The organism is Paraburkholderia caffeinilytica, from assembly GCF_003368325.1.
Taxonomy (GTDB): domain Bacteria; phylum Pseudomonadota; class Gammaproteobacteria; order Burkholderiales; family Burkholderiaceae; genus Paraburkholderia; species Paraburkholderia caffeinilytica.
The window spans coordinates 1,605,670-1,663,340 of the sequence record NZ_CP031466.1 but is presented as its reverse complement, the minus strand read 5'-3'; the positions used below and the strand labels follow the sequence as shown (position 1 = coordinate 1,663,340).

Annotated in this window: 48 protein-coding genes (2 of these 48 only partly in view); 32 read left to right on the top strand and 16 right to left on the bottom strand. The window is 63.2% G+C overall.

Annotated elements, in window-relative coordinates; genetic code table 11:
- The 3 genes from DSC91_RS07400 to DSC91_RS07390 all read left to right on the top strand — a co-directional run.
- On the top strand, positions 1 to 231 hold the end of the coding sequence (locus tag DSC91_RS07400) for a periplasmic heavy metal sensor (protein WP_115777527.1). It extends 303 nt beyond the left edge of the window; the window shows 231 of its 534 coding nt (coding positions 304–534); its start codon lies off the left edge, out of view; its stop codon occupies positions 229 to 231.
- A 74-nt stretch (positions 232 to 305) separates the two neighbouring features.
- A complete protein-coding gene (locus DSC91_RS07395; protein WP_115777526.1) occupies positions 306 to 1,886 on the top strand; it encodes a DUF1800 domain-containing protein in 1,581 nt (526 codons plus the stop codon).
- A 5-nt stretch (positions 1,887 to 1,891) separates the two neighbouring features.
- Positions 1,892 to 3,040: a DUF1501 domain-containing protein gene (locus DSC91_RS07390; RefSeq protein ID WP_115779738.1), complete on the top strand. Its 1,149-nt coding sequence runs from the start codon at positions 1,892 to 1,894 to the stop codon at positions 3,038 to 3,040.
- 95 nt (positions 3,041 to 3,135) lie between these two features.
- Here the strand turns inward: DSC91_RS07390 and DSC91_RS07385 are convergent, their stop codons facing one another.
- On the bottom strand, positions 3,136 to 3,510 hold the full coding sequence (locus tag DSC91_RS07385) for a BON domain-containing protein (protein WP_115777525.1): 375 nt from the start codon (positions 3,508 to 3,510) through the stop codon (positions 3,136 to 3,138).
- Positions 3,511 to 3,832: 322 nt separating this feature from the next.
- Between DSC91_RS07385 and DSC91_RS07380 the strand changes: the two genes are divergently transcribed.
- The gene (locus DSC91_RS07380; RefSeq protein WP_229758386.1) at positions 3,833 to 4,726 is read left to right on the top strand and encodes an IclR family transcriptional regulator; all 894 of its coding nucleotides are present in this window, start codon (positions 3,833 to 3,835) and stop codon (positions 4,724 to 4,726) included.
- A gap of 88 nt (positions 4,727 to 4,814) precedes the next feature.
- Here the strand turns inward: DSC91_RS07380 and DSC91_RS07375 are convergent, their stop codons facing one another.
- A complete protein-coding gene (locus DSC91_RS07375) occupies positions 4,815 to 6,620 on the bottom strand; it encodes an acyl-CoA dehydrogenase (RefSeq protein WP_115777524.1) in 1,806 nt (601 codons plus the stop codon).
- A 265-nt stretch (positions 6,621 to 6,885) separates the two neighbouring features.
- Between DSC91_RS07375 and DSC91_RS07370 the strand changes: the two genes are divergently transcribed.
- The 4 genes from DSC91_RS07370 (at position 6,886) to DSC91_RS07355 (ending at position 12,023) form a co-directional block, all read left to right on the top strand.
- A complete protein-coding gene (locus DSC91_RS07370) occupies positions 6,886 to 7,659 on the top strand; it encodes an SDR family oxidoreductase (protein ID WP_115777523.1) in 774 nt (257 codons plus the stop codon).
- A 114-nt stretch (positions 7,660 to 7,773) separates the two neighbouring features.
- Complete coding sequence (locus DSC91_RS07365; protein WP_115777522.1) at positions 7,774 to 9,501, top strand: long-chain fatty acid--CoA ligase; 1,728 nt, start codon at positions 7,774 to 7,776, stop codon at positions 9,499 to 9,501.
- Positions 9,498 to 11,054, top strand: coding sequence for a class I adenylate-forming enzyme family protein (locus DSC91_RS07360; RefSeq protein WP_115777521.1), 1,557 nt, complete (start codon positions 9,498 to 9,500; stop codon positions 11,052 to 11,054). The genes DSC91_RS07365 and DSC91_RS07360 overlap by 4 nt, the downstream gene beginning before the upstream one ends.
- Before the next feature lie 63 nt (positions 11,055 to 11,117).
- The gene (locus tag DSC91_RS07355; protein WP_115779736.1) at positions 11,118 to 12,023 is read left to right on the top strand and encodes an SDR family oxidoreductase; all 906 of its coding nucleotides are present in this window, start codon (positions 11,118 to 11,120) and stop codon (positions 12,021 to 12,023) included.
- A gap of 164 nt (positions 12,024 to 12,187) precedes the next feature.
- Here DSC91_RS07355 and DSC91_RS07350 read toward each other — a convergent pair whose 3' ends face one another.
- The 7 genes from DSC91_RS07350 to DSC91_RS07320 all read right to left on the bottom strand — a co-directional run bounded on the left by DSC91_RS07350 (position 12,188) and on the right by DSC91_RS07320 (position 19,716).
- Positions 12,188 to 13,372, bottom strand: coding sequence for an ABC transporter substrate-binding protein (locus DSC91_RS07350; RefSeq protein ID WP_115777520.1), 1,185 nt, complete (start codon positions 13,370 to 13,372; stop codon positions 12,188 to 12,190).
- A 95-nt stretch (positions 13,373 to 13,467) separates the two neighbouring features.
- On the bottom strand, positions 13,468 to 14,175 hold the full coding sequence (locus tag DSC91_RS07345; RefSeq protein ID WP_115777519.1) for an ABC transporter ATP-binding protein: 708 nt from the start codon (positions 14,173 to 14,175) through the stop codon (positions 13,468 to 13,470).
- Positions 14,162 to 14,926: an ABC transporter ATP-binding protein gene (locus DSC91_RS07340; RefSeq protein ID WP_115779735.1), complete on the bottom strand. Its 765-nt coding sequence runs from the start codon at positions 14,924 to 14,926 to the stop codon at positions 14,162 to 14,164. The genes DSC91_RS07345 and DSC91_RS07340 overlap by 14 nt, the downstream gene beginning before the upstream one ends.
- Positions 14,919 to 15,926 carry a branched-chain amino acid ABC transporter permease gene (locus tag DSC91_RS07335; RefSeq protein WP_115777518.1) on the bottom strand — a complete coding sequence of 336 codons (1,008 nt, stop codon included), beginning with the start codon at positions 15,924 to 15,926 and terminating at the stop codon, positions 14,919 to 14,921. Before DSC91_RS07335 ends, DSC91_RS07340 begins: the two co-directional genes overlap by 8 nt.
- A gap of 8 nt (positions 15,927 to 15,934) precedes the next feature.
- Entirely contained in the window at positions 15,935 to 16,798 is an 864-nt protein-coding gene (locus tag DSC91_RS07330; RefSeq protein WP_373291956.1) for a branched-chain amino acid ABC transporter permease, read from the bottom strand.
- A 438-nt stretch (positions 16,799 to 17,236) separates the two neighbouring features.
- Positions 17,237 to 18,328: a porin gene (locus DSC91_RS07325; RefSeq protein WP_115777516.1), complete on the bottom strand. Its 1,092-nt coding sequence runs from the start codon at positions 18,326 to 18,328 to the stop codon at positions 17,237 to 17,239.
- Positions 18,329 to 18,804: 476 nt separating this feature from the next.
- Entirely contained in the window at positions 18,805 to 19,716 is a 912-nt protein-coding gene (locus tag DSC91_RS07320; protein WP_115777515.1) for a LysR family transcriptional regulator, read from the bottom strand.
- Between the two features lie 137 nt (positions 19,717 to 19,853).
- On the opposite strand from DSC91_RS07320, the gene DSC91_RS07315 reads away from it, so the two are divergent.
- Positions 19,854 to 20,948, top strand: coding sequence for a tartrate dehydrogenase (locus tag DSC91_RS07315; RefSeq protein ID WP_115777514.1), 1,095 nt, complete (start codon positions 19,854 to 19,856; stop codon positions 20,946 to 20,948).
- Positions 20,949 to 21,041: 93 nt separating this feature from the next.
- The gene (locus tag DSC91_RS07310) at positions 21,042 to 22,337 is read left to right on the top strand and encodes an MFS transporter (RefSeq protein WP_115777513.1); all 1,296 of its coding nucleotides are present in this window, start codon (positions 21,042 to 21,044) and stop codon (positions 22,335 to 22,337) included.
- A gap of 92 nt (positions 22,338 to 22,429) precedes the next feature.
- Here DSC91_RS07310 and DSC91_RS07305 read toward each other — a convergent pair whose 3' ends face one another.
- Positions 22,430 to 22,750, bottom strand: coding sequence for a hypothetical protein (locus DSC91_RS07305; RefSeq protein WP_115777512.1), 321 nt, complete (start codon positions 22,748 to 22,750; stop codon positions 22,430 to 22,432).
- Positions 22,751 to 23,582: 832 nt separating this feature from the next.
- Here DSC91_RS07305 and DSC91_RS07300 point away from each other — a divergent pair.
- From DSC91_RS07300 to DSC91_RS07285, 4 genes are all read left to right on the top strand, one after another.
- The gene (locus tag DSC91_RS07300; protein WP_115777511.1) at positions 23,583 to 24,761 is read left to right on the top strand and encodes a quaternary amine ABC transporter ATP-binding protein; all 1,179 of its coding nucleotides are present in this window, start codon (positions 23,583 to 23,585) and stop codon (positions 24,759 to 24,761) included.
- Positions 24,754 to 25,656 carry a choline ABC transporter permease subunit gene (gene choW / locus DSC91_RS07295; RefSeq protein WP_115777510.1) on the top strand — a complete coding sequence of 301 codons (903 nt, stop codon included), beginning with the start codon at positions 24,754 to 24,756 and terminating at the stop codon, positions 25,654 to 25,656. The genes DSC91_RS07300 and choW overlap by 8 nt, the downstream gene beginning before the upstream one ends.
- Before the next feature lie 7 nt (positions 25,657 to 25,663).
- On the top strand, positions 25,664 to 26,665 hold the full coding sequence (locus tag DSC91_RS07290) for a GlxA family transcriptional regulator (RefSeq protein ID WP_115777509.1): 1,002 nt from the start codon (positions 25,664 to 25,666) through the stop codon (positions 26,663 to 26,665).
- A gap of 123 nt (positions 26,666 to 26,788) precedes the next feature.
- Positions 26,789 to 27,724: a choline ABC transporter substrate-binding protein gene (locus DSC91_RS07285; protein WP_115777508.1), complete on the top strand. Its 936-nt coding sequence runs from the start codon at positions 26,789 to 26,791 to the stop codon at positions 27,722 to 27,724.
- Between the two features lie 158 nt (positions 27,725 to 27,882).
- Here DSC91_RS07285 and DSC91_RS07280 read toward each other — a convergent pair whose 3' ends face one another.
- On the bottom strand, positions 27,883 to 28,965 hold the full coding sequence (locus tag DSC91_RS07280; protein ID WP_115777507.1) for a GlxA family transcriptional regulator: 1,083 nt from the start codon (positions 28,963 to 28,965) through the stop codon (positions 27,883 to 27,885).
- A gap of 328 nt (positions 28,966 to 29,293) precedes the next feature.
- On the opposite strand from DSC91_RS07280, the gene DSC91_RS07275 reads away from it, so the two are divergent.
- From DSC91_RS07275 to DSC91_RS07245, 7 genes are all read left to right on the top strand, one after another.
- Positions 29,294 to 30,688 (top strand): L-serine ammonia-lyase, encoded by a 1,395-nt coding sequence (locus DSC91_RS07275; protein ID WP_115777506.1) that lies wholly within the window; start codon positions 29,294 to 29,296, stop codon positions 30,686 to 30,688.
- A gap of 46 nt (positions 30,689 to 30,734) precedes the next feature.
- Positions 30,735 to 31,979 carry a sarcosine oxidase subunit beta family protein gene (locus tag DSC91_RS07270; protein ID WP_115777505.1) on the top strand — a complete coding sequence of 415 codons (1,245 nt, stop codon included), beginning with the start codon at positions 30,735 to 30,737 and terminating at the stop codon, positions 31,977 to 31,979.
- A gap of 22 nt (positions 31,980 to 32,001) precedes the next feature.
- Positions 32,002 to 32,328 carry a sarcosine oxidase subunit delta gene (locus DSC91_RS07265; RefSeq protein ID WP_115777504.1) on the top strand — a complete coding sequence of 109 codons (327 nt, stop codon included), beginning with the start codon at positions 32,002 to 32,004 and terminating at the stop codon, positions 32,326 to 32,328.
- Entirely contained in the window at positions 32,325 to 35,327 is a 3,003-nt protein-coding gene (locus tag DSC91_RS07260; protein ID WP_115777503.1) for a sarcosine oxidase subunit alpha family protein, read from the top strand. Before DSC91_RS07265 ends, DSC91_RS07260 begins: the two co-directional genes overlap by 4 nt.
- Positions 35,317 to 35,973, top strand: a complete 657-nt coding sequence (locus DSC91_RS07255) for a sarcosine oxidase subunit gamma (protein ID WP_115777502.1) — start codon at positions 35,317 to 35,319, stop codon at positions 35,971 to 35,973. The genes DSC91_RS07260 and DSC91_RS07255 overlap by 11 nt, the downstream gene beginning before the upstream one ends.
- 60 nt (positions 35,974 to 36,033) lie before the next feature.
- Positions 36,034 to 36,297 (top strand): SET domain-containing protein, encoded by a 264-nt coding sequence (locus DSC91_RS07250; RefSeq protein ID WP_115777501.1) that lies wholly within the window; start codon positions 36,034 to 36,036, stop codon positions 36,295 to 36,297.
- Between the two features lie 163 nt (positions 36,298 to 36,460).
- A complete protein-coding gene (locus DSC91_RS07245; RefSeq protein WP_115777500.1) occupies positions 36,461 to 37,879 on the top strand; it encodes an MFS transporter in 1,419 nt (472 codons plus the stop codon).
- Positions 37,880 to 38,031: 152 nt separating this feature from the next.
- Here DSC91_RS07245 and betA read toward each other — a convergent pair whose 3' ends face one another.
- The 4 genes from betA to DSC91_RS07225 form a co-directional block, all read right to left on the bottom strand.
- Positions 38,032 to 39,717 carry a choline dehydrogenase gene (gene betA / locus DSC91_RS07240; protein ID WP_115777499.1) on the bottom strand — a complete coding sequence of 562 codons (1,686 nt, stop codon included), beginning with the start codon at positions 39,715 to 39,717 and terminating at the stop codon, positions 38,032 to 38,034.
- Between the two features lie 12 nt (positions 39,718 to 39,729).
- Complete coding sequence (gene betB / locus DSC91_RS07235) at positions 39,730 to 41,199, bottom strand: betaine-aldehyde dehydrogenase (RefSeq protein ID WP_115777498.1); 1,470 nt, start codon at positions 41,197 to 41,199, stop codon at positions 39,730 to 39,732.
- Positions 41,200 to 41,239: 40 nt separating this feature from the next.
- Positions 41,240 to 41,827, bottom strand: coding sequence for a transcriptional regulator BetI (gene betI, locus DSC91_RS07230; RefSeq protein ID WP_115779734.1), 588 nt, complete (start codon positions 41,825 to 41,827; stop codon positions 41,240 to 41,242).
- Positions 41,828 to 42,018: 191 nt separating this feature from the next.
- Positions 42,019 to 42,945 carry an AraC family transcriptional regulator gene (locus DSC91_RS07225; RefSeq protein WP_115777497.1) on the bottom strand — a complete coding sequence of 309 codons (927 nt, stop codon included), beginning with the start codon at positions 42,943 to 42,945 and terminating at the stop codon, positions 42,019 to 42,021.
- Between the two features lie 117 nt (positions 42,946 to 43,062).
- Between DSC91_RS07225 and DSC91_RS07220 the strand changes: the two genes are divergently transcribed.
- The 3 genes from DSC91_RS07220 to fdhA all read left to right on the top strand — a co-directional run bounded on the left by DSC91_RS07220 (position 43,063) and on the right by fdhA (position 45,928).
- Positions 43,063 to 44,139 (top strand): zinc-binding dehydrogenase, encoded by a 1,077-nt coding sequence (locus tag DSC91_RS07220; RefSeq protein WP_115777496.1) that lies wholly within the window; start codon positions 43,063 to 43,065, stop codon positions 44,137 to 44,139.
- A 5-nt stretch (positions 44,140 to 44,144) separates the two neighbouring features.
- A complete protein-coding gene (locus DSC91_RS07215) occupies positions 44,145 to 44,513 on the top strand; it encodes a VOC family protein (protein ID WP_115777495.1) in 369 nt (122 codons plus the stop codon).
- Between the two features lie 215 nt (positions 44,514 to 44,728).
- A complete protein-coding gene (fdhA, locus tag DSC91_RS07210) occupies positions 44,729 to 45,928 on the top strand; it encodes a formaldehyde dehydrogenase, glutathione-independent (RefSeq protein WP_115777494.1) in 1,200 nt (399 codons plus the stop codon).
- A gap of 173 nt (positions 45,929 to 46,101) precedes the next feature.
- Here fdhA and DSC91_RS07205 read toward each other — a convergent pair whose 3' ends face one another.
- Entirely contained in the window at positions 46,102 to 47,097 is a 996-nt protein-coding gene (locus DSC91_RS07205) for a GlxA family transcriptional regulator (RefSeq protein WP_115777493.1), read from the bottom strand.
- A 467-nt stretch (positions 47,098 to 47,564) separates the two neighbouring features.
- Here DSC91_RS07205 and DSC91_RS07200 point away from each other — a divergent pair, with 467 nt between their 5' ends.
- The 8 genes from DSC91_RS07200 to DSC91_RS07165 all read left to right on the top strand — a co-directional run.
- A complete protein-coding gene (locus DSC91_RS07200; protein ID WP_115777492.1) occupies positions 47,565 to 48,839 on the top strand; it encodes a serine hydroxymethyltransferase in 1,275 nt (424 codons plus the stop codon).
- Positions 48,840 to 48,857: 18 nt separating this feature from the next.
- Entirely contained in the window at positions 48,858 to 49,829 is a 972-nt protein-coding gene (locus DSC91_RS07195) for a dipeptidase (protein WP_012426939.1), read from the top strand.
- Between the two features lie 51 nt (positions 49,830 to 49,880).
- Positions 49,881 to 50,417, top strand: coding sequence for a DUF5943 domain-containing protein (locus DSC91_RS07190; RefSeq protein WP_115777491.1), 537 nt, complete (start codon positions 49,881 to 49,883; stop codon positions 50,415 to 50,417).
- 50 nt (positions 50,418 to 50,467) lie between these two features.
- Positions 50,468 to 52,531, top strand: a complete 2,064-nt coding sequence (locus DSC91_RS07185; protein ID WP_115777490.1) for an NADH:flavin oxidoreductase — start codon at positions 50,468 to 50,470, stop codon at positions 52,529 to 52,531.
- Between the two features lie 2 nt (positions 52,532 to 52,533).
- On the top strand, positions 52,534 to 54,447 hold the full coding sequence (locus DSC91_RS07180) for a (Fe-S)-binding protein (protein ID WP_115777489.1): 1,914 nt from the start codon (positions 52,534 to 52,536) through the stop codon (positions 54,445 to 54,447).
- A gap of 4 nt (positions 54,448 to 54,451) precedes the next feature.
- Complete coding sequence (locus tag DSC91_RS07175) at positions 54,452 to 55,630, top strand: electron transfer flavoprotein subunit alpha/FixB family protein (protein WP_115777488.1); 1,179 nt, start codon at positions 54,452 to 54,454, stop codon at positions 55,628 to 55,630.
- Positions 55,627 to 56,418, top strand: a complete 792-nt coding sequence (locus DSC91_RS07170; RefSeq protein ID WP_115777487.1) for an electron transfer flavoprotein subunit beta/FixA family protein — start codon at positions 55,627 to 55,629, stop codon at positions 56,416 to 56,418. The genes DSC91_RS07175 and DSC91_RS07170 overlap by 4 nt, the downstream gene beginning before the upstream one ends.
- A 73-nt stretch (positions 56,419 to 56,491) precedes the next feature.
- Positions 56,492 to 57,671, top strand: partial view of an aromatic ring-hydroxylating oxygenase subunit alpha gene (locus DSC91_RS07165; protein ID WP_115777486.1) — the 5' portion only. 131 nt of this gene lie beyond the right edge of the window; only the first 1,180 of its 1,311 coding nucleotides appear in the window; it begins with the start codon at positions 56,492 to 56,494; its stop codon lies off the right edge, out of view.

The following is a 57,671-nucleotide window of genomic DNA, read 5'->3' as shown; positions in this document are numbered from 1 at the left end:
GCACTGGACGAGGCGCTCGCCCGCACGCGAGCGGCGGACAGCAGTTTGCGCGCGCAAGTGGAAGGCGGCGTGGCGGATTTTGCGGCGACGCTGTCGCCCGAGGAGCGCGTCGAATTCGCCGACAGCCTGAAGCTGCGCGGACAGTGGCGCGAACCGCAGTCGGTGGCCAATGCGAACAAGCCGCCGAAGCCGGCCGCGAGTGACGCTTCGAGTGCGGCGTCGGGCGAATAAAAACTTCTCGGCGCTGGCGACGGATTTGATCGTGGCGGTCGTTTAAAGAAATATCCAACGCCGAAGAGGATGGTATGGCCACATCACCGAACCAGAATGCGGCGGCGATTGCGCTGAACCGTTTCGGTCTTGGCGCGCGTGCCGGCGACACGCCGCCCGCCGACCCGAAGGAGTGGCTGCTCGCGCAGTTCGAACAGTATCAGCCGCGGCCTGCCGCGTGGGCGAGCCAACCCGATTCGGTGGCCCTGTCCGGCGAACTGGCGCAGCAGCGCATGCAGCTGAATCAACTGAACCAGCAGAACCAGCAGAACCAGCGGAACGTCAGCGAAGGCGCAGCCGCCAATCAGGCGAATGCGGAGGTCAACCCGCAAACCAATGGACAAGCCGGCACGCAAACCGCCGTGCAAGGCGCAACAGAAACCGCCGCCCAAACTGCTAAGCAAGCCGAACGAAAAGCATTGCGCGGCGAAATTCTCGACATCTACCGTTCCTCCGTGAACGCGCGGGTCGCAAGCGCACTGACCACGCAGACGCCTTTCATCGAGCGGCTGGTTCATTTCTGGGCGAACCACTTCGCGGTATCCACGGAAAAGCCCGCCGTCGCGGCACTGGCCGGTTCATTCGAAGCGGAAGCAATCCGCCCGCACGTGCTCGGTCGTTTCGAAGACATGCTGGTCGCAGTCGAACGTCATCCGGCCATGCAGTTGTTTCTCGACCAGACGCGCTCGGTCGGGCCGGACAGCATGGCGGCCATGCGCGCCGCAGCGCGCAATCCGAACGTCAAACGCGGTCTGAACGAGAACCTCGCGCGCGAAATCATGGAGCTGCACACGCTCGGCGTACGCAGCGGCTATAGCCAGGACGACGTCACCGAATTCGCCCGCGCACTGACCGGCTGGAGCCTCGCCGGCAATCCTGGCAATCCTGGCAATCCTGGCAATCCTGGCAATGCGGGCAACCTGCGCGGGCCGGCTCAGCTGCCGAACGCCGCCCCAGGCACCTTCGTGTTTCGCGTCGCGCTGCACGAGCCGGGCTCGCGAACCATCATGGGCCGCCGCTATGATCAGCCGGGAGAAGGGCAGGCGCTGGCGATCCTGCACGACCTCGCGAGTGCGCCCGCGACCGCGCGGCACATCGGCGGCAAGCTCGCCCGTCACTTCGTCGCGGACAATCCGCCGCCTGAGGTGAGCGAACGGCTGGCAAGCGCATTCGCGCGCAGCGGCGGCGATCTGCCGACTGTGTACCGGACGCTGCTCGACATGCCGCAGGCGTGGTCGCCGACAGCCGTGAAGTTCAAGACGCCGTGGGAATGGACCATTTCTTCGATGCGCGGGCTCGGCTGGCAGGATCTCGGCAACCTGCAGGCCGCTCCCATCCTGACGCAACTCGGCCAGCCTGTCTGGCGGCCGGGCTCGCCCGCGGGCTACGACGATATTGCCGCGAGCTGGGCGGCGCCCGATGCGCTCGTGCGCCGGGTCGAAGTGGCACAGCGCTTCGCCGCGCGTGTCGGCGACCGGCTCGATGCGCGCTCGCTCGGCCAGACCTTGCTGGCCGGCTCGCTCAGTGCGCCGACTGCCGCGGCCGTGTCGCGTGCCGAAAGCGCATCGACGGCGATCGCGCTGCTGTTGGTCTCGCCGGATTTTCAACGGAGATGAACGCCATGTTTTCACGCCGCAAGTTTCTGAGCATGGCCGCGACCGGCGCGGGCGCGATTCTCGTGTCGCCGCGGATCGCGTTCGCCAGCGTCGCCACGGACCGCCGTTTCGTGTTCGTGATCCAGCGCGGTGCGGCCGACGGCCTGAACATCGTCGTGCCGTACGCCGAACCCGCCTATGCGACATTGCGCGGTGCGCTTGCGATCGATGCAGCCACGGCGACCCGGCTCGACGGCACCTTCGCGCTGCATCCCGCGCTCGTGCAGACTGCTGCGATGTACGCGGATCGTCAAGCGCTGTTCGTCCACGCGGTGGCGTCGCCGTATCGTGACCGCTCGCACTTCGACGGGCAGAACGTACTGGAGACTGGCGGCGCCTCGCCGTATCAGATGAAGGACGGCTGGCTCAACCGGCTCGTCGCATCCATGCCCACTACGCGCGAGAACGCGATCGCCTTCGCACCGACCGTGCCGATGGCGCTGCGCGGCAACGCGCCGGTGACCTCGTACGCGCCTTCGGGCTTGCCGCAGGCGCCTGACGACCTGCTCATGCGGGTCTCGCAACTGTACGACCAGGACGCGCAATTGCGGCCGTTATGGGAGTCGGCCATGACGGCGCGCGGACTCGCGGGCGACGCCGGAGCGCGTCAGGACCCGGCGAGCCTCGGCAAGCTCGCCGCCGGCTTTCTGTCGCGCGACGACGGCCCGCGTATTGCGATGATCGAAACCGCTGGCTGGGACACCCACACCGCGCAAAACGCGCGCCTCGCCAATCAGCTGAAAGCGCTCGACACGATGCTGGCGGCATTGCGCGACGGCATGGGCCCGTTGTGGAATAAGACCACCGTGGTGGTGGCGACCGAATTCGGCAGAACCGCCGCTGCCAACGGCACGGGGGGCACCGATCATGGCACCGGCTCGGTGGCGATGGTGCTGGGTGGCGCGGTGGCGGGCGGACGCGTGCTCGCCGACTGGCCTGGCCTGAAACCGGGCGACCTCTACGAAGCGCGCGACCTCAAGCCGACGATGTCGCTGGACGCATTGATCGCCGGCGCCGCAAGCGAAAGCCTCGGACTCGATCCGCAGCGCACGGCCGCCACGCTATTCGGCCAGACCGCGAGCATACGTCCGATGACGGGACTCGTGCGGGCATAACCCGCACGTCATCAGGACGACAGGCCGCACCGCAAATTAGCTCGTGCGGCGCGGCCCATCACAACCGCTCGTCATTGATCGATCACGAGGCGCAATCAACCTCCGCCGCCGCCACCTTGCGTGCCGAGCGTCAGCTTGTTGTTCACCGAGGTCACGCCTGCCACGCCCTTGGCGACTTGCTCCGCTTGCGGGATCTGCGCTCCATCGGGCACCGTGCCGGTCAACGTCACCGCACCGCCACGCGCCCGGACAAACACGTTCGACACGTCAAAACCCTGCGCTTTCGCCAGAGCCTTGCGCACGGCCAGACCCAACTTGCGGTCCGTGCTCTTCATCGCCTTCGTATTTTGAGCCGGCGCCGCCATGGTGCCCGAGGCCGCCATGGCGTCGCTCGACTGGGCATAGGCGCTGGACGCAGTCGCCACACACAATGCGATGCCGAGCGCCTTCAATAGATTGAGTGTTTTCACGTTTTCTCCATTCCTCGAAAAGTTGATTTCGCATCGTTGCATGCAAAAAGCCACGCGCCAGCAAGCGCTTTGCCGCTCGCATGGAGCCTCCAGTCTTGTAGAAGACTGACGTCGTGAAGCTCCCAGCGCGCTTAAACAATACTCCAGCAAACGCGCGAGCGTTGAAAAAACTGACCGTGCGCCATGTCGCAAGCGCGCGCCATCCTTGCGCGATTTCGTGGGCGCCGATACTCCGGACTATAATTCCGCAGCCCGGATCGCCCCCGATCGGGGCGATGGTTTGTCCTTCAGATGGTGACGTTTCGCGGGAGCGCGTTTCATTTTGAGCAAAGCCAATCACAGCCCGATCGGTCATCCGGTCGAGGCCCCGAGCGCGGCAGACGGTGCGCCAACACTCGCTGCGTCGGCCGGCGCGAATCCGGTCCTCGCGAGCCGGACGGCGCACGAGGCGCATAAGGACGACCGGCATTTCGTCACGGCACTCGCGCGCGGGCTCGAGGTGCTGGCGTGTTTTCGCTCGGGCGACAAATCGCTGAGCAATCAGGAACTCGCATTGCGCTGCAGGCTGCCGAAGTCGACGGTATCGCGTCTGACGCATACGCTGACGCTGCTCGGCTATCTGATTCATTTGAAAGAGAGCGGCAAGTACCGCCTTGGCACGGCCTCGCTTGCGCTGGGCAGCGCGATGCTCGCGCGGCTCGATGTCCGCAAGATCGCCCGGCCGGTGATGCAGGAGTTGGCCGATGTTGTCGGCGCAACCGTTTCGTTGGGTACGCGCGACCGGCTCTCGATGATCTATGTGGAAAATTGCCGGGCCTCGGTTGCGCTCACGCTGACGCTGGACGTCGGTTCGCGTATCCCGGTCGCCACGTCGGCGATTGGCCGCGCCTGGCTCGCGGCGATCCCAGAACACGACCGTCTCAGCTTCATGGAACAGGTGCGCGAACTCGATCACGTGAGCTGGCCGAGAACCCGCCGCGGCATTGAGAATGCGCTCGAGGATTACCGCACGCTCGGCGTGGCGACGTCATTCGGGGACTGGCAGAAAGAGGTGAACGGCATCGCGCGTGCTTTCCAGCCGGGTGGCGAGCTGCCCGTCATGGCGATCAATGTCGGCGGACCTTCGTTCAGGCTCTCGAAGCAATTCCTGCTCGAAGAAGTGCGGCCACGCCTGATCGACGTGGTGACGCAACTGGAAACCGCACTGTCGCATTGAGCGGTGCCGGGTGGTATCAAGCGGCGCCGATAGCCACGTCGAACGCCGCGTCGAACGCCGCGTTGAAAGCCGCATTGAGCGGCAGCGCCTAGAACCACTGAGGCGCCATGCTGAGCGTCGTGTCGTCGAGACTGCGCAGCGTGGCAAGCATCAGCGAGACGCGCGGTAATTCCCAATGGAAGAACCATTGGCAAGCATGCAGCTTGCCGCGATAGAAGTCACGATCGGCTTCACTCTTCGCTTGAGGTAGCGCGGCGCTCGCAACGATCGCCTGCCGCAACCACGTCCACGCAATCGCGACATGACCGAACGCTTCGAGAAAAGCATTCGCGTTGGCGAGCGCGCGTTCGCTTTCGCTGGCGAGCGTGGGCAGTAACGCTTCGACCGTGCCGGTCAATTCGTTCCATGCCTGGCTAAGCGAACCGGCATACGCTTGCAAAGCCGGATGAACTCGAGCCGATTCGACGCTGCGCTGTATTTCGCGCCCCAACAGCTTAAGCGCCGCACCCTGTTTCATCACGACTTTGCGGCCGAGCAGATCGATTGCCTGAATGCCGTGCGTGCCTTCGTGAATCATGTTCAGGCGATTGTCGCGGTAGAACTGCTCGACCGGATATTCACGCGTATAGCCGTAACCGCCGTGAATCTGGATCGCCAGACTATTCGCTTCGAGGCACCACTGCGAGGGCCACGACTTCACCACCGGCGTCAGCAGATCGAGCAGCAGGCCCGCTTCGGCGCATGCGGTGTCGGTCTCACCGGTGTTCTGTTCGTCGACGAGGCGCGCCGCGTACAGGCAGAGCGCGTAGGCGCCCTCCACATAGGCCTTTTGTGCGAGCAGCATGCGGCGCACGTCAGCGTGTTCGATCAACGGCAATTGCGGATCGAGCGGGTTCTTGTTATCCGGGCGACGTCCTTGTGGCCGTTCACGCGCGTAATCGAGCGACGCCAGATAGCCGCGATAGCCGAGCATGACCGCACCGAGGCCGACGCCGATGCGCGCCTCGTTCATCATGTGGAACATATACGCGAGACCGTGATGCGGTTCGCCTATCAGCTCGCCGATGCATTCGCCGCGTTCGCCGAACGACAGCATTGTCGACGTCGTGCCGCGCCAGCCCATCTTGTGAATCAACCCCGCGAGCGCGACGTCGTTGCGCGCGCCGAGGCTGCCGTCGTCATTCACGTGGAATTTCGGCACCGTGAAGAGCGAGATGCCCTTGACGCCCGGCGGCCCGCCGGGAATGCGCGCCAGCACCAGATGAACGATGTTCTCGCTCAACTCGTGATCGCCGCCCGAAATGAAAATCTTGTTGCCGCGGATCGAATAGGTGCCGTCTTCGTTTGGCGTTGCACTGGTAACGAGATCCGAGAGGCTCGAACCCGCTTGCGGCTCGGTCAGCGCCATCGTGCCGAACGCGCGGCCTTCGAATAAGGCTTGCAGATACTTGCGCTTCTGCGCCGCGCTGCCGAAACGTTCGATCACGTTCGCATTCGCCGTGGTCAGCATCGCGTAAGACGAGGTGGCGATGTTGGCGCTCTTGAAGAGCGACAGGCACGCAAAGGAAATCACCGAGGGCAACTGCATGCCGCCCCATTCGTAGTCTTTGCCTGCCGCGAGGAAACCGGCGGAGCGGAACGCGTCGAGTGCGTCCTTGACCTCGGCGGGCATCGTGACGCGTCGGCCGTCGAATTGCGGTTCGTGCTCGTCCGAAAGACGGTTGTGCGGCGCGAACTTTTCGGCGGCGACTGCATGAGCGGTTTCGAGTGCCGCGTTGAAAGTCTCGCGGCTGTGGTCGGCGTGGCGCGCGCGCTGCGTGAGCGTCTCGGCCTCGAGCACTTCGAACAACTGGAATTCCAGATCACGCGAGTTGATGATCAACGCATCTTGCATGGGAGAAGACCCGTCCAAAGGTGAGCCGCTATGCAGAACAACTACGCGAAACGCGCGAAAACCCGCGAAATCGCATAGACGCGGCCCGATTGAAAAGTGCGGTATTCGGGTTAGTCCCGATGACCCGCCCATCGGCGATGCATGTCAGTTTAAATCAAAAGTGAATGAGCGTGCTTTTATTTACACGCCGAATTTCGGCACGTATGATGGTCGAAAAATCTGGAATAGAAGTCTGCATTGCAGAACAACTTGGAGGAGCGTCGTAATGTCTGTGAAAGACCTGTTTCAACTGGACGGCAAGGTTGCACTGATCACGGGAGGGTCTCGCGGGCTGGGCCTGCAAATGGCCGAGGCATTGGGAGAAATGGGCTGCCGCGTGGCGATCACCGCGCGCAAGGCCGACGAACTCGCCGAGGCGAAAACGCATCTGCAAAGCAGGGGTATCGAGGTGCAGACGGTCGTCAACGATCTGCAGCGTTTCGAGGGCATCCCCGGTCTCGTGGATGAAGTGCTCGGCCTGCATGGCTGCATCGACATTCTCGTGAACAACGCGGGCGCGACATGGGGCGCACCCGCCGAGGACTACCCCGACGAAGCGTGGCACAAGGTGATGAACCTGAACGTCAACGCACCGTTTTTCGTCGCGCGCGAAGTCGGCAAGCGCAGCATGATCCCGCGCCGTGCGGGCAAGATCATCAACATCGCGTCGGTGGCAGGCCTGAAGGGTTCGCCGGCTGGCATGAACGCGATTGCGTACAACACGTCCAAGGCCGCTGCGATCAACTTCACGCGCGCGCTCGCGGGGGAATGGGGCAAGTACAACATCAACGTCAACGCGATCTGCCCGGGCTTTTTTCCGTCGAAGATGTCGGCCGGCCTGCTCGACAAGCTCGAAGACACCGTCGTCTCGCGCACACCTTTGCAGCGTCTCGGCGGCGACGAGGATCTCAAAGGCCCGGTCGTGTTCCTCGCGAGCGAAGCGTCGCGTCACATCACGGGCCAGTATTTCGCGGTGGACGGCGGCTCGATCATTATCTGATTGGCGGGTCCCGAGGCGCGACGCAGTGCCAACCCTGTCCGTCACTCGGCGGACGTCAACGAAGCGCGCACCATCCGTGTGAAACGCGCACAGACAGCAAGGCAGGAGACGCCGATGAACGAACGCCATCACCCGAATTGGCCACCGCAAGTGCCGCTGCATCTGACGCTGCCCGAGACCAACATTTTCTATAACGCCGAAGTGTCGGCGGCGCGCTTTCCCAACAAGCCGTTCATCGTTTTCTACGACACGCCGGTTACGTTCGGTGAGTTCAAGGACGAAACCGAGCGCATCGCCGGATTTCTTCAGCAGGAATGTCACGTCAAGGCGGGCGACCGCGTACTGCTCTACATGCAGAACAGCCCGCAATGGATCATCGCTTACTACGCGATCCTGCGTGCCAACGCCGTCGTGGTTCCGGTCAATCCGATGAACATGAGCGATGAACTGGCGCATTACGTCGAGGACAGCGGGGCGACCACGATCATCGCGCCGCAATGCCTGTTCGCGAATGTCGAGCCCTTGATCGGCGCCGGCCCTGGCCGGGGTATCGAGCACGTAATCGTCGCTACGTATAGCGATTATCTGAAGCGGCCGTCGCCGATTCCCGTGCCGGAATTCGTGGCGGCGCCGCGCAAGACCTTCAATATCTCCGGCGTCACGCCGTGGCGCGAGGTGCTCGAACGGCGCATCGCGCCGGGTCCGCTCACCACGGGTCCGGACGATCTGTGCGTGATGCCGTACACGTCCGGCACGACCGGCAAGCCGAAGGGCTGCATGCATACGCACCGCAGCGTGATGAGCACGTTGCTTGGCGGCTGTGTCTGGTTTTCGGCGCCGCCGGACGGGGTGTATCTATCGGTGTTGCCGCTCTTTCACGTGACCGGCATGCAAGGCGGCATGAACAGCGCGGTCTTCTCCGGCGCCACGATTGTCCTGTTGCCGCGCTGGGATCGGGAAGCGGCGGCGTTATGCATGCAGAGATATCGCGTGACCGCGTGGCAGTCGATCACGGCGATGATGGTCGATTTTCTGTCGAACCCGAAGCTCGGCGAGTACGATCTGTCGAGCCTGACGGGCGCGCGCGGCGGCGGCGCGGCGATGCCGGACGCGATTGCCAGAAAGCTCAAGTCGCTGACGGGACTCGATTACGTCGAAGGCTACGGCATGTCGGAGACGATTGCCGGCACGCACATCAATCCACCGCATCGGCCCAAGCCGCAATGCCTGGGCATTCCCGTGTTCGACGTGGACTCGCGCGTGATCGATCCCGTCACGCTGCAGGAACTTGCGCAAGGCGAAACAGGCGAGATCATCGTCAACGCGCCGCAGGTGATGCAAGGTTACTGGCGCAATCCCAAGGCGACTGAAGAAGCGTTTATCGAACTCGACGGCAAACGTTTTCTGCGTACCGGCGACCTCGGCCATATCGACGAGGACGGGTATTTTTTCATGACCGATCGCCTCAAGCGCATGATCAACGCGTCGGGTTACAAGGTGTGGCCGGCGGAAGTCGAGGCGCTCATGTACCGGCATCCCGCAATCCACGAGGTGTGCGTGATCGGCGTGAAGGACGCGAAGCGCGGCGAGACCGTCAAGGCGCTGGTGGTGCCCGCCGCGACGCATGCCGGCACGGTCACCGAGCAGGAGATCATCGACTGGTCGCGCGAACAGATGGCGTCTTACAAGGCGCCGCGCATCGTCGAGTTCGTGGCGTCGCTGCCCAAGTCGGGCAGCGGCAAGATTCTGTGGCGCAAGTTGCAGGAAGAGGATGCGGCACGCACGGCCGCGGCCAGTGAGAGCAACGGCAGCACCGGCAGCACAGGAGGCGCCTCGTCATGACATGGCTCGAAGCGTTACTGGACGCACCGTTCGTCTGTATCACCGACATGCTCCGCCGCTTCGCCCAGGAACGTGGTGAGCACGCGGCGCTGATCTGCGACGGCGAGGTCGTCACCTATGCCGCGCTGGATGCGCGAGTCGATCGCTTTGCCGCCGCATTGCAGCGCGACGGCATCAAGCCTCGCGATGCGATTGCGTTATGCGCGGCCGCCTCGGCGGAATACGCGGTGGCGTTTCTCGGCGGCCTGCGGGCAGGGGCGGCGGTCGCGCCGCTCGCACCGTCGTCGAGCGCGGCGAGTCTCGTCGGCATGATCGGCAACTCGGGCGCGCGGCTGTTGTTTCTCGACGCCGACGTCAGGCGCCTGCTCGAACCGGTGGCCACTGAGATCAGCGCCATCCCCATCGCGCTCGATGCGCATGCGGGCAGCGCCGCGCTCGAAGCGTGGCTCGCGCCCAAGGGCGCAATGCCTGATGCCGTGACGATCGATCCGGCCTGGCCCTTCAACATCATCTATTCGTCAGGCACCACGGGTACGCCGAAAGGCATCGTGCAGTCGCACGGCATGCGCTGGGCCTATGCGGTGCGCAGCATCCAGCGCGGCTATGGCCCGGACGCCACGACACTGATCTCCACCCCGTTGTATTCGAACACGACGCTCGTGAGTTTCATGCCGACGCTGACATTCGGCGGCACAGTCGTGTTGATGCCGAAATTCGACGCCACGCGCTATCTCGAACTGGCGCAACAGTATCGCGTCACGCACACCATGCTGGTGCCGGTCCAGTATCAGCGCTTGATGGCGCATCCGGATTTCGACCGTTACGACCTCTCCGGCTTTCAGGCCAAGTTCTGCACCAGCGCACCGTTCGCGGCAAGCGTGAAGGCGGACGTGGTGCGCCGCTGGCCGGGCAAGCTCACCGAGTACTACGGCATGACCGAAGGCGGTGGCTCCTGCCAGCTGGAGGCCGACGAATTTCCCGCCAAGCTGCACACGGTCGGCAAACCGATGGAAGGTCACGACATCCGTCTGATCGACGAGCTCGGCAACGAAGTAGCGGCGGGCGGGGTGGGCGAAATCGTCGGCCATTCTCCCGCGATGATGACCGGCTACTACCGTCAACCCGACAAGACTGCCGAGGCGGAGTGGTACGACCCGAGCGGCAAGCGCTTTATCCGCACGGGCGACATGGGCCGTTTCGATGCAGACGGTTTCTTGACACTGCTCGATCGCAAGAAGGACATGATCATTTCGGGCGGCTTCAACATTTATCCGAGCGATCTCGAGTCCGAACTGTGCTTGCATCCTGACGTTGCGGATGTGGCCGTGGTAGGCGCGCAGTCGGCGCAGTGGGGCGAGACACCGGTCGCGTTCGTGGTGCGCCGTCCGCTTGCATCGATCGACACCGACACGCTGCTGGCCTGGGTCAACGCGCGGCTCGGCAAGATGCAGCGGCTCTCCGCGCTGACTTTTATCGACGCGTTGCCGCGCAGTCCGATCGGCAAGGTGCTGAAACGGGAATTGCGCGAGCAGTACTCTCGCGCCGCGCGTTAGCAGAGCGTATCGAGACGCCTGGCGACACCTGACTGAATACACCAACTGGCAATGGGACACGACATGAACAATTTTGAAGGCAAGGTTGCGGTGATCACCGGCGCCGGCTCCGGATTCGGCCGTGAGTTCGCACGGCTCGGCACGAAGCTGGGCATGCGCCTCGTACTCGCCGACGTGCAACAGGACGCACTCGACGAAACCTTTGCCGAGGTGAGCGCGGCCGGCGCACAGGCCATCGCGCGCCGCGTCGATGTCGCGAAGGGCGAGGAAATCGACGCGCTGGCGCGCGCCACGCTCGACACCTACGGCAGCGTGCATCTGGTGTTCAACAATGCGGGCGTGGGCGGCAGCGGCGGCCTCGTGTGGGAGAACACCGAGCGCGACTGGCAATGGCTGCTCGGTGTCAACCTGTGGGGCGTGATTCACGGCGTGCGGGCGTTCACGCCGCTGATGCTCGACGCCGCCCAACGCGATCCGGATTATCGCGGGCATATCGTCAACACGGCGTCGATGGCCGGCATGCTCAATCCACCGATGATGGGGCCGTACAACGTGTCGAAACATGCGGTGGTGTCGCTGACCGAGTCGCTGTATCAGGATCTTTCGCTGGTCACGCAGCAGGTCGCGTGCTCGGTGCTGTGTCCGTATTTTGTGCCGACGGGCATCGCGAAGGCGCATCGCAACCGGCCGTCCGAATTGGCCAACGACACGCCGCCCACCTTGTCGCAACGCGTATCGCGCGTGATGAGCGAAAAGGCCGTGAATTCGGGGAAGGTGAGTGCGGAAACGGTCGCGGGCATGGTGTTCGATGCGATCCGCGAAGAGCAGTTCTATATCTTTTCGCATCCGCACGCTCTTGCCGCCGTGAAGATGCGCGCCGAGGATATCGTTACGCCGCGCAACCCGACCGATCCGTTTGCCGAGCGGCCTGACGTGCGTGTGCAGATTATCGAGGCGTTGAAGGGCTAAGCGAACCGCACGGTCCGGCCGATTCGATTGCCGAACGGCCGCAAGTGCGCGAGTCCATTAGCTGATGTGTTGAAGCGGTAATGGTGAGCCGACATGGTCAGCCGGACTGGAATACGCGAAGCGCCGTGGAAACCACGGCGCTTTTTTACGCCTATTTCGCCTCGTTACTTCGCCGCGGTAAGCGAACTCAACCCCGCCGACTTCAACTGTCCCCCCTGAACCACCGCCGCAACCGGATTGCCGATCACGAAGCCGCCATGGTCGTCGACACCCGTCACGCTTTGCGGATTGGCCTCGGGCGGCAGCGCCTTCACGGCTTTGTCGAACTGATTACGGATCGCGGTCGCGTCGCTGACGCTGCCGGCCAGCTTCATCGCGAGCGCCGTTGCGTAGACCGCGGTGTAGTTCAACGATACTTCCTGGCTCGGGTCACGGCCGCCGTGGCTCTTGCGGAAGCGCTCCACAAACATTCTGGCGTTCGGCGTATCGTCGTTGGCCAACGGCAATACCCCGATTGCGCCGTTCAACGGTGCATAGCCGCCAGTCACCTTGGCGACCTCGTCGAGCTTGGCCTGGTCCATCACAATGAAGCCGCCCTTGAAGCCCAGTTCGCGTGCCTGCTGCGCGATCAGGCCGGTCGGTTCGGACGGGCCGCCGATAAACATCACATCGGGCTTGGCCGCCAGCACGCGGCTTACGCCGCTGTAGAAATCGGTGGCGCGGTTATACGACATCGAATTGTCCGCGACGATCGTGCCGCCGGCCGCTTCCCACGCGGGCTTGAACGCGGCGACCCAGACCTTGCCGTAGTCGGTATCGGTGGCGGCGAGTGCCACCTTCTTGCCGTAGGTCGCCATTTCATATTTGATGAACGAGTTCAGATACGACGTGAACGCGGGCGGAATGCGCACCGTGAGCTTGTTGCCGCGCTCGCTGATCTGCGGCACGCTGGTGTACGAAAGCAGCAGCAGTTTCTGTTGCTCGTTGCTGGTCTGCACGGCGAAGCCGCCGCCCGAATGCGGCACGAGCACCACGGCGGCCTGCTGTTCCTGCGCGAGACGCCGCGCGTTGATCGCGGTTTCGGCGGGGTTGTACTTGTCGTCGAGTGGCACGATTTCGAACTTGATCTTCTTGCCGGCTACTTCGATGCCGGCCTGATTGACGTCGGCCGCGGCCATCTGCATGCCTTCGAGCACTTCCTGGCCGTACTTCGCCGCGCCGCCGCTCAACGGACCGGAGTAGCCGATATGCACCACCTGCTGCGCCATGGCCGAGCCGGAACCCAGCAGCGCGGTCGTGGCGAGCGCCGCAACTGCTCCAGCGCGTCCGCACAAGTGTTTGATCGTCATACGTGTCTCCTTTGGGATGGTTCGAATCGGCCCGCGCTCATGGCCACTCTATGGTCACGTTCATGGTCACGCGCCGGGCCGTGCATCAAATTCGCTCAGCCGCCGACGTAGGCGCGCCGGATCGCTTCGTTGTTCATCAGACTCGCGTGATCGCCTTCGAGCACGATGCGGCCGTTCTCGATCACGTAGGCACGGTGCGCGATCTTCAACGCCGCGAACGCGTTCTGCTCGGCGAGCAGCACCGTCGTTCCCGCGCGATTGATCTGCTGGATCACCTCGAACACCTGCTTGACCACCAGCGGTGCAAGACCGAGCGACGGCTCGTCGAGCAGCAGCACCTTGGGCCTAGCCATCATCGCGCGGCCGATCGCCACCATCTGCTGCTGGCCGCCGGACAGCGAGCCGGCCGGGTGATCCTTGCGTTCGGCGAGAAGCGGGAAGAGCGCGAATACGTGGTCGAGATTGCGCTGATTGCCGGCCTTGTCGCCGCGATGCACGTAGGCGCCGAGCGTGAGATTCTTCAGCACCGACATGCCGGGGAACAGCTTGCGGCCCTCGGGGCACTGAATCACGCCGTTGCGCACGATCTGCGCGGGCGTCATGCCGAGCAGCTCGCGCGTTCCCAGCCGCAGGCTGCCGCTCGCGGCGCGGCGCAGGCCGCTCGTTGCGAGAAAGATCGAACTCTTGCCCGCGCCGTTGGCGCCGAGCAGCACCACCAGTTCGCCGTCGTCGGCATGCAGCGTAATGCCGTCGAGCGCGCGGAAACTGCCGTAATCCAGCGCGACGTTGTCAAATCTCAGCATGCTCGCTCCCAAGGTAGGCATCGATCACGGCCGGGTTCGCGCGAATCTCGGCGGGCGTGCCTTCGGCGATTTTCTTGCCGTAGTTCAGCACCATGATGCGATCGGCGAGCTTCATGATCATGTTCATCTTGTGTTCCACCAGGCACACCGTCACGCCGTGCTTCACCAGTTTGCGGATCAGTTCGGCGAGGCCTTCGGTCTCTTCGGGATTGACGCCGCCCGCCGGCTCGTCGAGCAGCATCAGGCTCGGCTCGGTGGCGAGCGCGAGCGCCACGGCCGCACGTTTGCGCTCCTCCTGCGAGATGTCGCCGGCCATCCGTTCGGCAATCGCCGACAGCCCGACGAAGTCCAGCGCCTCGCGCGCCTTTTCGCGGCAGATGCGCTCTTCCTGTTTGAGCCGCGCTGAATGGGTCAATACATCCCACAAGCCTGAGCGCGTGCGGAGGCGGTGGCCGACGATCAGATTGTCGAGCACGCTGGCGCGGTCGAACAGCGCGGTGGATTGAAATGTGCGCGCGATGCCGAGGCGTGCCATCTGATCGGCAGCCAGTTTTGTCACGTCCTCGCCTTTGAAGCGAATACGCCCCGAGCTCGGCAGATGGGTGCCGCTGATCAGATTGAAGAAGGTGGTTTTGCCTGCGCCGTTCGGCCCGATGATCGCATTGATCTTGCCGGCTTCGATATGCGTGCTGACGTCGTCCACCGCGACGAGACCGCCGAAGCGCTTGCTGAGCGAGTCGATTTCAAGCATGACGGTCTCCGCGCGCGGGTTGCGACTGACGCGTGACGCCGCCTTTCGGCATTGCCGGTTTCACGTGACGGCCGTTTCTTGCCCTGTACAAGCCGACGATACCGTTCGGCAAAAAGATCACCAGCAGAATCAGGATCGGCCCGAACACGACGAAGCGGTACGCCTGCAAAAACTGCAGATACTGCGTGAGCCACGGTATGGCAAGCGCGCCGAGCAGCGGGCCGGCGAGGGTGCCGATGCCGCCCACCAGCATGTACATGGTCATGTCGAAGGTGTGCTCGACGCCGGCCAGATCCGGTCCGAGAAAGCGCACGGAGCCCGCGTAGAGGCCGCCCGCGAGCCCTGCATAGACGACCGAAAGCACGAAGGCCAGCACCTTGTTGCGCATCAGGTTGATACCGAGCGACTGCGCGAGGCCGTCGCTATTGCGGATCGCCATGAAGGTGCGGCCGAGCAGCGAGTTGACAATGCGATGCATCAGCCATACGCCGAGCACCAGGAACGCGAACACCAGGTAATAGAGCGGCCGCGGATTTTCAAACGAGACGATGCCGAACCCCGAAGGCGCCGGAATGCCGACGATGTCCGAGACGCCATGCGTGAGGCCGTCCCATTTCTCGATCACGAGAAACATGATGTAGCCCACACACAGCGTGAAAATAGAAAAGTAATGACCGCGCAAACGCAGCGACACGAGGCCGACCAGCGCGCCCAGTATCGCGACGACGACGCCCGACGCAATGAACGCGAGCCAGAACGGCACCTGATGATCGACCGTGAGAATGCCCACCGTGTACGCGCCCACCGCCATGAAGCTGCCGTGCGCGAGATTGAACTGCCCCGTATAGCCGGTGATCAGATTCAACCCGACGGTGGCCAGCGCGAAGACGTACGCGGTGGACATCACGGTGAGCATGTAGTCGTTGGTGGCCAGAAACGGAAACACGAGACCGATCGCGAACAGCAGCGTCCACCCCGGCTTGCCCTCGAATATTTTCATGACTGATTTCACGATGCGCGCAGTTCCCTGGTGAACAGTCCTTGAGGACGAACCGACAGGATCACCACCAGCAGCACGAAGGCGATGATGTCTTTGTAGTCGGTCGAAATGTAGAAGGCGCCGAAGCTCTCCGCCATGCCGATGATCAAGCCGCCGGCAATCGCACCCGGCACGCTGCCCATGCCGCCGAGAATGATGATCACGAAGGCCTTCAGGATCACCAGTTGGCCCATGGCCGGATAGACGAGGTTGATCGGTGCGTACAGCGTGGCGGCCACGGCGGCGAGAAGGCCCGAGATGCCGAAGGTCAGCATCGTCACCTTGTTGGCGTCGATGCCCATCAGCGAGGCGCCTTCGCGATCCTGCGCCATCGCGATGATGCTCGAGCCGATCACCGTGTATTTGAGGAAGAGTTGCAGCAGCACCACCAACGCGAACGCGGCGCCGATGATCAGCAGGCGCTGCACCGGCGCGGTCACGCCGCCCAGATCGACGATCCCGGCGTAGGGTGTCGCCATGCGATGAAAGTCCGCGCCCCAGATCGCCTGCGCACCGGCTTCGAGAAACAGCAGGAGGCCGATCGCGGCGATCATTGGATGCAATTCGGAAGACTTGCGCAACGGATGGAACACCAGCCGTTCGGCGAGGATCGCCAGTACCGCGACCGCGAGACCTGAGCCGATCATCGCGAGCCAGTAGTTCCAGCCGAGCCGGCTCATGAGGTAGAACGAGACGAACGCGCCGACCATGTAGAACGCGCCGTGGGCGAAATTCGGCACGGCGAGAATGCCGTAGACCAGCGTGAGTCCAAGTGCGACGAGGCTGTAGATGCCGCCCAGCGTCAACCCGTTGAGAAGCTGCTGCAGAAACATATCCACGCTCTTACACCCTCCAACGGGGCGCGCGGCGCGATCGTTACCCTTGCCTCAGGGGACGCATCGCCGCACGCCTGACTACGGACGGGACAACAGCCGCTCTCTCGAATCCGGCGACCGTTGTCGACGGTTTGAAACACGCACCCATCGGCGCGAACGACGAAAGGCGATGCGCGGTGACGCGAGACAAATTTGGCACGGGCGTTCACTTTCCGTCAACAGGTTTTTCCGTTTGCTTGTTCTGCATTGCAGATTATTAGGGAAGTCACTTAGACGATGGGCATGCTGAGTCGACGGATCGGCGCATGCTGAGTCGACGGATCGGCGCATGCTGCGCCGATCCGTTAATCGCTCACTCGTTCGCACGTTTGTATGTTTGCATGAGCCGGCGCGCCGCTTGCGGGCGGCACGCCGTCATCTCGCTTGCCGTTCAGGCTAGAACATGTGCCGCATGCCGATGTTCACGCCGGCCGTCGTGCCGGTTACTTCGTTCAGCGCGTTGTTGACGGACAATCCAGTGTGCATCGCGCCGTGGTTGGTCACGAAGCCGGCCTGCCCATACACCACGGTGGCCTTCGACAGGGAATACTCGACCCCGGTCGACGCGAGTATCGAATTGTTCGACGAGTTGTTCGCGTCGCGCGTCACCCACACGCCGGCGTCGACGTTCAGCGCCGGCGTGATGCGATAACTGGCGCCGCCCGAATAGACGCGGTCGTTGAACGAGCCTGCCACCTTGTACTGCACGTAGGAAAGCTTCACGGTCACGTTGTTGAACACGTAGCTCGCGCCGAGCGCACGGCCGTCGAATTCGACCACGCTGGGAATCGCGATCGATGCAGCGCTGCCACCGGCGTTGCCGCTATAAAGCGCGGCATCGACAGTCAGCGAGCCGAGGTGGTAACGCAGGCTCGCTGAGTATTGCCGGCCCGCCTGAAAATCCCCGGCTGTGCCGCCCAGTGCCATCATTGCGCTGGCTTGCAAGCCGGCGATTTCCGGCGACGTGTACGAAATGCCGTTCGGGTTGAACAGGCCGGTCACATAGACGTTGTTGAGGTAGGTGATGAGACCGCTGCCGAAGTACGACATCTCGCGCGGATCGAAGTCGTACACCGCGAGGAAGAAGGGCGAAAACTGCAAGCCGGCCTTGACCGTACCGTAGCGGCTGTCCACACCGACCCACGCTTGCCGCCCGAATGCGTTGCCGTTCGAATTGCCGAACGCGCCGTTCGCAATGCTGATGCCGCTTTCGAGTTCGAAGATCGCGCGCATGCTGCCGCCGAGATCTTCCGCGCCGCGCATGCCGAAGCGCGAGCCGGAGAGGCCGCTGTCGGTGAACGAGTATTGATGGCCGGCGTTCTGCCCGGTGGTCGTGTTAAGTGTTTTGCTGGTGTAGAGGATCGAGCCGTCGACGATACCGTACAACGTGACACTGCTTTGCGCATGGGCGCACTGGGCCGTGCCCAGGGCGCATGCACCTGCTAATCCGAGAATAGCTCCAACGCGTTTGCGATGACTTGCCGGCATGCTTCGTGTCTCCTTGTTTATTGGAATCAATTGAACGGGCGAAGTAATGCTTGTGTTGCAAGATTCTGGCGATCTGTTGCGCGATGCGATTTCAAAGGGCGATAACGGGCCCTCGCGATCTGATAAGGGATGCGAAATATTGGGTCTGCTGGTATGCGCTTCGAGTCCGGTTGCCGGCTGGCGTGTCTCCTGGATGCTAGGGCGTCTGGGCGCTGTTATGAGCTCATCGATCGCGTGCTTGCGCACAGGATGCAGACGCAATTTGGCACGACCGTTCGTTCTGTGTCAACGGGGGGAATCGCTCGTTTGGACTGCAATGCAGGTCGAAATAGGGAAAACACCTGGCACTGGATGGGTGCTTGAAGTGTGGCGTAAGGCCATGTAATACAAGGGGATTGTTGGGATTATCCAGTTTGAATCGCGAGAGGGCCAACTTCTGAACGAGTTCTGCATTGCAGAACTGACAAGCGGCTGACTCAGCGTGCGCCGAGCGTCTCGATCAGCATGTCGACGAATGCCTTGACCCGCGCCGTCATCTGTAGCTGTTGCGGGTACACCGCATAGATATCGGCGCCCGGCGTGCGGTATTCCGGCAAGACATGGATCAGGCGGCCATCGGCGAGGTACTCCGCGATATCCCATTCCGCCCGCATCAGAATGCCGTGTCCGTCCAGCGCCCACTTCACCGCGATCTCGCCGTCATTGGTGGCGAGGTTGCCGCGCACGCGCACCGTCTCGGTCTTTTCTGTCGAACCGCGTCCGCTGGTCAAGCGCCATAACCCGTAGCCATCGCCGCCCTGACGAATGCCGATGCAGTTGTGCTGCGACAACTCCGCTGGACTGCGCGGCGCGCGCCGCTTGGCGAAATACGCGGGCGATGCGCAAAGCAGCCGTCGATTGGACGCGACCCGGCGTGCAATCACGCGCGCATCCGGCGGTTCGCCGAAGCGCACACAGACGTCGAAGGCGTCGTCGCTGATCGGCGGCGGGTCGACGGAGAGTTGCAATTGCACGTCCACCTCGGGAAAGCGCCGCACGAATCGGGAAATCAGCGGCGCCACGTGACTGCGGCCGAAACCAAGCGTCGCGTTTACGCGCAACAGGCCTTTCGGGGCCGCTTGCGAACCGCCGAGCAACTGGGCCAGGTCGTCCATCTCGCTCAGGATGCGTCTGGCGCGAGTCAGATAGAGCTCGCCCTCCGGCGTGAGGCTCATGCGCCGTGTCGTGCGATTCACGAGCGACACGCCCGCGCGCGATTCCATCTGCGCCAGATGCTTGCTCACGGCCGCAGTGCTCAAGCCGAGTTCGCGCGCGGCCGCGGTCAGGCTGCCGCTTGCGGCGAGCGTGGAGAAGAAGGCGAGGTCGTCCGGTTGTATCGATGAGGTCATGCTGGATGGGCCAATGAGCAGACTGATGAGTCGGCCATTGTTAACTTCAGGTTAAGGATGCTTTGAGTCTAGCAGCGTTTTCGCGTGGGGTCGCCGTTCTAGGATGCAGCCATACGTTCAACACCATGGAGACGCCAGTGAAAACCTATCGCATCGCAACCATTCCCGGCGACGGCATCGGCAAGGAAGTCGTGCCTGCGGGCCAGCGGGTTCTCGAGGCTATCGCCGCGCGTAGCGACGCCTTCCGGTTCGAGTTCGAGAATTTCGACTGGGGCGGCGATTTCTACCGCCAGCATGGCGTGATGATGCCGGCCGATGGGCTGGACGCCATCCGCAACAAGGATGCGATTCTGTTCGGCTCGGCGGGCGATCCCCATATTCCCGATCACGTCACGCTTTGGGGTTTGCGCCTGAAAATCTGTCAGGGCTTCGATCAGTATGCGAACGTGCGTCCCACCCGCATTCTTCCCGGCATCGACGCGCCGTTGAAGCGCTGTGGCCCGAAGGATCTCGACTGGGTCATCGTTCGCGAGAACTCGGAGGGTGAGTACTCCGGCGTAGGCGGACGCGCGCATCAGGGCCATCCGATCGAAGTCGCCACCGACGTGTCCATGATGACCCGCGCGGGCGTCGAACGCATTCTTCGATTTGCGTTCCGCCTCGCTCAATCACGGCCGCGCAAACTGCTGACGGTAATCACCAAGAGCAACGCGCAGCGGCACGCCATGGTCATGTGGGACGAGATTGCCCTGCACGTATCGAAGGAATTTCCCGACGTCAAATGGGACAAGGAACTCGTCGACGCGGCCACCGCGCGCATGGTGAACCGTCCCGCCACGCTCGACACGATCGTCGCGACGAACCTTCACGCGGACATTCTCAGCGATCTGGCCGCGGCACTGGCCGGCAGCCTCGGCATCGCACCGACCGCGAATCTCGACCCCGAGCGGCGCTATCCCTCGATGTTCGAGCCGATTCACGGCTCCGCTTTCGACATCATGGGCAAGGGACTCGCCAATCCGGTTGGCACGTTCTGGTCGGTTGTGATGATGCTCGACCATCTTGGCGAGATGACTGCTGCCCAGCAATTGATGAACGCGATCGAGCGCATCACGGCTGACCCGGCGCTGCACACGGGCGACCTCGGCGGCACGGCCACAACCGTGCAGGTGACCGATGCCGTTTGCGCGATCCTCGCCGCGGAGCCGGCGGCGGAGTTCAAAGCGGCCTGAGCACGCAACACGTCATACGCAAGACACGCCTTACACAAAAAACAACACGCCCGGACGAACACGTCACGGGCGCCTTAAAGACTGGAGACTGGCATGGCCAATGAATTGCAGGCCCGTGTGGTTCGCAAGCTGACGTGGCGCATTTTGCCCTTCGTGATGCTGCTTTACTTCGTGAGCTTTCTCGATCGCGTGAACGTCGGCTTCGCCGCGCTCACGATGAACAAGGACCTCGGCCTCTCGCCGACCATGTTCGGGCTCGGCGGCGGCATCTTCTTTCTTGGGTACTTTCTGTTCGAAGTGCCCTCGAACCTCATTCTGAACAAGGTCGGTGCGCGCATCTGGATTGCACGCGTGATGGTGACGTGGGGTCTGGTGTCGGCGGCTTCCGCGTTTGTCGTCGGCCCCAACTCGTTCTATACGCTGCGCTTTTTGCTCGGCTTGGCCGAAGCCGGTTTCTTCCCCGGCATCATTCTTTATCTCAGCCAGTGGTTTCCCGCTCGGCAGCGCGCCGTCGCGGCGGCGGCGTTCATGGCGGCGGCACCTTTGTCGACGGCGATCGGCTCGCCCATTTCCGGCGCCATCATGCAGATGCCGGCCCTGTTCGGCCTGAAAGACTGGCAGTGGCTTTTCCTCATCGAAGCCATTCCTGCGGTCGTGCTCGGGTTCGTGGTTTTGAAAGCGCTCACCGATTCGCCGGAAAAAGCAACGTGGCTTGCCGCGGAGGAGAAAGCATGGCTCGTCGCAACCTTGCGCGAAGAACGCGCGGGACGTGAATCGCAGGCAGGCCACGCGGCAGGCGCGCTTGCCGCGCTGCGCGACCCGCGCGTGTGGATCATGTCGATGATTTACTTCGGCACCTCTGCGGGACTCTATACGCTCGGGTTGTGGGCGCCGCTGATCATTCGTCAATTCGGCTTCAGTGCGTTTGGCACGGGCGCGTTGAATGCGATCCCCAGCGTGCTGGCCGTAATCGGCATGGTGCTATGGGCGCGCCATTCCGATCGCACTGGCGAGCGCACGTGGCATGTGGTCATTCCGTGCGTTGCAGCCGGCATCGGGCTCGCATGGGCGGGCTTTGCGGACACCGTCGTTGCGGTGGTGTTCGCGCTGATTCTCGTGAACGTGGGGATTAGCGCGGCCAAGGCGCCCCTGTGGGCGATGCCGAGCACCTTTCTCTCGGGTGCCGGTGCGGCGGCCGGTATCGCCATGATCAACTCGATCGGCAATCTCGGCGGTTTCGTCGGTCCGTTTGCAATTGGCTGGCTGAAGAGCGTGACGGGCGGATACGCTGCCGGACTTTACGTGGTGGCGGGGAGTCTTGCAGTATCAGCCATGCTCGCGTTGGCTGTGGGCCGGCGAGGATATCGGACGGCGCCCGCGCCGCAATGAACTCTCCCGCCGATGCGCACCCACAGAATAAGAAGTTTTCCTTATTTTCTCCTTAGGGGAGCCCACACAACGTTCTTTCGTATTTCGCAGCCTCAATCTCCATCCCAGCCATGGCGTTCGCGCCATTCGCGCTCGTGCTCTTCATGCTCGTGATGGCGCCACCGCCGCTCACGCCATTCCTGTCGTTCATGCCACTCACGGGCGCGCCAGTCGTCGCCGTAGCCATAACCGTATCCCACCACCGGCGGGGGCGCATAGACGACCGGCGGAGGCTCCACGTAGACCGGCTGGGCGGGCACGAAAACCGGCCCGGGGACGCCAATGCCGATGCCCACGTCGACGTGGGCGGACGCGACTGTGGAAGCCACCAATATCGCGCCGCCGAGAATCACTGATAATAGGTTCTTGCGCATGTTTTGCTTTTCGCCTGATGGTTGCGGACGATGACAGTGAAGATGGTGCGCAGTGTAGGCAGGGCGGCGGTTTGCAGGTGCAAGAAGGATGCGAGATTGGTAACACGGAGTAACAGCGCGCAGCCTTAAGGTTGCCATAATGATTTCCGTGCACGATGAACCGGCTAGACCTCCGGTTTTCTTTCCTCCACTGCGTGCAACCCGCGGCACTGCTGTCGGCTCGAACCGGCAATCAATAGCCAAGGTCGCGCCGTTTCGAATTTTGCCGAATGGCATCCACGATGGAGCGGGGAACGCAATGGGCTTTTCTGCTGAGGTATGGGCGCTTGCGCGTCTATGGTGCATGTGCCCGGTGCTGGGCGGCCTTGCGATCTGGTATTTTTCGCGGGCGGACCGTCTGCTCCAGGTGGTTCGCGCCCGTCATTGAGCCTCGATCGTTGATCATGGCGCCCACCTCGCGGGCGCGCAACGGCGCCCGCTGAGCGCCGGTGTGCTTGCTGCGTTGCGGCAAAGCGCGCCTGCCACGGCCTCCGCACGGCCGTTTTTTTCCGCCGGGCCACCCTCACTTGCTTTGGCGCGACACGCCCGGTTGACCGCCCCAACACCTCGAAACCCTTGTCCAGCAAGGCTTCCCCCGCCGGCAGCCGGCGCCCGCGCGGCGTCGGTGTCGCATTTCCACATGTGGTTGTCGCAAATAGTCGGCTAGGCGTACTTTTTTCTGGCAACTATGTATGCACAGCGCGGACGGACGTCCGCCACTGCAGCAACTATCTTGCATGGGACCGGAGTAAGCGCTAAAGCGCTAACTCCGGTCGACAGAGGAGAGCATCTAATGAATTCCCCCAAGGTCGTGGTCGAAGGGCTGTGCAAGGTGTTCGGCACCAACCCGAAACAGGCGATCGGCATGCTGGCAGGCGGCGCGACGAAAGAAGAAGTCTTCGCGCGCACCGGTCAGATAGTCGGCGTCCACAACGTATCGTTCGAAGTCAAGGAAGGCGAGATCTTCGTGCTGATGGGCCTGTCGGGCTCCGGCAAGTCGACGCTGATCCGGCTGATCAATCGTCTCGTCGAGCCCACCGCCGGCAAGGTGCTGATCGACGGCCGCGACGTGGCCAGCGTGCCGCGCTCGGAACTGACAGCGCTGCGCCGCAAGGACATGAGCATGGTGTTCCAGTCCTTCGCCTTGATGCCGCAACGCACGGTGCTGTCCAACGCGGCGTTCGGGCTGGAAGTGGCGGGCGTCGGCAAGAAGGAGCGTGAAACGCGTGCGATGACCGTGCTCGAACAGGTCGGCCTCGCACCGTTCGCGCAAAAGCTGCCGGCCCAGTTGTCCGGCGGCATGCAGCAGCGCGTGGGTCTGGCGCGGGCGCTGGCGGTCAATCCGTCGCTGATGATCATGGACGAGGCGTTCTCCGCGCTCGATCCGCTCAAGCGCAAGGAAATGCAGAACGTGCTGCTCGATCTGCAACGCGAGCAGCAGCGCACCATCCTGTTCGTCTCGCACGATCTGGAAGAGGCGATGCGCATCGGCACCCGGATCGCGATCATGGAAGGCGGCAAGGTGGTGCAGATCGGCACGCCGCAGCAAATCATCACCAATCCCGCCGACGACTATGTGCGCGCGTTCTTCGAAGGCATCGACACCAGCCGCTATCTGACGGCCGGCGACCTGATGCAGACGGACGCCGTACCGCTCATGCAGCACTCGCCGCAGATCGACGCGTCGAGCGTGGCCGCGACGCTCAACGGCAGCGCCGAATACGCGTTCGTGCTCGACGGCGAGCGCAAGATTCGCGGCTTCGTGTGCCGCGATGCAATGGGCAGCGCGTCGCCGCAGCTCAATCACATCGAATGCATCCGCCGTACCACGCCGCTCGACGATGTCGTCGAGCGCGTGGTGGCAAGCCGTGCGCCGCTGCCGGTCGTCGAGGCGGACGGCTCCTACTGTGGTTCGGTCACCAAGACGAACGTGTTGAACGTTCTCACGCGCCATCGAGGTTCTCATGTCTGAAGTCATTCCACTTGGCGCCTGGGTCGATCACGGCGTTCACTACCTGCTCGACCACGACGCAAAAACCTTCGATTCCATCGGCAAGGTTATCGAAAGCTTTGCCGCGCTGATCGAGCACGGCCTGCAAGCGGTGCCGATGTGGGCGCTGATGGCGTTTTTCGTGGGTATCGGCTTGTGGCGGGTGGGCTGGCGTTTCGCGCTGTTCACGTTGCTGGCGATGTTGCTGATCTACGGCACCGGCTTCTGGGATCAGATGGTGATCACGCTCGGCCTTACGCTCTCGTCGACCTTGATCAGCCTGCTGCTTGGCGTACCGCTCGGCATCTGGACCGCGAAGAGCCGCACCGTCGAAATGATGGTGCGCCCCGTGCTCGATCTGATGCAGACCATGCCCGCATTCGTCTACCTGATTCCGGCGGCGATGCTGTTCGGCCTCGGCCGCGTGCCTGGGATTCTGTCCACGGTGATCTTCGCGATGCCGCCTGCTGTGCGCCTCACGTCGCTCGGCATCAAGCATGTGAATCGCGAAATCGTCGAAGCAGGGCAGGCGTTCGGTTGCACGCCCTTGCAATTGCTCTACAAGGTGCAGTTTCCGAACGCACTGCCGTCGATCATGACTGGTGTGAACCAGACCATCATGATGGCTTTGTCGATGGTCATCATCGCCTCGATGGTCGGCGCGGGCGGTCTCGGCAACGACGTGCTGGCGAGTATTCAGCGGCTCGATATCGGCCTCGGCTTCGAAAGCGGCCTCTCGGTGGTGATGCTGGCGATCATTCTCGACCGCATCACGGAAAGCTTCGGCCGCTCGCCGGGCACGGCGCGAGCGCCGCTGTTGTCGGGCTTGCGCAGCGTCATGAAGGTGCGCCGGGCGCCGGCGGCGCAGCACGGCTGAGCCGTCTATGAAGCGCGATGCGATCTCTCCCGTTGTCGAGGCCCCATCCGATTCGCCGCTGTCCGGGCTCGCGCATTTCGGCTTTCTGACGCTGCCGAACTTTTCGATGATCGCGTTCACGAGCGCGGTCGAGGTGTTGCGCATGGCCAACTACGTGGGCCGCGCGCAGCACTACACGTGGTCGGTGATCACACCGGACGGCGAGCCGGCGCGAGCGAGCAACGGCATCACGGTGAAGCCGACCACGACGCTCGCCGAGGCCGGCATGCCGGACGTGCTGATCGTCTGCGCCGGCTGGCATGTGCGTGACTATGTCGGCGATACGGTCATCGCATTGCTGCAGGACGTTGCGTCGAAAGGCATTCCGCTTGGCGGCATTTGCACGGGACCGTACGCGCTGCTGGCGGCGAACCTGCTCGACGGTTATCGCTGTACCGTGCATTGGGAAGACATGTCGCCGTTGCACAAGAGTTACCCGCATGTGCGTTTCGCCGACGAACTGTTCGTGATCGACCGCGACCGGATGACCTGCACCGGCGGCACCGCGCCGCTCGATCTGATGCTCAACCTGGTCGGCATGCGCCTCGGCCATGCAGTGGCGGCGCAAGTGTCCGAGCAGTTCATCGTCGAGCGGATTCGCGGCTCGACCGATTATCAGCATATTCCCGTCGACGCGCGGGTCGGCTTCTCGCGAGCGGAATTGATCGAAGTCGTGCGCCTGATGGAAGCGAATATCGAGGAGCCGCTATCGCTCGATGAACTCGCGCGGCTCGTGCATCTGTCGCAACGTCATTTGCAGCGGATGTTCAAGATGTTCCTGAGCGTGTCGCCGACGCACTATTACCTGACCCTGCGTTTGCGTCGGGCGCGAGAACTGCTGCGCAATACGGATGCGTCGATCGCGCGAGTCACTACGGTGTGCGGCTTTCATTCGCCGTGTCATTTCAGCAAGGCTTACCGCGCGCAGTTCGGTCATGCGCCGAGCGTCGAGCGACGGCTGTCTGCGTGAAAGAGGCTGCAGCAGTGACGCTTACGCAAGTGAGCTGACGTCAATGAAGTCGGCGCAAGACATCGCGCCTGGAAAATCCGCCTTACAAAACCACTGAAGCATCAATTACCCTGGGGGAATGCCATGAAACGTTTGTGGGCTGCGTCGTTGTGCGCGCTGTCGGTGTCGTCTGTCCTTGCTGCGGAACCTGCCACCTGCCGGGCCGTCCGGTTCGCCGACGTCGGTTGGACCGATATCGCGGCGACGACCGGTCTCGCTTCGACCGTGCTCGAAGGGCTCGGCTACAAGCCGACCAAGACCATCGCTTCGGTGCCGATCACCTTCGCGGGTGTGAAGAGCAAGCAGATCGATGTGTTCCTCGGCTACTGGTCGCCGACCATGGACCCGATGATCGATCCGTTCAAAAAGGCCGGCCAGCTCACCGTGCTGCCCACGCCGAACCTGACCGGGGCGAAATACACGCTGGCCGTGCCGGACTACGCGTATCAGGCGGGCATCAAAACCTTTGCCGACATCGCGAAGAACTACGACAAGCTCGACGGCAAGATCTACGGCATCGAACCGGGTAACGACGGCAATGCGCTGATCAAGAAGATGATCGACAGCAACCAGTACGGCCTTGGCAAGTTCAAGCTGGTGGAGTCGAGCGAGGCGGGCATGCTGGTCGAAGTGAATCGCGCGGTTCGCGACAAGAAGGCGATCGTGTTCCTCGGCTGGGAACCGCATCCGATGAACGTGCAGATGAAGATCGATTATCTGTCCGGCGGCGACGACGTGTTCGGCCCCAACTACGGCGAAGCCAAAGTGTTGACCGTCACGCCGAGCGACTACTCGGCGCGCTGCCCGAACGTCGCGAAGCTCGTGTCGAATCTGCAATTCACGACCGATATCGAGAACCACGTGATGCTGCCGATCATGAACAAGACCGATCCGAACAAGGCGGCGAAGGATTGGCTGAAGGCGAATCCGGCTGTGCTCGACAAGTGGCTCGCGGGCGTGAAGACCTTCGATGGCAAGGATGGGTTGCCGGCAGTGAAGGCTTATGTCGCAGGGAAGTAACGTTTGAGGGTTGGGGTTTCGCCTTCGCGCCGCTTCGGCGGCACGAAGGCGGGGCTGCAAAAGCCAACCCTTGGTTTCAACCATCGAACGCTGACCCGTCGCTTCATCCATCGAACCCGGGCCGCAAAACCCGGACAACAAACCAGCAAACGCCGCGCTCAGATCGCCTGAGCCCGCCCCGGGAAAGTTTCGTCATAGCCTGAGCCGTCATCGACTTCAGCCGCCGTCCCGCGTTGTTCGCGGTACATCATCGGCGGCAGGCCGAACTGCTTGCGGAATTCGCGGCCCAGATGCGAGGCATCGGAAAAGCCGCAACTCGACGCGATATCCGCCACGGTTTTATCCGAACTCGTCAACAACCAGGCCGCGGTGCGCAAACGCACCTGCTTCGCATACGCCTGCGGCGCCTTGCCGGTTTGCGCCTTAAAGAGCCGTTCAAGCTGACGGGGCGACAGATCGAGCTTGCGCGCCAGTTCATCGAGCGACAACGATCGCCCCACATGCTGCTCCATCAGCAGAATCGCGCGCTTCACCTTCGGATGCGCGGCGGGCGCCAACCCCGGCGGATGCGGCTGAGGCGCGTTGCCCTTCTGCATATCGTCCACCAGCAGGATGCGCAGCGCCTTTTGCACGGTGGCCGTTTCGAAGTGGCGCAACAGAATCGCGGCCGCCACGTCGATCGATGCCCGTCCACCCGAACAGGTAATGCGCCGACGGTCGATCACGAACAGCCGGTCCGCCACCAGCGCTTCCTCATTGACGGCCGGAAAGCGCTCGATGAAATCCCAGTAGTGAAACCAGCTCACGCAGATGCGGTGACCTTCCAGCACGCCCGCGCGCATCAGCGAGAACACGCCGGTGCACATGCCGACCAGCGTTGCATCGGTGGCGGCGGCTCGGCGGATGAAGGCGAGCGTCGCATCGCTCGCGGCCGGCCCGGAATGCAGCAGGCCGCCCACCACCACGACGTAGTCGAAGGGTTCGGCGTTGTCGAACGTTTCCCACGGCGTGATCTGGATGCCACAACTCGCGCGCACCGGAGCGAGGGTTTCCCCTATCACGCTCCACGAGCAGCGCACGGGCTTGCTGAAGTCGCCTTCATCCGCGGACAGGCGCAGCAGGTCGACGAAACCCGAGAACGCCGTCAGCGTGAAGTTCGGCAGCAGGATGATGCCGAAGCGGATGCGCTGCTTCGAGGTGCCGTCGATAGATTGAAGGGGAAGCGGTTCAGCGGAATTCATGCATGCAGCCAGCAAGGGAAAGGGTTGATTCAAGCATAGCACTGGGGATGGCGGCCGCCTTGTCAGGCCAATGATCGGGCGATTCGTTGGGGGCTATTCAGCCGTGGCGTCAGCATCGCCAGCCGCAACATTCGCGCCTGTCGCAAATGCGTCAGAACTCATCGCAAATCCGCCGCCGCGCTTGGGGCGCGGCCCGCTTGACGCCACTATCCCACTGTCATGCCGTTTTTATTCTATCGGTTCAATTTGACGTGCGGTGCAATAGGGGCTAGCTCAAGCCACACCCGCCAAACCCGGCAACCAGGCATCGCAACGTATAAGGCACGTCATGAACGTCAGCGTCTTCGATCTGTTCAAGATCGGTATCGGTCCTTCCAGCTCGCACACCGTCGGGCCGATGATCGCTGCGTGCCGCTTCGCCTCGCATATCGAAGATGCGAATCTGCTGGGCTTCGTGCGCCGCGTCAAGGTCGAGCTGTTTGGCTCGCTCGGCGCGACCGGCAAGGGGCACGGCACGGACAAGGCGGTGCTGCTCGGTCTCGAAGGCAATCTGCCCGATCTGATCGACCCGGACGTGATCGAACCGCGCCTGCAATCGATTCGCGAAACGAAGCAACTGCTGCTGCTCGGCAAGCATCCGGTCAAATTCGACGAGCGCGACCACCTCGGCTTCTTTCGCAAGCTGATGCCGGGCGCCCCGGGCTCGAGCGTCGTGCATCCGAACGGCATGCGTTTTCAGGCCTTCGACGAAAACGGCCAACTGCTGGTGGAGAAAGAGTATTACTCGATCGGCGGCGGTTTTGTGATCAATCGCGAAGGCGACCGCGTCAACGGCCTGCGCGCCGGCGCCGACGTGCCGTATCCGTTCCGCACCGGCGACGATCTGATGCGCGTGTGCCGCGAAACCGGTTTGTCGATTGCAGAAGTCACGCTGCGCAACGAATGCGCGTCGAGAAGCGAACAGGAGGTGCGCGCAGGCCTGCTGGCGATCTGGCGCGTCATGTCCGCCTGCGTCGAACGCGGCTGCAAGGTGCGTGGCGAATTGCCCGGCCCGATGCACGTGAAGCGCCGCGCGGCCGACCTGTGCGCGCAATTGCGTTCGCGCTCGGAAGAGTCGCTGCGCGACCCGCTGTCGATGCTCGACTGGGTCAATCTCTACGCGATGGCCGTGAACGAGGAAAACGCCGCCGGCGGGCGCGTCGTCACGGCGCCGACCAACGGCGCGGCGGGTGTGATTCCCGCGGTGCTGCACTACTACGTGAAGTTCATGCATGCGTCGAACGACGAGGGCATCGTCACCTTCCTGCTGACGGCCGCCGCGATCGGCATCATCTACAAGGAAACCGCCTCGATCTCGGGCGCCGAAGTGGGCTGCCAGGGCGAGGTGGGCGTCGCGTGCTCGATGGCCGCGGCCGCGCTTGCCGCCGTGATGGGCGGCACGCCGACGCAAGTCGAAAACGCGGCCGAAATCGGCATGGAGCACAACCTCGGCATGACCTGCGACCCGGTCGGCGGGCTCGTGCAGATTCCGTGCATCGAGCGTAACGCGATGGGCGCGATCAAGGCGCTGAACGCGGCGCGCATGGCGATGAAGGGCGACGGCCAGCACTACGTGTCGCTCGACAACGTGATCAAGACGATGCGCGAAACCGGCGCGGACATGAAGACCAAATACAAGGAGACGTCGCGCGGTGGACTCGCCGTGAACGTCATCGAATGCTGAACGAGTCAGGAAGCAAAGCGTACCAACAGGACCCAAAGGACCGACAATGAGCCGCTATTCGATATTCAGCCTGTTGCGCAACGGGATGTCGTATCACGAGAACTGGGAGCGTCAGTGGAAGAGCCCCGAGCCTAAACGTGAGTACGACGTCGTGATCGTCGGCGGCGGCGGGCATGGTCTCGCCACTGCCTATTACCTCGCGAAGGAGCATGGCGTGCGCAATATCGCCGTGCTGGAGAAGGGCTGGATCGGCGGCGGCAATACCGCGCGCAATACGACCATCGTGCGCTCGAACTATCTGTGGGACGAGTCGGCCGCGCTCTACGAAAAGGCGATGAAGCTGTGGGAAGGTCTGTCGCAGGACCTCAACTACAACGTGATGTTCAGCCAGCGCGGCGTGATGAATCTTGCGCACACGTTGCAGGACGTGCGCGACACCGAGCGTCGCGTGAACGCAAACCGGCTGAACGGCGTGGATGCCGAATTCCTCACGCCGGAGCAGATCAAGGAAATCGAGCCGACCATCAATCTGAACAGCCGCTACCCGGTGCTCGGGGCGTCGATTCAACGCCGTGGCGGTGTGGCGCGGCACGACGCGGTGGCCTGGGGTTTTGCGCGCGGCGCGGATCAGGCCGGCGTCGACATCGTGCAGAACTGCCAGGTCACGGGGATTCGCCGCGACGGCAGCCAGGTGGTCGGCGTGGATACCACCAAGGGTTTCATCAAGGCGAAGAAGGTCGCCGTGGTGGCGGCGGGCAACACGTCCACGCTCGCCGATATGGCCGGCATCCGTCTGCCGTTGGAAAGCCATCCGCTGCAGGCATTGGTGTCCGAGCCGATCAAGCCGGTGGTCAACACGGTGGTGATGTCGAACGCGGTGCACGCGTACATCAGCCAGTCCGACAAGGGCGATCTCGTGATCGGCGCGGGCGTCGATCAATACACGGGCTTTGGCCAGCGTGGCAGTTTTCATATTATTGAAGGCACGCTCGAGGCGATCGTCGAAATGTTCCCGGTGTTCTCGCGCGTGCGGATGAACCGCCAGTGGGGCGGCATCGTGGACGTGTCGCCGGATGCGTGCCCGATCATCAGCAAGACCGACGTGAAGGGGCTTTATTTCAATTGCGGCTGGGGCACGGGTGGTTTCAAGGCGACGCCCGGGTCGGGCTGGGCCTATGCGCACACGATCGCGAGGGACGAGCCGCATCCGCTGAACGCGCCGTTCTCGCTGGACCGTTTCTATACCGGTCACCTGATCGACGAACACGGCGCCGCCGCCGTTGCCCACTAATGCTGATGCCGAGGAATCCCAGATGCTGCTGATCGAATGCCCCTGGTGCGGGCCACGCGCCGAAACCGAATTTTCCTGCGGCGGCGAAGCGGACATCGCGCGTCCGCTCGACACCGAAAAACTCACCGACAAGGAATGGGGCGACTACCTGTTCATGCGCAAGAATCCGCGCGGCGTGCATCGCGAGCAATGGATGCATACGCAAGGCTGCCGCCGCTGGTTCAAGGCGCAGCGCGACACGGTGAGCTACGAGATTCAAGGCTACGAGACGTTCGAACGTCCGCTGCTGACGATGAACAGCAATGAGGCTAACGCGCAAGACAAGGCACACGAGGGCAAGGCACCATGAGCCAGAAAGACCGACTCCCCAGCGGCGGGCGCATCAACCGCGCGATCGTACTGAACTTCACGTTCAACGGGCGCAAGTATCAGGGCTATCAGGGCGACACGCTGGCGTCCGCGCTGCTCGCGAACGGTGAGCACTTCGTGGCGCGCAGCTGGAAGTACCATCGGCCGCGCGGCATCGTGACGGCGGGTGTGGAAGAGCCGAATGCGGTCGTGCAGCTCGAAACCGGCGCATACACGGTGCCCAACGCACGCGCGACCGAAGTGGAGTTGTATCAGGGGCTCGTCGCGACCAGCGTCAACGCGAAGCCGAGCATCGAAAAAGACCGCATGGCGATCAATCAGAAGTTCGCGCGCTTCATTCCGGCGGGCTTCTACTACAAGACCTTCATGTGGCCGCGCAAGTTCTGGCCGAAGTATGAAGAAGTGATCCGCGACGCGGCCGGTCTCGGCAAGGCGCCCGAGCAAACCGATGCGGACCGCTACGACAAGTGCTTTGCGCATTGCGACGTGCTGGTGGTCGGCGGCGGCCCGACGGGTCTGGCGGCGGCACATGCGGCGGCATTGTCCGGCGCACGCGTGACGCTGATCGACGATCAGCCGGAACTCGGCGGCTCGCTGCTGTCGTGCCGCGCGGAGATCGACGGCAAGCCGGCGCTGCAATGGGTTCACAAGATCGAGGACGAACTGCGGCAGATGCCGGACGTGAAGATCCTGTGCCGCAGCACCGCATTCGGTTACCAGGACCATAACCTCGTCACCGTCACGCAGCGGCTCACCGAGCATCTGCCGGTGTCGCAGCGAAAGGGCACGCGCGAACTGATGTGGAAGATCCGCGCGAAACGCGTGATTCTCGCCACCGGCGCGCATGAGCGGCCGATCGTGTTCGGCAACAACGATCTGCCCGGCGTGATGCTGGCTTCGGCTGTGTCGACCTATCTGCATCGCTATGCGGTGCTGCCGGGCCGCAATGCCGTGGTGTTCACGAACAACGACGACGGTTATCAATGCGCGCTCGATCTGAAAGCGGCCGGCGCCCAGGTGACGGTCGTCGATCCGCGCGCCGGCGAATCGAAGGGCACGCTGCCCGCGCTGGCACGGCGCTACGGCGTCAAGGTGATGAACGGCGTGGTCGTGACCGCGGCACAGGGCAAGCTGCGGGTCGCCTCGGTCGATGTAGCGTCGTATTCGAACGGACAGGTCGGTGCGAAGCAGGGCGCGCTGCCTTGCGATCTGCTCGCGATGTCCGGCGGCTGGAGTCCGGTGCTGCACCTGTTCGCGCAGTCGGGCGGCAAGGCGCATTGGCATGACGACAAGGCCTGCTTCGTGCCGGGCAAGGCGATGCAGGCGGAGACGAGCGTTGGCGCGTGCGCCGGCGATTTCACGCTGGGCCAGGGGATTCGCTTTGCGATCGACGCCGGCGTCGAGGCGGCGCGTGCAGCGGGCCATATCGTTGCGCGGCCGAATCCGGTGCAGGTGGCCGAGATTACCGAAGCGAAGATGCAACCGCTGTGGCTCGTCGGCGGACGCGAACTCGCGACGCGCGGGCCGAAGCAGTTCGTCGACTTCCAGAACGACGTGTCGGCGGCCGATATTTTCCTCGCGGCGCGCGAAGGTTTCGAATCGGTCGAGCACGTGAAGCGCTATACCGCGATGGGCTTCGGCACCGATCAGGGCAAGCTCGGCAACATCAACGGCATGGCGATTCTGGCGCAAGCGCTCGGTAAGACGATTCCCGAGACCGGTACCACGACCTTCCGTCCGAACTACACGCCGGTTACGTTCGGCACGTTTGCGGGCCGCGAACTCGGCGAGTTTCTCGATCCGGTGCGCAAGACCGCGGTGCACGAATGGCACGTGGAAAACGGCGCTGCGTTCGAGGACGTCGGCAACTGGAAGCGTCCGTGGTACTTCGCGAAGCCCGGCGAGGACATGCATGCGGCAGTGGCGCGTGAATCGCTGGCGGTACGCACGAGCGTCGGTATTCTCGATGCCTCGACGCTCGGCAAGATCGACATTCAGGGTCCCGATGCGGCGAAGCTGCTGAACTGGGTCTACACGAATCCGTGGAGCAAACTGGAAGTCGGCAAGTGCCGCTACGGCCTGATGCTCGACGAAAACGGCATGATCTTCGACGACGGCGTGACCGTGCGTCTCGCCGACCAGCACTACATGATGACCACCACCACAGGCGGCGCGGCACGCGTGCTCACGTGGCTCGAACGCTGGCTGCAGACCGAGTGGCCGGACATGCGCGTGCGCCTCGCGTCCGTCACGGATCATTGGGCGACGTTTGCCGTGGTCGGGCCGAACAGCCGCAAGGTTCTGCAGAAAGTCTGCCACGACATCGACTTCGCAAATGCAGCCTTCCCGTTCATGAGCTATCGCGAAGGCACTGTGGCGGGGGCGGCATCGCGCGTGATGCGGATCAGCTTCTCCGGCGAACTCGCGTATGAAGTGAACGTCCCGGCGAACGTCGGCCGTGCGGTATGGGAAGCGCTGATGGCCGCGGGCGCGGAATTCGACATCACGCCGTATGGCACGGAAACCATGCACGTGCTGCGTGCCGAGAAGGGCTACATCATCGTCGGTCAGGATACAGACGGTTCGATGACGCCGTACGATCTCGGCATGGGCGGGCTGGTCGCGAAGTCGAAAGACTTTCTCGGCAAGCGTTCGTTGACGCGGTCGGACACCGCGAAGGCGGGGCGCAAGCAACTGGTCGGGCTGCTCGCGGACGATCCGTCGTTCGTGATCCCCGAAGGCTCGCAAATCGTCGCCGGTCCGTTCCAGGGCGATACCGCACCGATGCTCGGCCACGTCACGTCGAGCTATTACAGCCCGATCCTGAAGCGCTCGATTGCGATGGCGGTGGTGAAGGGCGGTCTCGACAAGATCGGCGAAACGGTCACGATTCCGCTCGCGAGCGGCAAGCAGATTGCTGCAAAGGTCACCAGCTCGGTGTTCTACGACAGCGAAGGAGCACGTCAACATGTGGAATGAAACTAGAGGGGCGGTGTCGGCGGTGAATCGCGCTGTCGGCGAGCAAACGGGCGTGTGGCAGGAGTCGCCGCTGGTGGGAGCGGATGCGCTGCTGAAGAAGCATCAGGCGACGGCGTCGGCAGCCTTCAGATTGAGCGAGCGGCCGTTTCTCGAACTCGTGAATGTGCGTGGCGACACGCGCGATGCAGCGTTCGTGAGCGCGGTGGAAAGCGTGATCGGTTGCCGGCCGCCCGAGAAGGCGAACACGATTGCGCGCGGCAATGGCTACGACATGCTGTGGCTCGGTCCCGACGAGTGGCTGGTGCGCTCGGCAACGGCGCACGACGCAACCCGGACCGCGCCGTTGCAGGCGAAGCTCGGCGCGGCATTTGCGGGCGTGTTCGCGTCGGCGGTGGATATCGGCAGCGGCTATACGGTGCTCGACATCAGCGGCACGCGTACGCGTGAAGTGCTGGCGCGCGGTTGCCCGCTCGATCTGCATCCGAAACTGTTCGGCGAAGGGCAGTGCGCGCAGAGTCACTACTTCAAGGCGTCGATGACGCTGTTGCCCACCGGCGCGGACAGTTTCGACATCGTCGTGCGCCGCAGTTTTGCGGACTACTTCGTCAAGATGATGCTCGATGCGGCCGAGCCGCTGATGTCGTGAGCGGCAGCGAGCGGTGTCTTGCCGAAACACCGCTCGCGGCTCTCCCGGCCGCCGACTGACATGACGTCGACACGTCTAGCCACCGCGCGCCTCACCGAGCGCGCATGCCATCACGGCGACGCCCACGCCGCGCTCGCGCTGCTCGATCAGAGCATCGAGTTGCGGCACCGGCGCATCGCGCTGATCCGCTATCTCCTCGCGCAGCAGCTGGGCGCACCGCTGCAGTCGCGGCATCACGAATACGTCGAGAAAATCGCCGCGCGTTTGAGCGCGGATGCGCTTGCGCGCATTGCCGGTGCTGCGCGTGCCCGGTTGCGACCGTAAGTCACCAGAAATAAGGCACCCGAGCGGCCGGAACGACGACTCCGTTCCATCCCCATGACGTATTTCTTCTATGTGGCCGATTTATGTCGGCGTCTACTGAATTGCACTGACCGGAGCGTCCGCGCGGCACTCGCCGCACACGCCACATCAAAGAGGGAATGACATGTCTACTGCTTTTCAGACTCGCGCGAGCGCAGCCGCCAGACTCGAGCGACTGCCGTTCTCCGCCTATCACCGGACCATTTTCATCATCATCGCGCTCGCGTTCTTTTTCGATTCGATCGATCTCGGCACGATGACCTTCGTGCTCGGCTCGATCAAGAGCGAATTCCATCTGTCGACCGCGACGGCGGGGCTGGTTGCAAGCGCGAGCTTCTTCGGCATGGTGATCGGCGCAGCCGTTGCCGGATTGCTGGCTGATCGCTTCGGACGGCGCCCCGTGTTTCAGTGGAGCATGGTGTTGTGGGGACTCGCATCGTATCTCTGCTCGACCGCGCAGAGTGTCGAGGCGCTGATTTTCTATCGCGTGCTGCTGGGCATCGGCATGGGCATGGAATTTCCCATTGCGCAGGCGCTTTTGTCCGAATTCGTACCTGCTGCGTCACGCGGACGCTTGATCGCGCTGATGGATGGCTTCTGGCCGCTCGGGTTTATTACGGCGGGCGTAGTGTCGTATTTCGTCTTGCCGGCGTTCGGGTGGCGCACTGAGTTTGCGCTGCTGGCGATTCCCGCCTTGTTCGTGCTGATCGTGCGCCGCGTGGTGCCGGAATCGCCGCGCTGGCTGGAACATCGCGGACACCTTGCCGAAGCGGACAAGATTCTCGCGGAAGTCGAGGTGAAGGTGATGAAAGCGGCCGGCCTGAGCCAGTTGCCCACGCCAGTGATGCTGCAGGAACCGCCGGCCGCGAAAGGCGCGGGTGCGTTCCGCGAGATCTGGAGCGTCGCGTACCGGCGTCGCACGATCATGGTGTGGACGCTGTGGTTCTTCGCCTTGCTCGGATTTTATGGGCTGACGTCGTGGCTCGGTGCATTGATGCAGCAAGCGGGCTTTGCGGTGACGAAATCGGTGCTGTATACCGTGCTGATCTCGCTCGGCGGGATTCCTGGATTCATCTGCGCAGCGTGGCTCATCGAACGTTGGGGACGCAAACCGACCTGTGTCGCGTCGCTGGCCGGCAGCGCGGTGATGGCCTATGTCTACGGACAAACCGCGCTGCACGCGCAAACGCCGACGCTGTTGATCTGCGCCGGACTCGCCATGCAGTTCTTCATGTTTGCGATGTGGGCGGCGCTTTACACGTATACACCCGAGCTTTATGGCACGGGAGCACGGGCTACGGGATCAGGTTTTGCATCGGCGATTGGCCGGGTGGGCTCCTTGATCGGACCTTATGTGGTCGGTGTCGTGCTGCCGATGTTCGGGCAAGGCGGCGTGTTTTCGCTCGGCGCGATGTGTTTCGTGATCGCGGCCGCGGCGGTGTGGATCATGGGAATCGAGACGCGTGGGCTGGCGCTGGAGACCCTGGTGTCCGAGGCAGTTGAATCGGACGCGCGCGGGGTGTTGAGTCCGGCGCGTGAGTGAATGCCTCGGGGACCCGTTGGATCGCGCGGAGTAAGACGCTTCTGGACCGTCAAGTCCCGCGTGCGTTGAGTACTTATCAGTTGATCAGGGTGTAGAAAAGCCGCGAATTTATCGCGGCTTTTTTGTTGGCATGGGGTTCGACCCGGCGTGTATTAGACCGCTGCCGCTTCGCGTTTCCTCGACGCCGCGCCATTCGCCACGAAGTAAGGCGTCTCCACCCGCGCCAGCGCATCCCGTCCGCGAATCCGATCGGCGATCTTCTCCGCGAGCATGATCGTCGGCGCGTTCAGATTGCCGGTTGTGATCTGCGGCATGATCGACGCATCGACGACGCGCAGCGCATCGAGTCCATGCACGCGGCCTTCGTTATCCACCACCGCCATATCGTCATAGCCCATCTTGCACGAGCACGACGGATGAAATGCCGTCTCCGCGCGCATTCGCACGAACGCATCGAGCTGTTCATCCGTCGTCAATTCCGCGCCCGGGTTCAGCTCCCTGCCGCGATAGCGTTCGAGCGCCGGCTGCCGCATGATCTCGCGTGTGATGCGGATGCCGTCGCGGAATTCACGCCAGTCGAGCGGATCGGCCATGTAATTGAACAGGATGCTCGGATGCGCGGCAGGATCGCGTGACGTGAGCTTCACACGGCCGCGGCTTGGCGAACGCATCGAGCCGACATGTGCCTGGAAGCCATGCATCCTGATCGCGTTGGAACCGTTGTAGTTGATCGCGACGGGCAGGAAGTGATACTGGATGTTCGGCCACAGATCGTCGTCGCGCGTACGGATGAAGCCGCCCGCTTCGAACTGATTGCTCGCGCCGATACCGGTGCCGTTCAGCATCCATTCAAGCCCAATGGCAGGCTGATTCCACCATTGCAGCGCCGGATACAGCGAAACCGGCTCCTTGCATTCGTACTGGATATACATCTCCAGATGGTCCTGCAGGTTTTCGCCCACACCCGGCAGATCGTGCACGAGCGGCACGTCGAGTTCGCGCAGCCACGTCGAACGGCCCACGCCCGAGCGCTGCAGCAATTGCGGCGAGGCAATCGCGCCGCTGCACACCAGCACTTCGCGGCGGGCATGCGCCGTCATGGCGCTGCCATGATGCAGATACGCGACACCGATCGCACGCCTGGCGGAGAACAGCACGCGATCGGTCATGGCATGCGTCACGATGGTCAGATTCGGACGCGTCTTCGCGCGATCCAGATAGCCGCGTGCGGTGCTGGCGCGTCTGCCGTTCGCCGTGACCGTGCGGTCCATCGGACCGAAGCCTTCCTGCTGATAGCCGTTCAGGTCGTCGGTACGGGGAAAACCTGCTTGCACACCGGCCTCGACCATCGCCGCGAACAAGGGATTGTTGCCGGGTTTGCTCGTCGTTACGTGAACGGGGCCGTCGCCGCCGTGATACGCGTTCGCGCCCACATCACGCGTTTCGGCTTTGCGGAAGTACGGCAGGCAATCCAGATAAGTCCAGTTTTCCAGCCCGGAGCGCGCGGCCCAGCCGTCGTAATCGAGCGCATTGCCGCGGATGTAGCACATGCCGTTGATCAGCGACGAACCGCCGAGCCCCTTGCCGCGTCCGCACTCCATGCGGCGGTTGTTCATATGCGGCTCGGGGTCGGTTTCGTATGCCCAGTTGTAGCGCCGCCCCTGCAGCGGATAGGCGAGGGCCGCGGGCATCTGCGTGCGGAAATCGAAACGGTAGTCGGGACCGCCTGCTTCGAGGAGCAGCACGGTCACGTCCGCGTCTTCGGTCAGGCGCGAGGCGAGCACGTTGCCTGCCGAACCCGCGCCGACGACGATGTAGTCGTATTCGTTCGAAGCCATCGCCACCTCTCCTTAGAACACCGGTTGATACGGGCCGAGCTCGACCTGCACGGACTTGATGCGCGTGTAGTGTTCGAGGGTGGTGATGCCGTTCTCACGGCCGACCCCCGATTGCTTGTAGCCGCCCACCGGCATTTCCGCGGGCGATTCGCCCCACGTATTGATCCAGCAGATACCCGCTTCGAGCCGATGAATCACGCGATGGGCGCGCGCCAGGTTCTCGGTGACAACGCCGGCGGCGAGTCCATATGCGGTGTTATTTGCACGCGAGATCGCTTCGTCTTCGTCGTCGAAAACAAGGATGCTCATTACCGGGCCGAAGATTTCCTCGCGCACGATACGCATCTCGTCGTGGCAGCCGGTGAAAACCGTCGGCTCGACATATTGACCGCTGCCGAAGTGGCCTTGCGTCAGCCGCTTGCCGCCGGCAATGAGCCGCGCGCCTTCCTGCACGCCCCTTTCAATGTAGCCGAGCACTTTCTGCAGTTGCGCGGCGCTGACCAGCGGGCCGAAATTGGTGTCGGCGTCAGTGGGCGCACCGACGCGAATCCGCTTGACGCGTTCCAGTACAAGCGTCTCGAACCGTTCCAGCACGCTACGCTGCACGAAGACACGTGTGCCGTTCGTACAGACCTGGCCGGAGCTGAAGAAGTTGGCGCTCATCGCGATGTCGGCGGCGCGTTCGAGGTTGGCATCGTCGAAGACGAGCAGGGGGGACTTGCCGCCCAGTTCCATCGTCACCTCTTTCAGCGACGAGGCGCCCGCCAGCGACATCACCTTCTTGCCCGTTTCGACGCCGCCGGTGAACGAAATCTTCTCGATGTCCGGATGCGCGGCGAGCATCGCGCCCACGCGTCCATCGCCTTGCACGACGTTGAACACGCCGGCCGGTACACCGGCTTCCGTGTAAATCTCGGCGAGCTTCAACGCGGACAGTGGCGTGATTTCGCTCGGCTTGAAGATCATCGCGTTGCCGGCTGCCAACGCGGGCGCCGATTTCCAGCACGCAATCTGGATCGGATAGTTCCATGCGCCGATTCCGGCACACACGCCAAGCGGTTCACGCCGCGTGTAAACAAAGGACGACGGCCGCAACGGAATCTGTTGTCCTTCAATCGCGGTAGCAAGGCCCGCGTAGTACTCGATCACGTCCGCACCCGTGACGATATCGACCGCCCGGGTCTCCGCGATCGCCTTGCCGGTGTCGCGCGTTTCGAGTGCGGCGAGTTCGTCATTGCGCGCGCGCAGGATCTCGACCGCGCAGCGCAGGATGCGCGAACGCTGCATCGCCGTGAGCGCGGCCCACTCGCGTTGGCCGTCGCGTGCGGATTGCACCGCGCGATCGACGTCGGCCGCCGAGGCTTGTTGCACCGTGGCAAGCGTTTCGCCGGTGGCGGGGTCGAGCGTGTCGAAAGTCTCGCCACTGGTTGCGTCGACGTAGGCGCCGCCTATATAGAGACGTTGCGTTGCGAATACCGCCATGACTTGCTCCTTTCTGAAGATGTGCCGGTCTGGTTGCGTTCTAGTTGCGCGCTTCCAGCACCAGATCGATGTATTCGTTTGCCACGCGCAGGGCAGCCTTCGTATCGAAGGGCTCGCCGGACAACGCGCCGCGCAGCCACAGTCCGTCGATCAACGCCGCCAGACCGCTCGCGGCACGACGCGCCGCCGCACGCGGCAACGCTTTCGAAAAATCCGCGCACAGGTTCGAGTTCAAACGCCGTGTGTTCACGTATTGAAGCCGCCGCAATTGCGGCTTGTGCATGCTTTCCGACCAGAATGCGAGCCACGTTTTCATGACCGGGCCGCTGGTCTGCTCGGCGTCGAAATTCGCAGCCACGACTGCGCGCAGTTTCGAGCGAGGATCCGCCTTTGCCGCACGGCGCCGTTTCGACGTGGCCTGCCAGAGGTCTCGCAGCACGTGGCGCATGGTGGCTTCGAGCAATCCGTCCTTGTCGCCGAAATAGTGACTGACGATGCCGGTGGAAATGCTCGCGCGCTGCGCGACCGAGGCGAGCGTCGCACCGGCCAGGCCGGTCTGGTCGATGGTCAGCAGGGTTGCGTCGATCAGCTGGGCGCGGCGGATTTCGCGCATTCCGAGTTTGGGCATGGTGCTGGAGGTGGCGGGCGCAGGCAGGCCACCCAAGTGTTCGATGGGCCATATTAGTTTTTTTATATTGAACGGTCAATCAATAAAAACTGGATACGCCGGTGAAATCACAAGCGCATCCGTGCGATCTGGACCGCCGTATTTCAGCAAGAATTACGCCGTTGTTGAACGAATGGTCTTAGTCTTCCGCCTCACGCCTCACGGCTAAGCGCACGGAATCGTCCGGGGCTCTGTCCAGTCGAGCGCTTGAACGCGATGCTGAACGCCGTGTCCGACAGATAGCCGATTCGCGACGCAATCTCCGTCAACGGTTCGTCCGAGTGCTTGAGCGCCGATCGGGCAATCGTCATGCGCCACCGGGCGAGGTAGTCGAGCGGCGCGCTGCCCACCTGGCGGCGAAAGCGCGTCGCAAACGCGGTGCGCGACATGCCCACCGCTAACGCGAGACTCTCGACGGTCCAGCGTTCGCCGGGCTGCGCATGCATCATCGCCAAGGCGCTGCCAATCTTCGGATCGGCCAACGCGCCGAGCCAGCCCTCGGGTTGCGGCGTTGACGCCAGGTACGCGCGTAGCGCGTGAACGAGAACCAGCGCGGCGAGACTGCTGCTTGCGACATCCGCACCGGCATGCACGCCGTTCGTTTCCCATTCGAGCAGGTCGAGGATGCGCGACAGCGCGTGCGAGCCCAGCTCCGCCGCACGAAGATGGATCAGCGGCGGCAGATGCCTGAGCAGAATCTCCGTGACGTCGTTCTCGAACGTGAAGCGGCCGCTTGCGAGACTCAGCCGTTCGTGATCGCCGTCGCCCTGATAGCGCACCACGCCGTCCGCGCCACGAATGCTGCGATAAATTGCCGGTCCGTCGAGCGGCTCGCGCTCGGGGTCGCTCGCCGAACAGAACGGCTGGCCGTCCGTGAGCATGTAGAAATCGCCCTGTTCGAGCGTCAAAGGCGTTTTGCTGCCGACGATCCACAGGTGAAATCGCCCCGACAGCACGCCGCCGAACTTGATCCCCTGATACGCGGGAAAACGGAAGGCCCACGCGCCGCGTCCTTCGAAGCGGGACGACAACACGCTGCTCACCCGCAGCATGGAAAGCACATCGGAAAGTGCGTCCATAAATGTACGATCTAATAGAAATCAAGGTGCTTCAATTATAGAAACGATGGTTTGTTGGCGGGATCATAGCGTCAATCCTGTATGGAATACACCGTTTGAATCTCGGAGAACCTATTCATGAAAGCCTGGCAACTTGAGCGGCTCGGCGGGACCTTGAGCCTGACCGATAGGCCTGTTCCGGAGCCGCGCGCCGGCGGCGTTGTGGTTCGCATCGAAGCGTCGTCGTTGATGTCGTACATGAAGGACTATGTCGACGGCAAGCTGCCGATCTATCACGCGCCGCCGCAGCCATTCATACCCGGCGGCAACGGCGTGGGCGTCGTGCATGCGGTGGGCCGCGACGTGTGGCATCTGCAGCCGGGGCAACGCGTCGTCCTGTCGTCGCATTTCGTCGCGCAGGAAAACGTGCGGGAGCCGGCGCAGATTCTGATTGGCGTGACGGCAAACGGGTCGGTCGGCCATCGCGTGCAGGCCGATTGGCCCGACGGCACGCTCGCCGAATATGCGTCCTTTCCCGCGAGCGCGGTGACACCGGTCGACGATCTGCCGCAATTCAGTGCCGTGCAGCTCGCGTTGACGATGCGCTGTATCGTGCCGTTCGGCGGTTTGCTGCGCGGGCGTCTCGCGGCGGGAGAGACCCTCATCGTATCGGGCGCCACGGGCGCGTATGGCAGCGCCGCCGTGCTCGTCGCGCTGGCGATGGGGGCGAGCCGCGCCGTCGCGGTGGGCAGGAATGCGCAGGCGCTCGAGTCTGTCGCGAAGCTCGGCGGCGGCCGCGTGATCACGGTGGCGGCGACCGGCAACGTAGCCGCCGATACGCAGGCGATACGTGCGGCGGCAAATGGCGGTGCGCATATTGTCTTCGACATGGTCGGCAACGCCCGTGACCCGAACCTGACACTTGCCGCGCTGAGCGGCCTCGCTCAGGGCGGCAGGCTCGTCCTGATGGGCAGCATGAGCGTCCCGCTGCCGCTTCCCTATACCGAAGTCATGCTGAACGGCTGGGAAATTCTTGGCCAGTTCATGTATCCACGAGACGCGTACCGGCGTCTGCTCGATCTCGTTCGCGGCGGACAGCTCGGCATCGACGCGCTGCATGCGCTCGTCTATCCGCTGGCGGCACTACCGGCAGCCATGGACGCCGCGGCTACGGCTGGCAACTTTGAATGTGTCGTCATCGATCACAGGGCATAGAGGTCATGCAGGTCATCAGGAAGGCTTTTCGTCTGTACGTCGCGCCAGGCGAACTGGAGCGCACCATCGTTTTCTACGAAACCGTTCAGCGCACGTCGTGCGAGCGAAGAATCAGGCTCGACCAGGCTGGTATCGAGGTCGCGATCGTCGGCGAGTGCATTCTGCTCGCGGGAAGCGCTGAGGCATTGGCGCCTGTGCGCGACGCACAGGCGGTGTTCATGGTCGATTCTCTCGACGAATTTGCGTCGTGGCTGCGGGCGAACGGCGCGGTCATGCTGCATGAACCACGCGAGGCGCCGGGCGGTCGCAACCTGACTGCACGCCATCCGGATGGACTCGTCGTCGAATACTACGAAGCGCATGGGAGCACGTAGGCACGGCAACAGCAACAGCGACGACGACCGGACACGCTGAGCGCGAATTTGACGAATCCGGGCCACCGCCCATGCGGGTTGCATCTCGCATGTCGGTTCCGGCCAAACCGGTGTCGTGTTCCGTGCATGTCCTTTGTTTCCGAGGGCGCTACGCTCGTTGAACGGCGCGTCACGTCGAGTCAGGCGCGCCGCTCACGAGACATGGAGACAGACAAATGAGCAGCAATCGCGGCGTCGTGTATCTAGGGCAGGGCAAGGTGGAAGTGCAGTCGATCGACTTTCCGAAGATGGTCGATCCGCGTGGCCGGTCAATCGGCCACGGCGTGATTCTGAAGGTGGTCAGCACGAATATTTGCGGCTCCGACCAGCACATGGTGCGCGGCCGGACAACCGCGGAGATCGGACTGGTACTCGGTCACGAGATCACCGGCGAAGTGATCGAAGTGGGCCGCGACGTTGAAACGTTGAAGATCGGCGACCTCGTGTCGGTGCCGTTCAACGTTGCTTGCGGACGTTGTCCGACCTGCAAGGCGCAGCACACGGGCGTGTGCCTGAACGTGAACCCGTCGCGGGCCGGCGGGGCTTATGGCTACGTCGACATGGGCGGCTGGATCGGCGGCCAGGCCGAGTACGTGCTGGTGCCGTACGCGGATTTCAATTTGCTGAAGTTCCCCGACTACGCTCAGGCGATGGCGAAAATCCGCGACCTGACCTGCCTGTCCGACATTCTGCCGACCGGCTATCACGGCGCGGTAATGGCGGGCGTGAAGCCGGGCGCGACTGTCTATATCGCAGGCGCGGGGCCGGTGGGAATGGCAGCGGCTGCTTCCGCGCGCCTGCTGGGCGCGGCCTGCACGATCGTCGGCGACATGAACGAGGCGCGTCTCGCGCATGCGCGCAAGATGGGCTTCCAGACCATCGATCTCTCGAAGGACGCGACGCTCGGCGAGCAGATCGAACAGATTCTCGGCAAGCCCGAGGTGGATTGCGCGGTGGACTGCGTCGGTTTCGAGGCGCACGGCCACGGCAGCAGCGGCTCGCATGAGGAAGCGCCGGCCACGGTCCTCAATTCGCTGATGGAAATCACCCGGGCCGCCGGCGCGATCGGCATTCCGGGCCTGTACGTGACGGACGATCCGGGCGCCACCGATGCCGCCGCCCGAAAAGGCAGCCTGAGCATCCGCTTCGGGCTCGGCTGGGCGAAGTCGCATTCGTTCCATACCGGGCAGACGCCGGTGATGAAGTACAACCACAATCTGATGCAGGCGATCCTGTGGGACCGGTTGCCGATTGCCGACATCGTCAACGTGACGGTGGTCTCGCTCGACGAAGCGCCGGAAGGCTACCGGCAGTTCGATGGCGGTGCGCCGAGGAAGTTTGTGATCGACCCGCACGGGTTGTTGAAGGCGGCTTGAGGCGTAACAAAGACCGCGACAAGGGCCGCATTTGCGGTCCTTGCTGAAGATCGTTACGCGAGGCTGAACAACGTGGCCGCAACGTACGCGTTGAGCGGTGTCCCGTTCAACGCGTTATGTCTCCAGACGGCAGGGTAATCAGATCAAGCCGGATCAAACCGGATCAAGCCGGATCAAGCGGCCAGCACAGGCACCGCGGCCAGCGAAGGCGCCTGCTTGCGCCGTTCGCGCGTCGGCGCGGTGCCGAACGCGTCGCGATAGCTCTTCGAGAAGTGGCAGGCCGACTGGAAGCCGCAAGCCATCGTAATATGCATGATCGACATATCGGTCTGCAGCAGCAACTCGCGGGCGCGCCGCAAGCGCAGCGTCAGATAGTAATGCGTGGGTGTCATCCCCAGATGTTCGCGGAACAGGCGCTGCAATTGCCGTTGCGACATGCCGGCGAGCCGCGCGAGTTCTTCGCGCGAGAGCGGCTCTTCGATATTGTTCTCCATCAGCGAGATCACTTCGAAGAGCGACTTGTTGGCCGAGCCGAGCCGCGCGACCAGCGGCATTTTCTGTTGCGCGCTGTTATCGCGCACATGTTCGACGATGAACTGTTCGGCGATCTGCGTGACCCGCGCCGTGCCGACTCGCGGCGTAATCAGGTTGAGCATCATATCGAGCGGCGCGACGCCGCCCGTGCACGTGACGCGATCGCGATCGATCACGAACAGTTCTTTCAGAAAGCGCGTGTCGGGAAACTCTTCCTTGAGCGCCGACATGTTCTCCCAGTGAATCGCACACGCATAACCGGCCAGCAAGCCGGCGCGCGCCAGCGCATAGGTGCCGGTGCACAGGCTGCCGAGCACGCAACCCATGCGGGCGAAGCGGCGCAAGGCGGAAAGATGGGCAGGGGTCGTGGCGCGCTGCACGTCGATGCCGCCGACCACGAACACGATATCCGGCTGACCGACACATTCGACCGGACCGGTATCGACCGAGAGGCCGTTGCTCGCTGTCACCGGACCGCCGTCGGGGCTCACGATCGACCAGCGGTAAAGCGTTTGTCCCGTCAGGTAGTTCGCCATGCGGAGCACTTCGATCGCGTTGGTGAACGCGATCATCGTGAAGTTCGGCACCGGCATGAATGCGAAGTGCGACAGCGACGCCGTGCGATCGGTGGACATGGGGGAAATGATTCCTTCGAATCTGTAATGTCGCGTCGCCATCGGGCGCGGCGACTTTCTCAATTTTGAGGACTAGCGCAACTAACGTGCCATCAGGCTAAACCCTCGGTCGTCCATCGATAAGGCCGGATCGCCGGACAAACAGCACCAGAACAGCGCCGCCAGCGCCCGCACGCGCACCCGAACTGCGCACAGCGATCAGCTGCAGTGCAGCATGAGTGTGAACGGCTAACGATCGTTCGAAACCACGCGTCGCGACTTCTCACGCGACTTGTCGAAAAAGGTCGCTCATGGCGGAAAAGGCAAAGAACGCGTCTGAATTCATAAATTGGCGCGCGGGGCAAGAGTCAAGAATAGACGCAATGCAGACCGGTGGCAGCAGGGCTTCACAGCCCGATCAGCAGCCCGCTTCGTAGCCCGCTTGATCGCCGCTTCCGGTCCTTCGCCAACCACCCCACGGACCTTCCATGTCGAACCCGAATCCTTTCTTCGAAGAATCGCTGGCCACGCGTGACGCGGCGGTGCGCGGCGCCATTTTGAAAGAGCTGGAGCGCCAGCAGTCGCAAGTCGAACTGATCGCGTCGGAAAACATCGTATCGCGCGCGGTGCTCGAAGCGCAGGGCTCGGTGCTGACCAACAAGTACGCGGAAGGGTATCCGGGCAAGCGCTATTACGGCGGTTGTGAATACGCCGACGTGATCGAAACGCTCGCGCTCGATCGCATCAAGCAGCTCTTCAATGCGAAATTCGCCAACGTGCAGCCGCATTCCGGCGCGCAGGCCAACGGCGCGGTGATGCTTGCCCTGGCGAAGCCGGGCGACACGGTGCTCGGCATGTCGCTCGATGCGGGCGGCCACCTGACTCACGGCGCCAGGCCGGCGATGTCGGGCAAGTGGTTCAACGCGGTTCAATACGGCGTGAATCGCGACACGATGCTGATCGATTACGAGCAGATCGAGGAACTCGCGCAGCAGCACAAACCGGCGCTGCTGATCGCCGGCTTCTCGGCTTACCCGCGCGCACTGGATTTCGCACGGCTGCGCGCGATCGCCGACGGCGTGGGCGCGAAGCTGATGGTGGATATGGCGCACATCGCCGGGATTATCGCGGCGGGCCGCCATCAGAATCCGGTCGAGCATGCACACGTCGTCACCTCGACCACGCACAAGACGCTGCGCGGTCCGCGCGGCGGCTTTGTGCTGACGAATGACGAAGACATCGCCAAAAAGATCAACTCCGCCGTGTTTCCGGGCTTGCAGGGCGGCCCGCTGATGCATGTGATCGCCGGCAAGGCGGTGGCGTTCGGCGAAGCGCTGCAACCGGGCTTCAGGACCTACATCGACAACGTGCTGGCCAACGCGCAGGCACTCGGCGAAGTACTGAAAGCCGGCGGCGTCGATCTGGTCACGGGCGGCACGGACAACCATCTGCTGCTGGTCGATCTTCGTCCGAAGGGCCTCAAAGGCAATCAGGTCGAGCAGGCGCTGGAACGCGCGGGCATCACCTGCAACAAGAACGGCATTCCTTTCGACACCGAGAAGCCGACGGTCACGTCCGGCGTTCGTCTCGGCACGCCGGCGGGCACCACGCGTGGTTTCGGCGTGGGCGAGTTCCGCGAAGTCGGGCGGCTGATCGTCGAGGTGCTCGACGCGCTGCGCGACCACCCGGAAGGCCATGCCGCAACCGAACAACGCGTGCGCCGCGAGATTTTCGCGCTGTGCGAACGCTTTCCCATCTACTAAGCACGCCTGGAGCAAACGATGAGCACATTGCACGACAACAGCATCATCATCGACGGTCTGAACATTTCGAAGTTCGAGCGCTCGGTGTTCGAAGACATGCGCAAGGGCGGCGTGACCGCGGTGAACTGCACGGTGTCGGTCTGGGAAAGCTTCCAGAAGACCGTCGACAACATCGCGGAGATGAAGCAGCAGATCCGCGAATACGGCGAGATCCTGACGCTCGTGCGCACCACCGACGACATCTTCCGCGCGAAGAAAGAGAACAAGACCGGCATCATTTTCGGTTTCCAGAACGCGCATGCGTTCGAAGACAACCTCGGCTATATCGAGGCCTTCAAGGACCTCGGCGTGAACGTGGTCCAGCTTTGCTACAACACGCAAAACCTGGTCGGCACGGGCTGCTATGAACGCGACGGCGGTCTGTCGGGCTATGGCCGCGAAGTGATTCAGGAGATGAACCGCGTCGGCATCATGGTCGATCTCTCGCACGTGGGCGGCAAGACTTCATCCGAAGCGATCGCGGCGTCGAACAAGCCGGTGTGCTATTCGCATTGCTGCCCGTCGGGGCTGAAAGAGCATCCGCGCAACAAGAGCGATGAGCAACTGAAAGAGATCGCCGATGCAGGCGGTTTCGTCGGCGTGACGATGTTCGCTCCGTTCCTGAAGCGCGGCGCGGACGCGACTGTCGAAGACTATATCGAAGCGATCGAATATGTGGTGAACCTGATCGGTGAGGACCAGGTCGGCATCGGCACGGACTTCACGCAAGGCTACAGCACCGAGTTCTTCGACTGGATCACGCACGACAAAGGCCGTTATCGTCAGCTGACGAACTTCGGCAAGGTGGTGAATCCGGAAGGCATCCGCACCATCGGCGAGTTTCCGAACCTGACGGCCGCGATGGAGCGCGCCGGCTGGAGCGAGACGCGCATCAAGAAGATCATGGGTGAGAACTGGGTACGCGTGTTCGGCGAAGTGTGGAAGGTCTGATTCCCTACTCACTGAAACCGAACCTGAATCCATAAAAAACGGAGCCTCCACATGCAACCCCAACTGCCTATCGACGTCGATCCGAATACCGGCGTCTGGACGACCGACGCGCTGCCCATGCTCTACGTGCCGCGTCACTTCTTCACGAACAATCACACCGCCGTCGAGGAAGCGCTCGGCCGCGACACCTACGCCGAGATTCTCTACAAGGCCGGCTACAAGTCCGCGTATTTCTGGTGCGACAAGGAATCGAAACAGCACGGCATTACCGGCATGGCGGTATTCGAGCATTACCTGAATCGCCTGTCGCAACGCGGCTGGGGCCTCTTCACGATCACGGAAGCCGATCCGTCCAGCTCGCGTGCCCGCATTGAATTGCACCACTCGTCGTTCGTGCTCGCGCAGCCGGGCAAGGAAGGCAAGCTGTGCTACATGTTCGCCGGCTGGTTCGCGGGCGCGATGGACTGGGTCAACGACACCGCGCCGGACGGACAGCGCAAGGGCCCGCCGTCCCATTCGCAGGAAGCGCGCTGCGCGGCCGAAGGCCACGAGCACTGCGTGTTCGAAGTGTCGCCGCTCGCGTCGTAACGACAACGTACCCAAGCCGCACACAGCAATCTATTCCGAGGTCGATCGCGATGCGTTACCCGAACCTTTTCAAGCCTCTCACGCTGAACAAGCTGACGTTGCGCAACCGTATCGTCAGCACCGCGCACGCGGAGGTGTATGCGGAACCGGGTGGTCTGCCCGGCGACCGTTATATCCGTTACTACGAAGAGAAGGCCAAGGGCGGCGTCGGCCTCGCCGTGTGCGGCGGCTCGAGCCCGGTGTCGATCGACAGCCCGCAAGGCTGGTGGAAGTCGGTGAATCTTTCGACCGACAAGATCATCGATCCGCTTGCGCGACTGGCCGAAGCGATGCATCAGCACGGCGCGAAGATCATGATTCAGGCCACGCACATGGGCCGCCGCTCGGCGTTTCATGGCGAGCACTGGCCGCATCTGATGTCGCCGTCTGGTGTGCGCGAACCGGTGCACCGCGGCAATGCGAAGATCATCGAGGTGGAAGAGATTCGCCGCATCATCACGGACTTTGCGGCGGCCGCGAAGCGTGTGAAGGATGCCGGCATGGACGGCATCGAGATTTCCGCGGCTCACCAGCATCTGATCGATCAGTTCTGGAGTCCGCGCACGAATTTCCGCACCGACGAATGGGGCGGCTCGCTCGAAAACCGTCTGCGTTTCGGCACGGAAGTGTTGAAGGCGGTGCGCGAAGCGGTGGGCGCGGATTTCTGCGTCGGTCTGCGGATGTGCGGCGACGAGTTCCATGAGGACGGCCTCGACCACGAACAACTGAAAGAGATCGCCCAGGCGATGAGCGAAACCGGCCTGATCGATTACCTCGGCGTGATCGGTTCCGGCGCGGACACCCACAACACGCTGGCGAACTGCATGCCGCCGATGGCGCTGCCGCCTGAACCGTTCGTGCACCTCGCGGCCGGGATCAAGTCGGTGGTGAAGCTGCCGGTGATGCATGCGCAGAGCATTCGCGATGCGGGCCAGGCGGAACGTCTGCTCGCGAGCGGCATGGTCGATCTGGTCGGCATGACGCGCGCGCAGATCGCCGATCCGCATATGGTCATCAAGATTCGCGACGGTCGCGAGGACGAGATCAAGCAATGCGTCGGCGCGAATTACTGTATCGATCGGCAGTACAACGGGCTGGACGTGCTGTGCGTGCAGAACGCGGCAACATCGCGCGAAGAAACCATGCCGCACGTGATCGCGAAGACGCGTGGACCGAAGCGCAAGGTGGTCGTGGTCGGCGCCGGTCCGGCCGGGCTGGAAGCGGCGCGCGTGGCGAAGTCGCGCGGCCATGACGTGGTGCTGTTCGAGAAGAACGACTACGTCGGCGGTCAGATCATGCTGGCCGCGAAAGCGCCGCAACGCGAGCAGATGGCGGGCATCGTGCGCTGGTTCGATATGGAAACGAAGCGCCTCGGCGTCGACCGCCGTCTCGGTGTCGCGGCCGACGAGAAAACCATCATGGCCGAGAAGCCGGACATCGTCGTGCTGGCCACGGGCGGTTCATCGTTCACGTCGCAGGTGGCGGCGTGGGGCGTCGAGGAGGGGCTCGCGGTCAGTTCATGGGATGTGCTGTCGGGCAAGGTCGAGCCGGGCAAGAACGTGCTGGTGTATGACGGCGTCAGCACGCACGCCGGCGCGGGTGTCGCGGATTTCATGTCGAGTCGCGGCTCGAACGTCGAGATCGTGACGCCTGACGTGAAAGTTGCCGACGACGTCGGCGGCACCACGTTCCCGATCTTCTATCGACGCCTTTACGCGCAAGGCGTGATTCACACGCCGAACTACTGGCTCGACAAGGTGTACGAGGAAGACGGCAAGAAGATCGCCGTGATCCGCAACGAGTACACGGAAGAGCAGGAAGAACGCGCGGTCGATCAGGTGGTGATCGAGAACGGCAGCACGCCGAACGACCAGCTCTACTGGGCGCTCAAGCCCGAGTCGGTGAATCGCGGCCAGGTGGACGTGCATAAGCTTTTCGCGTCCGAGCCGCAACCGTCGTTGAGCGAAGAACTCGGTAACGGCCGCTTCCTGCTGTTCCGCGTCGGCGACTGCATTTCCATGCACAACATTCACGGCGCGATTTACGACGCGCTGCGCCTTTGCAAGGATTTCTGACGATGAGCCCCGTGTTTGTCATCACCGTCCTGCTGTGGTTGTCGGTGGCGGGTCTCGCGTTCGCGCTCGCCAGGCGCGCTGCGTATTGGCGCGAAGGCCGCGCCACGGCGGCGGGTGCGTACGGCTGGACCAATCTGCTGGCGATTCCCAAGCGCTATTTCGTCGACCTGCACCACGTGGTTGCGCGTGACCCGTACATCGCGAAGACGCACGTCGCGACGGCGGGCGGGGCGATCCTTGCGATGGCGCTGGTGTTCGTCAACTACGGTCTCGCCATCTACTCGCCGTGGCTCGACAAGCTGATCTTTCTGGCCGCGCTGGTGATGCTGGTCGGCGCGGTGTTCGTCTGGCGCCGGCGCCATGGCGCGAAGGCGGTGCCGGCGCGCCTTTCGCGTGGACCGTGGGATCATCTGCCGCTGCTGCTCGGCTCGTTCGCGCTCGGTTTGGCGCTGTTCATCGCGCTGCCTGCTGCGGCGATGTCGGGTGCGCTGGCTATCGTCGTCGCGTTGCTGATCGCGGCGGGCGCATTCACGATGACGTTCGGCGCGGCTCGCGGCGGTCCGATGAAGCATGCGCTGGCCGGCCTGCTGCACCTCGCGTTTCATCCGCGCCAGGAGCGCTTTGCCGAGCGCAACGACAACGATGTCGTGCCGCCGACCGCGCTGAAGGCGCCGGTGCTAGACGCGAAGGAATACGGCGTCGGCAAGCCGGTCGAGTTTCGCTGGAACCAGTTGCTGAGCTTCGACGCCTGCGTGCAGTGCGGCAAGTGCGAAGCGGCGTGCCCCGCGTTTGCGGCCGGGCAGCCGCTCAATCCGAAGAAGCTGATTCAGGATCTCGTCACGGGCATGGTCGGCGGCACGGATGAGGCCTATGCCGGCAGCCCGACGCCCGGCATTCCGGTCGGCAAACACGGCGGCGCGCCGGACAAGCCGCTTGTGTCGAGCCTGATCGAAGCGGACACGCTGTGGTCGTGCACCACCTGCCGCGCCTGCGTGCAGGAATGCCCGATGCTGATCGAGCACGTCGATGCGATCGTGGATATGCGCCGCAACCAGACGCTGGTCGAAGGCGCCGTGCCCGGCAAAGGCCCGGTCACGCTCGCCAATCTGCGCGAGACGGGCAGCTCGAACGGCTACGATATCGGCGCGCGTTACGACTGGGCCGTCGATCTGCAAGTGCAGGTCGCGCAACCGGGGCGTCCCGTGGACGTGCTGTTGATCGCCGGCGAAGGCGCGTTCGACATGCGCTATCAGCGTACGCTACGGGCGCTCGTCAAGGTGTTGAACCGCGCGGGAATCGACTACGCGGTGCTCGGCGGCGTCGAGACCGATACCGGCGACACCGCACGGCGTCTCGGCGACGAAGCGACCTTCCAGCAACTCGCGACCAGACTGATCGGCACGCTCTCGCAGTATTCGTTCCGCAAGATCGTTACAGCCGATCCGCATGTGCTGCACAGCCTGCGCAACGAATATCGCGCACTCGGCGGTTTCTACGAGGTTCAGCATCACACGGCGCTGATCGAAGAGCTGGTATCGAGCGGCAAGCTGTCGCCGAAAGCGGTCGCCGCGTTCGCGGACCGCAAGATCACGTATCACGACCCGTGCTATCTGGGCCGCTATAACGGTGAGACGGAAGCGCCGCGCCGTTTGCTGAAGACCATCGGCATCAAGGTGGTCGAGATGGAGCGCAATGGGTTGCGCGGACGCTGCTGCGGCGGCGGTGGCGGTGCGCCGTTGACGGACATTCCGGGCAAGCGGCGCATTCCGGATATCCGCATCGACGACGCCCGTGCGATCAACGCGGAGATCGTCGCGGTGGGGTGCCCGAATTGCACGGCGATGCTCGAAGGCGTGGTCGGCCCGCGTCCGGAAGTGCTGGACGTCGCCGAGCTGGTTGCCGCAGCGCTGGAGTAATGCGATGAACACTCACAAACGAATCGATCCGCGCCGGCCGTTCACGATCACGGCGGACGGCCTCAAGCGCATTACGCTCGGCATGACGGGTGTGGCGGGCTCGACGGAACTCGCGGCGCATGGCGCGACGGCGTCGGCGCATCGCGAGCACGCGAAACCGCGCCGCACGACGGCTACGCCACAGCGTGTCTTGCTGGTAGCCGCTCACGCGGATCGCGGCGCGCTGGATGACCACGCGCGCCAGACTCTGGCCGCCGCCGCATTGATCGCCGACGCCGCAACCGAAGTCGTGCTGCTCGTGTTCGGCGAGTTCAGCGGCGACGCCGCCGCGCTCGGCGCCGACAAGCTGATCGAGTTGCCGATGTTCGACCGCCGCGTTTTCGCGCCGATGGACGAACTGAACGCACTGGCCGCGTGCGTCGCGGCCTACGCCCCGGCGCACATTCTCCTGCCCGACAACGCGACCGGCGACGGCGACCTCGGCCGCCGTTATGCGGCCGCCGCGAACGCGAGCGTCGCGACGCATGTCGTCGAGATCGATGCGACCCATGTCGCGGCTTATATCCAGACGAATACGGCGTTCGCCTCGCGCGCTCTGCCTGAGGTCGTGTTGCTTGCACCGAATGCGGTCGATCCGAAGTTGCCGTTTGTCGGCGCGGGTGAGCGCGTGGTGTGGCGTTTCGACGGCGAACCGGCAGCGTCCAGAAGCATCGTGCGCGATCTGGGCATCGAGGAAATCGACGCCGCGCAGCTCGCGCTCGAAGAGGCGGATTTCATCGTCTCGGCAGGCAATGGCGTGAGCGATGTGCCGGCGTTCGAGCGTCTTGCAGGCACCTTAGGCGCCGCGATCGGCGCGAGCCGCGTCGCCGTGGACGACGGCAAATTTAGCCGCGACAAGCAGATCGGCGCCACCGGCAAGACCGTCGAAGCAAGCGTCTATATCGCGTTCGGCATTTCCGGCGCGGTTCAGCATCTGCAGGGCATCAAGGATTGCCGGCACGTGATCGCCGTGAATCTCGACGCCAGCGCGCCGATCGCCAAACGCGCGAATCTGACCGTTATCGCCGACGCGCAGGAAACCATCGCGGCGCTGAACGAAGCCGCGGCGGCTGCGCGCACGGCGCGCGGCACGGGTGCGACGTTATTGAATTCAACCGCCGTTGCCGAAGGAGCGCTTGCATGAAAATCGCCGTACTGGTTTCCGTGGGGCGGCACCCGGTCAGCGGCACGGCGCGCTACAGCCGCAACGACGCTGCCGCGTTGACGATCGCGCTCTCGCTCGCCAAGACGCACGGCGCGACACTTGACGTGTTGCACGCGGGCGATCCATCGAATCCGGCGCTGAAGGAGTATCTCGCGCTCGGCGCGCGCACCGTCGAGGTGCTGGACGTGCCGGCAACGCCTGAATGGGGAGGCGATGCGATCGCACCGCTCGCCACACGTCTGCAAGGCTACGACCTGGTATTGACCGGCACGCGCGCCGAAGGCGCCTTCGACAGCGGCATGCTGCCATATCGCGTTGCCAACGCGCTGGATCTGCCGCTGGTCGGCGCGGCCGTCGATCTGACGATTCGCGACGGCTGCGCCGAAGTCCGGCAATTCATGCCGAAGGGCCTGCGCCGCCGCGTTGAAGTGCGTTTGCCGGCGTTGATTGCCGTCCATCCGATGGCCAACACGGCGCCGAGCTACGCCTATGCAAGGTTGCGCGAAGGCACGATCCGGACGGTCGCGACAGGCGCGTCCGGGCGTCCTGATGCCGCCAACCCCGACGACCTCGCCTGGACGATCCGTCCCGCGAGCGCCAAACCGGTGCGCCTCGCCGCTGCCGAAAAGCGCTCGGGCCATGCCCGCATGCTCTCGGCGACGACGACCGAAAGCCGCGGCGGCAGCGTCGTAATTGAAGGGAGTTCCGTCGAAAAAGCACAAGTGATCCTCGCGTATTTGCGCGAGCATCAACTCGTGGATTACTGATTTCCGGTTCGGGCCAGCATGCGACCAGGAGGGCCTGGCGCGGCGCCAGACGTGACATGCAACGGAGCACACAATGAAAGTTTCGGCAGACGTTCGCGCAATGATCGAACGCCGCAAGAAGAATCACACACTGGAAGCGCCGTTCTATACGGGCGATGAAATTTTCGCGCTCGACATGGAGGCGATTTTCCGCAAGCACTGGATTCAGGTCGCGGTGGAACCGGATGTGCCGGAGCCGGGCGACTACATCACGGTGGAGATCGGCAACGATTCGATTCTGATCGTACGCGACGACGACATGCAGGTGCGGGCGTTCCATAACGTTTGCCGCCATCGTGGCTCGCGTTTGTGCAATACGGACAAGGGTTCGCTGGGCAATATCGTCTGCCCGTATCACAGCTGGACCTACAACCTGAACGGCGATCTGATGTTCGCCGAGCATATGGGCGACCAGTTCGACCGCTGCAAGCACAGCCTCAAATCGGTGCACCTGCAGAATCTCGCGGGCCTGATCTTCATCTGTCTCGCGGACGAACCGCCGGCCGACTTTGCCGTGTTGCGCGCCGCGATGGAACCGTATCTGTTGCCGCACGACCTTGCCGGCTGCAAGGTCGCGGCGTCGATCGACATCATCGAAGAGGGCAACTGGAAGCTCACGATGGAAAACAATCGCGAGTGCTACCACTGCGTCGCGAACCATCCCGAGCTGACGATTTCGCTATACGAATACGGCTTCGGCTATCAGCGCACGCCTGCCAACGAAGAAGGCATGGCCGCGTTCGAGGAGACCGTGGCGCGCCGTACCGCGCAATGGGAGGCGATGAATCTGCCTTCGGCGGAAATCGACCGTCTGGCCGATCTGGTCACGGGTTTCCGCACGCAACGCCTGCCGCTCGATCGCGACGGCGAATCGCAGACCATGGACGCGAAGGTGGCGTCGAAGAAGCTGCTCGGCGGTTTCGAGCAGGCCGATCTCGGGGGCCTCTCGTTCTGGACGCAGCCGAATTCGTGGCATCACTTCATGAGCGACCATATCGTCAGCTTTTCGGTGATTCCGTTGTCGGCGGGCAAAACGCTGGTGCGCACCAAGTGGCTCGTCCACAAGGATGCACGCGAAGGCATCGATTACGACGTGAACAATCTGACGGCCGTGTGGCGCGCCACCAATGACCAGGATCGTGCGTTGGTGGAGTACTCGCAGCGCGGCGCGACCAGCAGCGCCTACGAGCCGGGTCCGTATTCGCCGTACACCG

What these genes read in the sequence shown, in the direction of transcription:
- DSC91_RS07290 (WP_115777509.1), top strand. Translation starts at nt 25,664, where the DNA reads ATGAAGCGCGATGCGATCTCTCCCGTTGTCGAGGCCCCATCCGATTCG.
- DSC91_RS07180 (WP_115777489.1), top strand. Translation starts at nt 52,534, where the DNA reads ATGAGCCCCGTGTTTGTCATCACCGTCCTGCTGTGGTTGTCGGTGGCG.
- DSC91_RS07345 (WP_115777519.1), bottom strand. Translation starts at nt 14,175, where the DNA reads ATGCTGAGATTTGACAACGTCGCGCTGGATTACGGCAGTTTCCGCGCG.
- DSC91_RS07205 (WP_115777493.1), bottom strand. Translation starts at nt 47,097, where the DNA reads ATGTCCACCGATCGCACGGCGTCGCTGTCGCACTTCGCATTCATGCCG.
- DSC91_RS07340 (WP_115779735.1), bottom strand. Translation starts at nt 14,926, where the DNA reads ATGCTTGAAATCGACTCGCTCAGCAAGCGCTTCGGCGGTCTCGTCGCG.
- DSC91_RS07355 (WP_115779736.1), top strand. Translation starts at nt 11,118, where the DNA reads ATGAACAATTTTGAAGGCAAGGTTGCGGTGATCACCGGCGCCGGCTCC.
- DSC91_RS07250 (WP_115777501.1), top strand. Translation starts at nt 36,034, where the DNA reads ATGACGTCGACACGTCTAGCCACCGCGCGCCTCACCGAGCGCGCATGC.
- DSC91_RS07225 (WP_115777497.1), bottom strand. Translation starts at nt 42,945, where the DNA reads ATGGACGCACTTTCCGATGTGCTTTCCATGCTGCGGGTGAGCAGCGTG.
- DSC91_RS07275 (WP_115777506.1), top strand. Translation starts at nt 29,294, where the DNA reads ATGAACGTCAGCGTCTTCGATCTGTTCAAGATCGGTATCGGTCCTTCC.
- DSC91_RS07255 (WP_115777502.1), top strand. Translation starts at nt 35,317, where the DNA reads ATGTGGAATGAAACTAGAGGGGCGGTGTCGGCGGTGAATCGCGCTGTC.
- DSC91_RS07220 (WP_115777496.1), top strand. Translation starts at nt 43,063, where the DNA reads ATGAAAGCCTGGCAACTTGAGCGGCTCGGCGGGACCTTGAGCCTGACC.
- DSC91_RS07270 (WP_115777505.1), top strand. Translation starts at nt 30,735, where the DNA reads ATGAGCCGCTATTCGATATTCAGCCTGTTGCGCAACGGGATGTCGTAT.
- DSC91_RS07370 (WP_115777523.1), top strand. Translation starts at nt 6,886, where the DNA reads ATGTCTGTGAAAGACCTGTTTCAACTGGACGGCAAGGTTGCACTGATC.
- DSC91_RS07190 (WP_115777491.1), top strand. Translation starts at nt 49,881, where the DNA reads ATGCAACCCCAACTGCCTATCGACGTCGATCCGAATACCGGCGTCTGG.
- DSC91_RS07390 (WP_115779738.1), top strand. Translation starts at nt 1,892, where the DNA reads ATGTTTTCACGCCGCAAGTTTCTGAGCATGGCCGCGACCGGCGCGGGC.
- fdhA (WP_115777494.1), top strand. Translation starts at nt 44,729, where the DNA reads ATGAGCAGCAATCGCGGCGTCGTGTATCTAGGGCAGGGCAAGGTGGAA.
- DSC91_RS07215 (WP_115777495.1), top strand. Translation starts at nt 44,145, where the DNA reads ATGCAGGTCATCAGGAAGGCTTTTCGTCTGTACGTCGCGCCAGGCGAA.
- DSC91_RS07170 (WP_115777487.1), top strand. Translation starts at nt 55,627, where the DNA reads ATGAAAATCGCCGTACTGGTTTCCGTGGGGCGGCACCCGGTCAGCGGC.
- DSC91_RS07285 (WP_115777508.1), top strand. Translation starts at nt 26,789, where the DNA reads ATGAAACGTTTGTGGGCTGCGTCGTTGTGCGCGCTGTCGGTGTCGTCT.
- DSC91_RS07325 (WP_115777516.1), bottom strand. Translation starts at nt 18,328, where the DNA reads ATGCCGGCAAGTCATCGCAAACGCGTTGGAGCTATTCTCGGATTAGCA.
- DSC91_RS07365 (WP_115777522.1), top strand. Translation starts at nt 7,774, where the DNA reads ATGAACGAACGCCATCACCCGAATTGGCCACCGCAAGTGCCGCTGCAT.
- DSC91_RS07280 (WP_115777507.1), bottom strand. Translation starts at nt 28,965, where the DNA reads ATGAATTCCGCTGAACCGCTTCCCCTTCAATCTATCGACGGCACCTCG.
- DSC91_RS07310 (WP_115777513.1), top strand. Translation starts at nt 21,042, where the DNA reads ATGGCCAATGAATTGCAGGCCCGTGTGGTTCGCAAGCTGACGTGGCGC.
- DSC91_RS07305 (WP_115777512.1), bottom strand. Translation starts at nt 22,750, where the DNA reads ATGCGCAAGAACCTATTATCAGTGATTCTCGGCGGCGCGATATTGGTG.
- DSC91_RS07350 (WP_115777520.1), bottom strand. Translation starts at nt 13,372, where the DNA reads ATGACGATCAAACACTTGTGCGGACGCGCTGGAGCAGTTGCGGCGCTC.
- DSC91_RS07395 (WP_115777526.1), top strand. Translation starts at nt 306, where the DNA reads ATGGCCACATCACCGAACCAGAATGCGGCGGCGATTGCGCTGAACCGT.
- choW (WP_115777510.1), top strand. Translation starts at nt 24,754, where the DNA reads ATGTCTGAAGTCATTCCACTTGGCGCCTGGGTCGATCACGGCGTTCAC.
- DSC91_RS07260 (WP_115777503.1), top strand. Translation starts at nt 32,325, where the DNA reads ATGAGCCAGAAAGACCGACTCCCCAGCGGCGGGCGCATCAACCGCGCG.
- DSC91_RS07245 (WP_115777500.1), top strand. Translation starts at nt 36,461, where the DNA reads ATGTCTACTGCTTTTCAGACTCGCGCGAGCGCAGCCGCCAGACTCGAG.
- DSC91_RS07195 (WP_012426939.1), top strand. Translation starts at nt 48,858, where the DNA reads ATGAGCACATTGCACGACAACAGCATCATCATCGACGGTCTGAACATT.
- DSC91_RS07200 (WP_115777492.1), top strand. Translation starts at nt 47,565, where the DNA reads ATGTCGAACCCGAATCCTTTCTTCGAAGAATCGCTGGCCACGCGTGAC.
- DSC91_RS07360 (WP_115777521.1), top strand. Translation starts at nt 9,498, where the DNA reads ATGACATGGCTCGAAGCGTTACTGGACGCACCGTTCGTCTGTATCACC.
- betB (WP_115777498.1), bottom strand. Translation starts at nt 41,199, where the DNA reads ATGGCGGTATTCGCAACGCAACGTCTCTATATAGGCGGCGCCTACGTC.
- betI (WP_115779734.1), bottom strand. Translation starts at nt 41,827, where the DNA reads ATGCCCAAACTCGGAATGCGCGAAATCCGCCGCGCCCAGCTGATCGAC.
- DSC91_RS07335 (WP_115777518.1), bottom strand. Translation starts at nt 15,926, where the DNA reads ATGAAAATATTCGAGGGCAAGCCGGGGTGGACGCTGCTGTTCGCGATC.
- DSC91_RS07300 (WP_115777511.1), top strand. Translation starts at nt 23,583, where the DNA reads ATGAATTCCCCCAAGGTCGTGGTCGAAGGGCTGTGCAAGGTGTTCGGC.
- DSC91_RS07185 (WP_115777490.1), top strand. Translation starts at nt 50,468, where the DNA reads ATGCGTTACCCGAACCTTTTCAAGCCTCTCACGCTGAACAAGCTGACG.
- DSC91_RS07175 (WP_115777488.1), top strand. Translation starts at nt 54,452, where the DNA reads ATGAACACTCACAAACGAATCGATCCGCGCCGGCCGTTCACGATCACG.
- DSC91_RS07330 (WP_373291956.1), bottom strand. Translation starts at nt 16,798, where the DNA reads ATGTTTCTGCAGCAGCTTCTCAACGGGTTGACGCTGGGCGGCATCTAC.
- DSC91_RS07375 (WP_115777524.1), bottom strand. Translation starts at nt 6,620, where the DNA reads ATGCAAGATGCGTTGATCATCAACTCGCGTGATCTGGAATTCCAGTTG.
- betA (WP_115777499.1), bottom strand. Translation starts at nt 39,717, where the DNA reads ATGGCTTCGAACGAATACGACTACATCGTCGTCGGCGCGGGTTCGGCA.
- DSC91_RS07320 (WP_115777515.1), bottom strand. Translation starts at nt 19,716, where the DNA reads ATGACCTCATCGATACAACCGGACGACCTCGCCTTCTTCTCCACGCTC.
- DSC91_RS07265 (WP_115777504.1), top strand. Translation starts at nt 32,002, where the DNA reads ATGCTGCTGATCGAATGCCCCTGGTGCGGGCCACGCGCCGAAACCGAA.